The sequence below is a fragment of the Streptomyces sp. NPDC127038 genome, assembly GCF_042725875.1.
GTDB lineage: Bacteria > Actinomycetota > Actinomycetes > Streptomycetales > Streptomycetaceae > Streptomyces.
Genome location: NZ_JBHXDQ010000023.1, coordinates 1 through 57,671, shown reverse-complemented (window position 1 = coordinate 57,671; position 57,671 = coordinate 1). Strand labels below are relative to the sequence as shown.

Annotated in this window: 49 protein-coding genes and 1 pseudogene (1 of these 50 running past the window's edge); 33 read left to right on the top strand and 17 right to left on the bottom strand. The window is 70.5% G+C overall.

What is annotated here, in order from left to right; all coding sequences use genetic code 11:
• From ACFWI4_RS18280 to ACFWI4_RS18255, 6 genes are all read left to right on the top strand, one after another.
• On the top strand, window positions 1-1,172 hold the 3' portion of the coding sequence (locus ACFWI4_RS18280) for a DUF4190 domain-containing protein (protein WP_387197090.1). Its footprint begins 97 nt before the window's first position; the window shows 1,172 of its 1,269 coding nt (coding positions 98-1,269); the start codon falls outside the window, past its left edge; the stop codon is at window positions 1,170-1,172.
• Between the two features lie 148 nt (window positions 1,173-1,320).
• On the top strand, window positions 1,321-2,073 hold the full coding sequence (locus tag ACFWI4_RS18275; RefSeq protein ID WP_387197087.1) for a GntR family transcriptional regulator: 753 nt from the start codon (window positions 1,321-1,323) through the stop codon (window positions 2,071-2,073).
• Between the two features lie 305 nt (window positions 2,074-2,378).
• Window positions 2,379-2,561 carry an SPOR domain-containing protein gene (locus ACFWI4_RS18270; RefSeq protein WP_385402862.1) on the top strand — a complete coding sequence of 61 codons (183 nt, stop codon included), beginning with the start codon at window positions 2,379-2,381 and terminating at the stop codon, window positions 2,559-2,561.
• Between the two features lie 46 nt (window positions 2,562-2,607).
• A complete protein-coding gene (locus ACFWI4_RS18265; protein ID WP_387197083.1) occupies window positions 2,608-3,015 on the top strand; it encodes a (deoxy)nucleoside triphosphate pyrophosphohydrolase in 408 nt (135 codons plus the stop codon).
• A gap of 129 nt (window positions 3,016-3,144) precedes the next feature.
• Entirely contained in the window at window positions 3,145-3,624 is a 480-nt protein-coding gene (locus tag ACFWI4_RS18260; RefSeq protein WP_387197080.1) for an ATP-binding protein, read from the top strand.
• Window positions 3,625-3,908: 284 nt separating this feature from the next.
• Window positions 3,909-6,740: a SpoIIE family protein phosphatase gene (locus ACFWI4_RS18255; RefSeq protein ID WP_387197077.1), complete on the top strand. Its 2,832-nt coding sequence runs from the start codon at window positions 3,909-3,911 to the stop codon at window positions 6,738-6,740.
• A gap of 22 nt (window positions 6,741-6,762) precedes the next feature.
• On the opposite strand, the gene ACFWI4_RS18250 is transcribed toward ACFWI4_RS18255, so the two are convergent.
• Window positions 6,763-8,364 carry a hypothetical protein gene (locus ACFWI4_RS18250; protein ID WP_387197074.1) on the bottom strand — a complete coding sequence of 534 codons (1,602 nt, stop codon included), beginning with the start codon at window positions 8,362-8,364 and terminating at the stop codon, window positions 6,763-6,765.
• 247 nt (window positions 8,365-8,611) lie between these two features.
• Here ACFWI4_RS18250 and ACFWI4_RS18245 point away from each other — a divergent pair, with 247 nt between their 5' ends.
• Window positions 8,612-8,935 (top strand): hypothetical protein, encoded by a 324-nt coding sequence (locus tag ACFWI4_RS18245; RefSeq protein WP_387197071.1) that lies wholly within the window; start codon window positions 8,612-8,614, stop codon window positions 8,933-8,935.
• A gap of 12 nt (window positions 8,936-8,947) precedes the next feature.
• Here ACFWI4_RS18245 and ACFWI4_RS18240 read toward each other — a convergent pair whose 3' ends face one another.
• The 4 genes from ACFWI4_RS18240 to ACFWI4_RS18225 are packed head-to-tail and all read right to left on the bottom strand — an operon-like array spanning window position 8,948 to window position 12,894.
• Window positions 8,948-9,718: a succinate dehydrogenase/fumarate reductase iron-sulfur subunit gene (locus ACFWI4_RS18240; protein ID WP_387197068.1), complete on the bottom strand. Its 771-nt coding sequence runs from the start codon at window positions 9,716-9,718 to the stop codon at window positions 8,948-8,950.
• Window positions 9,715-11,682, bottom strand: a complete 1,968-nt coding sequence (locus tag ACFWI4_RS18235; protein ID WP_387197065.1) for a fumarate reductase/succinate dehydrogenase flavoprotein subunit — start codon at window positions 11,680-11,682, stop codon at window positions 9,715-9,717. Before ACFWI4_RS18235 ends, ACFWI4_RS18240 begins: the two co-directional genes overlap by 4 nt.
• Before the next feature lie 18 nt (window positions 11,683-11,700).
• Window positions 11,701-12,522 (bottom strand): hypothetical protein, encoded by an 822-nt coding sequence (locus ACFWI4_RS18230; protein WP_385402842.1) that lies wholly within the window; start codon window positions 12,520-12,522, stop codon window positions 11,701-11,703.
• A gap of 45 nt (window positions 12,523-12,567) precedes the next feature.
• The gene (locus ACFWI4_RS18225; protein ID WP_387197062.1) at window positions 12,568-12,894 is read right to left on the bottom strand and encodes a hypothetical protein; all 327 of its coding nucleotides are present in this window, start codon (window positions 12,892-12,894) and stop codon (window positions 12,568-12,570) included.
• A gap of 472 nt (window positions 12,895-13,366) precedes the next feature.
• Here ACFWI4_RS18225 and ACFWI4_RS18220 point away from each other — a divergent pair, with 472 nt between their 5' ends.
• From ACFWI4_RS18220 to ACFWI4_RS18190, 7 genes are all read left to right on the top strand, one after another.
• Entirely contained in the window at window positions 13,367-15,901 is a 2,535-nt protein-coding gene (locus ACFWI4_RS18220; protein ID WP_387197059.1) for an ABC transporter substrate-binding protein, read from the top strand.
• A gap of 183 nt (window positions 15,902-16,084) precedes the next feature.
• On the top strand, window positions 16,085-17,992 hold the full coding sequence (typA, locus tag ACFWI4_RS18215; protein ID WP_387197055.1) for a translational GTPase TypA: 1,908 nt from the start codon (window positions 16,085-16,087) through the stop codon (window positions 17,990-17,992).
• Between the two features lie 761 nt (window positions 17,993-18,753).
• A complete protein-coding gene (locus ACFWI4_RS18210; protein ID WP_387197052.1) occupies window positions 18,754-19,788 on the top strand; it encodes an ABC transporter permease in 1,035 nt (344 codons plus the stop codon).
• A gap of 157 nt (window positions 19,789-19,945) precedes the next feature.
• The gene (locus tag ACFWI4_RS18205; RefSeq protein WP_387197049.1) at window positions 19,946-21,754 is read left to right on the top strand and encodes an ABC transporter substrate-binding protein; all 1,809 of its coding nucleotides are present in this window, start codon (window positions 19,946-19,948) and stop codon (window positions 21,752-21,754) included.
• A 46-nt stretch (window positions 21,755-21,800) separates the two neighbouring features.
• Complete coding sequence (locus ACFWI4_RS18200; protein ID WP_387197046.1) at window positions 21,801-22,781, top strand: ABC transporter permease; 981 nt, start codon at window positions 21,801-21,803, stop codon at window positions 22,779-22,781.
• Between the two features lie 9 nt (window positions 22,782-22,790).
• On the top strand, window positions 22,791-23,852 hold the full coding sequence (locus ACFWI4_RS18195) for an ABC transporter ATP-binding protein (protein WP_387197043.1): 1,062 nt from the start codon (window positions 22,791-22,793) through the stop codon (window positions 23,850-23,852).
• Window positions 23,853-23,865: 13 nt separating this feature from the next.
• On the top strand, window positions 23,866-25,008 hold the full coding sequence (locus tag ACFWI4_RS18190; RefSeq protein WP_387197040.1) for an ABC transporter ATP-binding protein: 1,143 nt from the start codon (window positions 23,866-23,868) through the stop codon (window positions 25,006-25,008).
• A 172-nt stretch (window positions 25,009-25,180) separates the two neighbouring features.
• Here ACFWI4_RS18190 and ACFWI4_RS18185 read toward each other — a convergent pair whose 3' ends face one another.
• Entirely contained in the window at window positions 25,181-25,915 is a 735-nt protein-coding gene (locus ACFWI4_RS18185) for a class I SAM-dependent methyltransferase (protein WP_387197037.1), read from the bottom strand.
• 237 nt (window positions 25,916-26,152) lie between these two features.
• Between ACFWI4_RS18185 and ACFWI4_RS18180 the strand changes: the two genes are divergently transcribed.
• The 3 genes from ACFWI4_RS18180 to ACFWI4_RS18170 all read left to right on the top strand — a co-directional run bounded on the left by ACFWI4_RS18180 (window position 26,153) and on the right by ACFWI4_RS18170 (window position 27,587).
• Window positions 26,153-26,581 carry a VOC family protein gene (locus tag ACFWI4_RS18180; RefSeq protein WP_387197034.1) on the top strand — a complete coding sequence of 143 codons (429 nt, stop codon included), beginning with the start codon at window positions 26,153-26,155 and terminating at the stop codon, window positions 26,579-26,581.
• Window positions 26,582-26,667: 86 nt separating this feature from the next.
• A complete protein-coding gene (locus tag ACFWI4_RS18175; RefSeq protein ID WP_387197032.1) occupies window positions 26,668-27,180 on the top strand; it encodes a DinB family protein in 513 nt (170 codons plus the stop codon).
• A gap of 2 nt (window positions 27,181-27,182) precedes the next feature.
• Complete coding sequence (locus ACFWI4_RS18170; RefSeq protein WP_387197029.1) at window positions 27,183-27,587, top strand: VOC family protein; 405 nt, start codon at window positions 27,183-27,185, stop codon at window positions 27,585-27,587.
• A gap of 28 nt (window positions 27,588-27,615) precedes the next feature.
• Here the strand turns inward: ACFWI4_RS18170 and ACFWI4_RS18165 are convergent.
• The 8 genes and pseudogenes from ACFWI4_RS18165 to ACFWI4_RS18130 all read right to left on the bottom strand — a co-directional run bounded on the left by ACFWI4_RS18165 (window position 27,616) and on the right by ACFWI4_RS18130 (window position 36,290).
• Window positions 27,616-28,203: pseudogene (locus ACFWI4_RS18165) on the bottom strand (Uma2 family endonuclease).
• A gap of 126 nt (window positions 28,204-28,329) precedes the next feature.
• Window positions 28,330-28,662, bottom strand: coding sequence for a hypothetical protein (locus ACFWI4_RS18160; protein ID WP_387197026.1), 333 nt, complete (start codon window positions 28,660-28,662; stop codon window positions 28,330-28,332).
• Window positions 28,659-29,942, bottom strand: coding sequence for an MFS transporter (locus ACFWI4_RS18155; protein WP_387197023.1), 1,284 nt, complete (start codon window positions 29,940-29,942; stop codon window positions 28,659-28,661). Before ACFWI4_RS18155 ends, ACFWI4_RS18160 begins: the two co-directional genes overlap by 4 nt.
• Before the next feature lie 216 nt (window positions 29,943-30,158).
• Window positions 30,159-31,205, bottom strand: coding sequence for an ABC transporter ATP-binding protein (locus ACFWI4_RS18150; protein WP_387197020.1), 1,047 nt, complete (start codon window positions 31,203-31,205; stop codon window positions 30,159-30,161).
• A gap of 26 nt (window positions 31,206-31,231) precedes the next feature.
• Entirely contained in the window at window positions 31,232-32,269 is a 1,038-nt protein-coding gene (locus ACFWI4_RS18145; RefSeq protein WP_385402806.1) for an ABC transporter ATP-binding protein, read from the bottom strand.
• A 73-nt stretch (window positions 32,270-32,342) separates the two neighbouring features.
• Window positions 32,343-33,323: an ABC transporter permease gene (locus ACFWI4_RS18140; RefSeq protein ID WP_387197017.1), complete on the bottom strand. Its 981-nt coding sequence runs from the start codon at window positions 33,321-33,323 to the stop codon at window positions 32,343-32,345.
• Between the two features lie 96 nt (window positions 33,324-33,419).
• On the bottom strand, window positions 33,420-35,183 hold the full coding sequence (locus ACFWI4_RS18135; RefSeq protein ID WP_387197014.1) for an ABC transporter substrate-binding protein: 1,764 nt from the start codon (window positions 35,181-35,183) through the stop codon (window positions 33,420-33,422).
• Window positions 35,184-35,261: 78 nt separating this feature from the next.
• On the bottom strand, window positions 35,262-36,290 hold the full coding sequence (locus ACFWI4_RS18130; protein ID WP_387197011.1) for an ABC transporter permease: 1,029 nt from the start codon (window positions 36,288-36,290) through the stop codon (window positions 35,262-35,264).
• A 525-nt stretch (window positions 36,291-36,815) separates the two neighbouring features.
• Between ACFWI4_RS18130 and ACFWI4_RS18125 the strand changes: the two genes are divergently transcribed.
• From ACFWI4_RS18125 to ACFWI4_RS18105, 5 genes are read left to right on the top strand one after another with little or no spacing between them, the layout of a single operon-like run.
• Complete coding sequence (locus tag ACFWI4_RS18125) at window positions 36,816-38,438, top strand: ABC transporter substrate-binding protein (RefSeq protein ID WP_387197009.1); 1,623 nt, start codon at window positions 36,816-36,818, stop codon at window positions 38,436-38,438.
• 55 nt (window positions 38,439-38,493) lie between these two features.
• On the top strand, window positions 38,494-39,417 hold the full coding sequence (locus tag ACFWI4_RS18120; protein WP_387197007.1) for an ABC transporter permease: 924 nt from the start codon (window positions 38,494-38,496) through the stop codon (window positions 39,415-39,417).
• A complete protein-coding gene (locus tag ACFWI4_RS18115; protein WP_387197004.1) occupies window positions 39,410-40,432 on the top strand; it encodes an ABC transporter permease in 1,023 nt (340 codons plus the stop codon). Before ACFWI4_RS18120 ends, ACFWI4_RS18115 begins: the two co-directional genes overlap by 8 nt.
• A gap of 5 nt (window positions 40,433-40,437) precedes the next feature.
• Entirely contained in the window at window positions 40,438-41,424 is a 987-nt protein-coding gene (locus ACFWI4_RS18110) for an ABC transporter ATP-binding protein (RefSeq protein WP_385402790.1), read from the top strand.
• Window positions 41,405-42,466 (top strand): ABC transporter ATP-binding protein, encoded by a 1,062-nt coding sequence (locus tag ACFWI4_RS18105; protein ID WP_387197001.1) that lies wholly within the window; start codon window positions 41,405-41,407, stop codon window positions 42,464-42,466. Before ACFWI4_RS18110 ends, ACFWI4_RS18105 begins: the two co-directional genes overlap by 20 nt.
• 157 nt (window positions 42,467-42,623) lie before the next feature.
• On the opposite strand, the gene ACFWI4_RS18100 is transcribed toward ACFWI4_RS18105, so the two are convergent.
• The gene (locus ACFWI4_RS18100) at window positions 42,624-44,753 is read right to left on the bottom strand and encodes a prolyl oligopeptidase family serine peptidase (protein WP_387196999.1); all 2,130 of its coding nucleotides are present in this window, start codon (window positions 44,751-44,753) and stop codon (window positions 42,624-42,626) included.
• 187 nt (window positions 44,754-44,940) lie between these two features.
• On the opposite strand from ACFWI4_RS18100, the gene ACFWI4_RS18095 reads away from it, so the two are divergent.
• The 9 genes from ACFWI4_RS18095 (at window position 44,941) to ACFWI4_RS18055 (ending at window position 53,836) form a co-directional block, all read left to right on the top strand.
• On the top strand, window positions 44,941-45,135 hold the full coding sequence (locus ACFWI4_RS18095; RefSeq protein ID WP_037620693.1) for a hypothetical protein: 195 nt from the start codon (window positions 44,941-44,943) through the stop codon (window positions 45,133-45,135).
• Between the two features lie 208 nt (window positions 45,136-45,343).
• Complete coding sequence (gene mshB / locus ACFWI4_RS18090; protein ID WP_387196996.1) at window positions 45,344-46,231, top strand: N-acetyl-1-D-myo-inositol-2-amino-2-deoxy-alpha-D-glucopyranoside deacetylase; 888 nt, start codon at window positions 45,344-45,346, stop codon at window positions 46,229-46,231.
• Window positions 46,228-46,650, top strand: a complete 423-nt coding sequence (locus ACFWI4_RS18085; protein WP_387196993.1) for a DUF6113 family protein — start codon at window positions 46,228-46,230, stop codon at window positions 46,648-46,650. Before mshB ends, ACFWI4_RS18085 begins: the two co-directional genes overlap by 4 nt.
• A gap of 160 nt (window positions 46,651-46,810) precedes the next feature.
• Window positions 46,811-49,000, top strand: a complete 2,190-nt coding sequence (locus ACFWI4_RS18080; RefSeq protein ID WP_387196990.1) for a hypothetical protein — start codon at window positions 46,811-46,813, stop codon at window positions 48,998-49,000.
• Window positions 49,001-49,165: 165 nt separating this feature from the next.
• Window positions 49,166-50,164: an ABC transporter ATP-binding protein gene (locus ACFWI4_RS18075; protein WP_387196987.1), complete on the top strand. Its 999-nt coding sequence runs from the start codon at window positions 49,166-49,168 to the stop codon at window positions 50,162-50,164.
• On the top strand, window positions 50,161-50,901 hold the full coding sequence (locus ACFWI4_RS18070) for an ABC transporter permease (RefSeq protein WP_339131270.1): 741 nt from the start codon (window positions 50,161-50,163) through the stop codon (window positions 50,899-50,901). The genes ACFWI4_RS18075 and ACFWI4_RS18070 overlap by 4 nt, the downstream gene beginning before the upstream one ends.
• Before the next feature lie 5 nt (window positions 50,902-50,906).
• On the top strand, window positions 50,907-52,130 hold the full coding sequence (locus tag ACFWI4_RS18065) for a sensor histidine kinase (RefSeq protein WP_387197212.1): 1,224 nt from the start codon (window positions 50,907-50,909) through the stop codon (window positions 52,128-52,130).
• A complete protein-coding gene (locus ACFWI4_RS18060; RefSeq protein ID WP_387196984.1) occupies window positions 52,127-52,741 on the top strand; it encodes a DNA-binding response regulator in 615 nt (204 codons plus the stop codon). Before ACFWI4_RS18065 ends, ACFWI4_RS18060 begins: the two co-directional genes overlap by 4 nt.
• A gap of 57 nt (window positions 52,742-52,798) precedes the next feature.
• Complete coding sequence (locus tag ACFWI4_RS18055; RefSeq protein ID WP_387196982.1) at window positions 52,799-53,836, top strand: tetratricopeptide repeat protein; 1,038 nt, start codon at window positions 52,799-52,801, stop codon at window positions 53,834-53,836.
• Here the strand turns inward: ACFWI4_RS18055 and ACFWI4_RS18050 are convergent.
• Together ACFWI4_RS18050 and ACFWI4_RS18045 are read right to left on the bottom strand one after the other, a co-directional pair.
• Complete coding sequence (locus ACFWI4_RS18050; protein WP_387196980.1) at window positions 53,829-54,680, bottom strand: tetratricopeptide repeat protein; 852 nt, start codon at window positions 54,678-54,680, stop codon at window positions 53,829-53,831. The two genes, ACFWI4_RS18055 and ACFWI4_RS18050, sit on opposite strands and share 8 nt — an antisense overlap.
• Window positions 54,681-54,697: 17 nt before the next feature.
• Window positions 54,698-55,855, bottom strand: coding sequence for a GNAT family N-acetyltransferase (locus ACFWI4_RS18045; protein ID WP_387196977.1), 1,158 nt, complete (start codon window positions 55,853-55,855; stop codon window positions 54,698-54,700).
• Between the two features lie 140 nt (window positions 55,856-55,995).
• Here ACFWI4_RS18045 and fdxA point away from each other — a divergent pair, with 140 nt between their 5' ends.
• Window positions 55,996-56,316 carry a ferredoxin gene (gene fdxA, locus ACFWI4_RS18040; RefSeq protein ID WP_019058397.1) on the top strand — a complete coding sequence of 107 codons (321 nt, stop codon included), beginning with the start codon at window positions 55,996-55,998 and terminating at the stop codon, window positions 56,314-56,316.
• Window positions 56,317-56,493: 177 nt separating this feature from the next.
• The gene (locus ACFWI4_RS18035; protein WP_385402767.1) at window positions 56,494-57,588 is read left to right on the top strand and encodes a bifunctional succinyldiaminopimelate transaminase/glutamate-prephenate aminotransferase; all 1,095 of its coding nucleotides are present in this window, start codon (window positions 56,494-56,496) and stop codon (window positions 57,586-57,588) included.
• Window positions 57,589-57,671 lie beyond the last annotated feature (83 nt).

Here is a 57,671-nt window from a genome sequence, read left to right as displayed (position 1 = left end):
CCCAGGGGCCCTCCCCCGAAGGGACCTCCCCGCAGGGGCAGTACCCGCAGGGTCCGTACCCGCAGTACCCGTACCCGGGCCCGTACCAGCCCTGGGGGCAGGGCTACTCCCCGTACAACCGGCCCGTCCCCTTCAACGGGCTCGCGATCGCGGCGCTGGTCCTCGGCATCCTCTGCTTCCTGCCGGCCGTCGGGCTGGTGCTCGGCATCGTGGCGCTCGTGCAGATCAAAAAGCGTGGCGAGCGCGGCAAGGGCATGGCCGTGGCGGGCATGATCCTGTCCTCGATCGGCGTCGTCCTGCTCGCGCTGATGGTCGCCACCGGGGGAGCCCGCGACTTCTGGGACGGCTTCAAGGAGGGGGCCTCCGGCAGCGGCAACACGTTCTCCCTGCACAAGGGCGAGTGCTTCGACGCGCCGAACGGCACCCTGGAGGGCGTCGCCTACGACGTCGACATCGTGCCGTGCTCCGGGAAGCACGACGCCGAGGTGTTCGCCGAGGCGACCGCCCACGACGGCTCCTACCCGGGCGACTCCGCGGTCTCCGCCGAGGCCGGGGACATGTGCTACACCCTCACGGACACGTACGCCATGGACGGCTGGGCCGTCCCGGACGACGTCGACGTCTACTACTTCACGCCGACCCGGCAGAGCTGGGGCACGGGTGACCGCGAGATCACCTGCATGTTCGGGAACACCGACGAGCACGCGAGCCTGACCGGTTCGCTGCGCAAGGACTCCACGACGCTCGACGCGGACCAGCTCGCCTACCTGGAGGCGGCGCGGATCCTCAACAGGGCGATGGACACGGCCCCCGACGCGCAGTACGTGGAGGACGACCTGCCGGGCCACAAGAAGTGGGCGACCAGGGTCTCGGGAGCTCTCGTGAAGCAGACCGGACTGCTCCGCGACCACACCTTCGCGCCCGCCGCCGGTGAGCGGGTCGCGGTCCTGGCCAAGGATCTCGACCGGGCCAGGAAGGAGTGGGTGAAGGCCGCCCAGGCGCCGGACGCGGACACCTTCTACGCCCACTACGACAAGGCCCTGAAGCTCATGGCCCCCGACCGGACGGTCACGACCCGCAAGGCTCTGGGGCTCGCCACCACCCCGCCGAAGGAGGACCAGGGCGGAAGCGGTGGTAGCGGCGGCGAAGACGGCTCCGGAATCGAGGTGTGACGGCAGCCACAGTGGGGAGAAAGTGCCTGCGTAATGCCCTCAAGCGGCAGACGTCATCACATCGAGTGATTCTCTGGCCTTCGCTTGCATGGCACAACCCACGGTTGCCACGCTGTTGCTGTCTGTACAACCTGATGGGAGCGGCTAAGTGACATTCGGTGAGCAGCCGGCGTATCTGCGCGTCGCGGGTGATCTCCGCAAGAAGATCGTCGACGGTTCGCTGCCACCGCACACCCGGCTCCCCTCGCAGGCCAGGATCCGCGAGGAGTACGGGGTCTCGGACACGGTCGCCCTGGAGGCGCGCAAGGTGCTGATGGCCGAGGGCCTGGTCGAGGGCCGCTCCGGTTCGGGCACCTACGTCCGCGAGCGGCCGGTGCCGCGCCGCCTCGCCCGCTCCGGGTACCGGCCGGACAGCGGCGCCACGCCCTTCCGCCAGGAGCAGGCCGACTTCGCCGTGCGCGGCACCTGGGAGTCGCACAGCCGCCAGGTCGAGGCGAGCGGCGCGATCGCCGAGCGGCTGGCCATCCAGCCGGGCGACCGCGTGATGTGCACGAACTACGTCTACCGCGACGGCGGCGAGGCGATGATGCTCTCCACGTCCTGGGAGCCGCTCGCCGTGACGGGGCGTACGCCGGTGATGCTGCCCGAGGAGGGCCCGCTCGGCGGCATGGGGGTCGTCGAGCGGATGGCGGCCATCGACGTGATCGTGGACAACGTCACCGAGGAGGTCGGCGCGCGCCCCGGCCTCGCCGAGGAACTCCTGGCGCTCGGCGGCGTCCCCGGTCATGTGGTCGTCGTCATCCAGCGCACGTTCTACGCGTCGGGCCGCCCGGTGGAGACCGCCGACGTCGTGGTCCCGGCGGACCGCTACCGCATCGCTTATCACCTGCCGGTGAAGTGACCCCGTGTCACGTTCGCGCGCGGCCCAACGGGGCGGACGCTGAACCCGGTTGGAATCCGGCCTTTCTCGCATGGCGGACAGGGGGCGACTTCGCCCTGCTCGACGGCGCGCGGGGAGTCATGAGCGGCGCGTTCGATGGCGTACGCCCCCCGGGTCGCCGTTCCTTACTGGCCGGTTGCGTACCTCTTTGTGTAAACCCGTGTTCGCTGCGTGAAGGTAAGGCGTACGCTCGGGCATATGCGTATTGCGGTTTCGATGGAATGCGGGGTTCGACGGGGGCCCGAGGCGGGAAGTGGAGGGGCTCGATGAACGACAGCATGATCACGCTTCCCTGGCTCGTCATACGGCAGGACGACAACGGCAATCGCTATCGCGTGGGCAGGTACGCGACCCGGGCCGAGGCCCAGAAGATCGCGGACAGCCTCGACAGCCGCGGCCACAAGCAGCTCTACTGGGTCGAGCGGGTCGGGCCGAACGGAGTCCGCTGAGTCGCCCGGCGCCGCACCCCCTCTCCGCTCCCGTAGGCTCCGGCGCATGACGGAACGGATCGTGGTGGTCGCGGGCGCCGTGGTGCGCGACGGACAACTGCTCGCGGCCCGCCGCAGCGCACCCCCCGAACTCGCCGGGCGCTGGGAGCTGCCGGGCGGCAAGGTCGAGCCCGGCGAGACCCCCGACCGCGCCCTCGTGCGCGAGTTGCGCGAGGAACTCGGCGTCGACGTGCGCGCGCTGGAGCGCGTCCCCGGTGAGTGGCCCCTGAAAGCGGGTTACGTCCTCGTGGTCTGGGCCGCCCGGCTGCTGCCCGGCTCCGCCGAACCGGAACCCCTCCAGGACCACGACGAACTGCGCTGGCTGACGCCCGGGGAGATCTGGGACGTGGACTGGCTCGACCAGGACGTGCCGGCGGTCAAGAGCGCACTGCCGTGGCTCGGTCCGGGCGCGTGACGATCCCGCTGCCCCCTCGTGCGCCGTTCGCGCCATAGCGTGCGCCCGGAGCGGTAAAGCTCCACCGATACCGGGTATGTGCCCATTAACCACCCGAAACCGGGCGTGGGTGGGTTTCTGGTCTGGGAAGTGATCGGCTTGATCGACACTGACGGCTACTGCGCCGAGTGGACCTTTCCCGCGGAGCCCGGTGCCGTCCGCACCGCCCGGGCCGTCGTCCGTGGACAACTGCGCGAGTGGGATCTCGAATCCCTCGGCGACATCACCGCACTGCTCGTCAGCGAGCTGGTGACGAACTCGCTCCGGCACGCGACGGGCCCGATCGGCGTCCGCCTCGTACGCCCCGAGGGCGGACCGGACGCGCCGGGCGGACAGCAGCCGGCGGGGGAACGCGACGCGCCGGGCGGTCCGGGCCGGCCCGGTGGCCCGGGGTCGCTGCGCGTCGAGGTCTCGGACCCGCTGCCGGACCCGCCCCGCGAACGGGCCGCGGACACCTCCGACGAGAGCGGCCGCGGACTCCAGCTCGTGGCCGGATCGTGCAGACGCTGGGGCACCTGGCCCGCGGACACCGGCAAGACGGTCTGGTTCGAACTGGCCGTCCCGGACTGAGGGACGGCGGCGCGTTCCGGCCGGGGGCCGCGGGCGCGTTCCGTTCCTGGGGGCGGTCGCGCGGCACGCGGCCGGATCACGCTCCCGACCGGAGTCCGCTTGTTTGGTTCGACGGGGCGCCACCTGGTTAGAAGACTGGGAGTATGTCGCGGCCGGTCCAAAAACCATCGGGACCGTGCTGTGATCGTGAACACCGTGTCGTGCGGCCCCGTAGTGCTGGATACTGCGGGCAGCCGCCCCCGGTGACCGGTGCCGGACGCGGTGAGCTGGAGGGGACGGTTCGCGTGAGCGAGATACCAGCGAAGGCCACGGAGTCCGAGGACCCGTCGGACGGCGCGAGGGCTGATGCGGCGGGCGATTTCGCGCGCGCGGTTCCGGGCGGGGCCGCGGTCGGCACGGACGCGGCGGACGGCACGGCGTCGGGTGCGGCGCCGGCGGCGTCGGGCGCGCCAGAGGACGAGACCGGTGGCGAGACCCGTGACGTGCCCCGTGACGCGACCGGCGGCGGGACCGGCGAGACACCTGCTGACGTGACCGGCGAGGTGCCCGGCGACCTGACCGGCGAGGTGCCCGGCGACGCGACCGGCGACGTGCCCGGTGACGCGATGTGGCAGAGCAGTCCGCCCGGTTCCATCTACGACTACATCAAGGCCGCCTCCTTCTCCATCGGCGCGGACGGACTCGTCGACCAGTGGAGCCTGCGCGCCGAGCAGATCTTCGGCATCCCGGCGGAACGGGCCGTCGGCCTCGACCCCATCGAGGCGTTCGTCCCCGCCGACCGGCGCGAGTCCGGCCAGCGGAAGATGGCCGAGATCCTGGACGGCCGTGAGTGGACCGGGATCGTGCCCTTCCGCACACCCGCCGCCGAGGGGGCGGGCGAGGGCGCCGAGGACTCCGCGGCCAGGGAGGGCCTCGCCGAGGTCTATGTGATGCCGACGACCACCGAACACGGCGAACGGGCCGCCGTATGCATCGTGGTGGACGTCCGGACCCTGCGGACGATCGAGACGGACCTCGCCGCCTCGCAGGCCATTTTCGGTCAATCTCCGTTCGGCTTCCTGCTGATCGACACCGAACTCCAGGTGCGGCGCGCCAACCAGCGGTTCGCCTCGATCTTCGGCGGCACGGTCGACGACCACCGCGGCAAGGGCGTCCACGACTATCTCCCGCACGCGGAGGCCGAGCGGGTGACGGCGGTCCTGCGCCGGGTCCTCGAAACCGGCGACTCCATCACGGACATGCACGTCACCGGGCAGGTCCCCGGCTCCGACGAGCGCCGCCACTGGTCCATCAACCTCTACCGGGTGCACAGCGGCAGCGGCCGTCCCATCGGCATCGCCTGGCTCGGAACCGACATCACCTCCCGCCGCGCCGCCGCCCGCGAAGCGGCCGCCGCCCGGCGCAATCTCGCCCTCCTGAACGAGGCCGGCGCCCGCATAGGCAACTCCCTCGACCTGGAGACCACCGCACGCGAACTCCTCGACGTCGTGGTCCCCGGCTTCTGCGACCTCGCGACGGTCGACCTGTACCAGGGACTGCTGGCCGGCGACGAGACCCCGCCCGGCCTCGCGGACGGCAGCGCCGAACTCCGCCGGGTGGCCTTCGCCAGCGCCGTCTCCGACGCGCCCTTCGCCGGCGGCCCGGCGCCCGTCGCGGTCGGCGCGGTCCACCACTACCCCTTCAACTCGCCCTGCGCGGACGCCCTGCGCACCGCGCGGCCCCAGCACCTCCCCGCCGACGACGGCGGCCTCATACAGTCCACGCTCGCCGTCCCGATGGTCGCCCACGACACGGTCGTCGGACTCGCCCAGTTCTCCCGTACGAAGGGCAGCGAACCGTTCGGGGAACGCGACCGGGCCCTGGCCGTCGAGCTCGCCGCCCGCGCCGCCGTCTGTATCGACAACGCGCGCCTGTACCGCCGCGAGCACGAACGCGCCCTCATCCTCCAGCGGTCCCTGCTGCCCCCGGGCGACCCCGAGGCCTCGGGTCTCGACATCGCGTGCCGCTATCTGCCGGGCAACGCGGCGACGGAGGTCGGCGGCGACTGGTTCGACGTCATCGAACTCCCGGGCCACCGCACGGCGCTCGTGGTGGGCGACGTGATGGGCCGCGGACTGCGCGCCGCCGTCGCGATGGGCGAACTGCGCACCGCCGTACGCACCTTGGCGCTGCTCGACCTCGAACCCGCCGAGGTCCTCTCGGCGCTGGACGAGATCGCGCGCGGCCTCGGCACCCCCGGAGGGGTCCAGCAGGCCACCCGCACCGGCCGCCAGTCCCGCGACGCCGACCTCTCCGAGGTGTACCTCGCGACGTGCGTCTACGCCGTCTACGACTCCGTGACCCGCCGGTGCACCTTCGCCAACGCCGGCCATCTGCCGCCCGTCCTCGTCGAACCCGGCGAGAACGCGCTGATGCTCGACGTGCCGCCCGGCATGCCGCTCGGGGTGGGCGGCGAGCCCTTCGAGGAGGTGGAGGTCGAACTGCCCGAGGGCGCCCTGCTGGCGCTCTACACGGACGGCCTGGTCGAATCGCGCGACCACCCCCTCGACGAGGGCCTCCAGGCGTTCGTCGGCGCCCTCACCGACCCCTCCAGGCCGCTGGAGGACGTCTGCGACCACGTCCTGAACACCCTCGACACCCACCACGGCGAGGACGACATCGCCCTGCTGATGGCACGCGTCCAGGGACTGCCCGCCGAGTCCGTGGGCGACTGGACCCTGCCGCGCGAGCCGCGCAGCGTGGGACGGGCCCGTGAGTACGCGCGCACCCAGCTCGTCGCCTGGGACCTCGAACCCCTCGTCGACACGACGGAATTGCTGGTCAGCGAACTGGTGACGAACGCCCTGCGCTACGGCGAGGGCGAGATCAGGCTGCGGCTCCTCCTCGACCGCACCCTCGTCTGCGAGGTCTGGGACGCCGGACTCGTCCAGCCGCGCCGCCGCCGCGCCCGCGACACCGACGAGGGCGGCCGGGGCCTTCAGCTGGTCGGTCTCCTCTCCGCCGGCTGGGGCTCGCGCCGCACCCCGCGCGGCAAGACGGTGTGGTTCGAACTCCCCCTCCCGGACGGAGGAACACCCCTCACGGACCCGGCGGAAGCACTCCTGAGCCTCTTCTGACCGGACCCCGTGACGTGGCCGGTCAGGTGAAGTAGGCCCCCCGGCGGCCCCGGGTGCGCGGGCCGCCGTAGCTCATCGGGCCGCCCTCGCCGTCGCCCGGCAGGATCCCGCCCAGCACCGCGCCACCCGCTCCCGCGCCGCCGCGGCCGCCCGAGGGGTTGCCGTACGCCCGTACGTCCCGTTCGGCGAGTCGGCGGGCCTCCCGGGCGAGGCCGTCGGCGCGCAGCACCTCGGAGAGCGGGACGGGGTCGGGCCCGAGCAGCCGCCGTGCCTCGGCCAGCCGGGTCCGCGCCTCGCTGCCGACCGCCCCGCGGTGGGTGCCGATGAAGCAGGCGGCCCCGCCGAGCGCGCTGTGGGCGGGGGCCAGCGCGTGGCCGCGCCCGTCGGGGACGTCACCGCCGCCCGCCGCGGCCAGGCCCGCGGCCGCCTCCGTCACCCGGCGCAGCGCCTCCAGCGGATCGTGGGGTCCGGCCGCCGTCTCGTGCCGTACGGCGGACAGCGCGGACTCCGTGTGCCCGAGGGCCCCGACGAGCCCGGCGCGGGCGTCCGGGGGGAGGGCCAGGGCCGCGTCCCGCGCCGCCTCCGCCGCCGCGACGGCCCCCGGCAGCCCGGCCGCCGCCGAGGCCAGTTCGCCGGCCAGCCGCTCCACGCCGTCCGCCAGGTCCGAGGCCTGCGCCAACGCTCCCTCCGCGGCCCGCAGATGGGCCGCCGCCTTGGCGCCGTCGCCCCGGTCCGCGTACTGGCGTGCCTGGTTGAGATGGGACGTCGTGAACAGCAGCCGGTCCTTGGCCTGTTCGGCGTGGCCCGCGACCGGGAGGAAGGCGGCGGGCGCGTACCGCTCGTGGAGACCGGCGAGCGTCGCCTCGGCGGCGCGGGTGCGCGCGCCGGCCTCACGGAAGCGGGCCTCCGCGGACTCCAGCGCGGCCACCGCGTTGCGCTCCAGGGCCCGGATCTGGTCGAACCCGGGAGCCGCGGTGTCCAGCCGCTCCCCGGCGTCCTGGCACAGGGCGACGATCTCCTCCAGGACGTCCCTGCGGTCGTCCTCGTCCCCGGCCGGGTCCGCGCCGGTGCCGCCCGCCTCCGCCTCGTCCAGGCGCTGGCGCAGCCGGAACGCCACGGCGAGTGCGGCCTGCGCGTGCCGCAGGTCGTACACGAACGGTTCGAGCGCGTCGCCCGCGGACCGTTCCGCGGCGACGTCGAGTTCCTCGGCGCAGACCCGGGTGCAGTCGTCCGTCTCGACGAGCAATCGCCGTGCCTGCCGGTCGAGTTCGGGCAGCGGGGTGAGCGCGGGGTCGCCGCCGGGTGTCGTCCGTGTCGTCGCCCGCCGTCTGCGGCGCCCGTACCCGTACACCGCGACCGCGCCCGCCGCGCCCGCCGCGACCAGTGGCGGCACCAGATCGCCGGTCGCCGTGGCGTCCTGCGCGGTCACGGCCGCCGGAGCACCGGCCGGGGTGCCGGCCCCCGCCTCCCGTGCCGCGCCCGCCGGGGCCTCGCTTCCCGCGCGCGCCAGCGGCAGCAGCAGCCAGCCCGTCGCGACCAGCCCCCCGAGCACGGCATGCGCCACCCGCACGGCTATGTGCGACGGGACCCGGCGCGACCGGCTTCGGCTCTGGGGCGACGTCACATTTGGGAGCGTATGGCCGTTCGATCGCCTCCGCGACCGGTATACGAGGAGTTGGGGGCAGTTGGGGTACGGGAGATACGGGTGATCGCGAGAGGGGTTCGAGGGGCCCGTCCGGGCCCTCCCCCGGTGCGCGAGGACCGGGCCGACGCCGTACCGCGGACGAGGGCTCATGGGAGGTGACCGACGCCTGTCCGCGTGTCATGATCAGGTCGTGTGCCCTTCCGGCACGCGGGGGAATGGGGGACCGATGCACCGGTATCTCGTGGGGATCGACGCGCTGCTCGTCGTCGCGTACGCCGGGTTCGGCGTCGCGGCCCTGACGGCCTACTGGATTCCGCCGTGGTTCCGGCGCCGGGTCGTGCGCCCGAAGCTGTTCGGGTGGGGCGCGCTGGCGGGAGCCGCGGGCCTGGCCCTGGTCGTGCTGCCCGGACCCTTCCGCGGCCCCGACGCCGACCTGACGCCCGCGGCCATGGTGGGGATCCCCGTGTTCATCGCGGCCATGGTGCTCCAGGGCATGTCGCAGCACCCCGGCAGGCGCCACCCGGCCCCGGCGGACACCGGGACCGAGTGAGGCGGGACGCGCCTACGTCCTCCGTCTGGAGATCTTCGAGCCCAGCCACACGAGCGGGTCGTACTTGCGGTCGACGGCCCGTTCCTTCAGGGGGATCAGCGCGTTGTCCGTGATCTTGATGCCCTCGGGGCAGACCTCGGTGCAGCACTTGGTGATGTTGCAGTAGCCGAGGCCGTGCTCGTCCTGGGCCGTGGCCTTGCGGTCGAGCCCGGACTCCGCGGCCGCGTCCAGCGGATGCATGTCCAGTTCCGCGACCCGCATCAGGAAGCGCGGACCGGCGAACGCGGGCTTGTTCTCCTCGTGGTCACGGACCACATGGCAGGTGTCCTGGCACAGGAAGCACTCGATGCACTTGCGGAACTCCTGCGACCGGTCGACGTCCTCCTGCATCATCCGGTACTCGCCCGGCCCGACACCGGCGGGCGGCACGAACGCCGGGACCTGCCGCGCCTTGTCGTAGTTGAAGCCGACGTCGGTCACCAGGTCCCGTACGACCGGGAACGCGCGCAGCGGGGTGACGGTGATCGTCTCCTCGCGGCCGAACACCGACATCCGCGTCATGCACATCAGCCGCGGCCGGCCGTTGATCTCCGCCGAGCACGAACCGCACTTGCCCGCCTTGCAGTTCCAGCGCACGGCGAGGTCCGGGGCCCGGGTCGCCTGGATCCGGTGGATGATGTCGAGCACCACCTCGCCGTCGTTGACCTCGACCCCGAAGTCCTCCAGGCCGCCGCCCTTCACGTCCCCGCGCCACACCTTGAAGCGGGCTTCGTAGCTGCTCACTCGTACAGCTCCTCTTCGGCGAGGTACTTGACCAGCTCCTCCTTCTCGAAGAGGGCGAGCAGGTCGGGACGGATGGGCCGGGTGGTCTCGTTGACCAGGTCGATCTGTCCGGCCACCGGGTCGGTGGCGGCCAGCCCGCCGGTGGGGTCGGCCAGCCGGCACAGCAGGTTGATCCGGCGCCAGGAACGCTCCATCGCCGGGTGGTCCTCGCGGGTGTGCCCGCCGCGCGACTCGGCGCGCTCCAGCGCCGCCCGGGCCACGCACTCGCTGACCAGCAGCATGTTCCTGAGGTCCAGGGCCAGGTGCCAGCCCGGGTTGAACTGGCGGTGCCCCTCGACCCCGGCCCGGCGCGCCCGTACCCGCAGCTCGGCCAGTTTCTCCAGGGCCTGCTCCATCTCGCCCTCCCGGCGGATGATGCCGACCAGGTCGTTCATGGTCTGCTGGAGTTCCTGGTGCAGGGTGTACGGGTTCTCGGGCGGCTGCGCGGCGGGGGCGCCGCCGGCGGCCGGTGGGACGGACTCGGGGCCCTCGGCCGAGAAGGGCCGCAGCGCCTCCGCGGCGGCCGCGTCGACCTGGACGTCGTCCACCGGCGGGCGGGAGCCGGGAGCGGTGAGACCGGCCGCGTACTCCGCCGCGTGCAGGCCGGCCCGGCGTCCGAACACCAGCAGGTCGGAGAGGGAGTTGCCGCCCAGCCGGTTGGAGCCGTGCATCCCGCCCGCGACCTCGCCGGCCGCGAACAGCCCGGGCACCCCGCGCGCCGCCGCGGTGTCGGAGTCGACCGCGATGCCGCCCATGACGTAGTGGCAGGTGGGCCCGACCTCCATGGCCTCCGCCGTGATGTCGACGTCGGCCAGCTCCTTGAACTGGTGGTACATGGAGGGGAGCCGGCGCCGGATGACCTCGGCGGGCATCCGGGTGGACACGTCGAGGAAGACTCCGCCGTGCGGCGATCCCCGTCCCGCCTTCACCTCGGAGTTGATGGCCCGCGCCACCTCGTCGCGCGGCAGCAGCTCGGGCGGACGCCGGTTGTGGTCCGGGTCCTCGTACCAGCGGTCGCCCTCGTCCTCCGACTGCGCGTACTTCTCCTTGAAGACGTCGGGGATGTAGTCGAACATGAACCGCTTGCCCTCGGAGTTGCGCAGCACACCGCCGTCGCCACGCACCGACTCGGTGACGAGGATGCCCTTGACCGACGGCGGCCAGACCATGCCGGTCGGATGGAACTGCACGAACTCCATGTTCAGCAGCGGCGCCCCGGCGAGCAGCGCCAGCGCGTGCCCGTCGCCCGTGTACTCCCACGAGTTGGACGTCACCTTGAAGGACTTGCCGATCCCGCCCGTGGCGATCACCACCGAGGGCGCCCCGAGGACGAAGAAGCGCCCGGACTCCCGCTCGTAGCAGAAGGCCCCGGAGACCCGGTCCCCGTCCTTCAGTATCCGGGTGACGGTGCACTCCTGATAGACCTTCAGGCGCGACTCGTAGTCACCGGTCTCCTTCATGTCCTCCTGCTGCAGAGACACGATCTTCTGCTGGAGCGTGCGGATCAGTTCGAGTCCGGTGCGGTCGCCGACGTGGGCCAGGCGCGGATACTCGTGGCCGCCGAAGTTGCGCTGCGAGATCCTGCCGTCCTTCGTGCGGTCGAACAGCGCGCCCCAGGTCTCCAGTTCCCAGACCCGGTCCGGTGCCTCGCGGGCGTGCAGCTCGGCCATCCGCCACTGGTTGAGGAACTTGCCGCCGCGCATGGTGTCGCGGAAGTGGACCTGCCAGTTGTCGCCGGAGTTCACATTGCCCATGGCGGCCGCGATGCCGCCCTCGGCCATCACCGTATGGGCCTTGCCGAACAGCGACTTGCAGATCACCGCCGTACGGGCGCCGCGCTCGCGTGCCTCGATCGCGGCGCGCAGTCCGGCGCCGCCGGCACCGACCACGACGACGTCCCACTCCTGTCGGTCGACCACGGACATCAGGGGGCTCCACCCAATCTAGAAGAAGCGCGGATCGTCGAAGGCTCCGGACGCCACCAGGTACACGTAGAAGTCGGCGAGCGCCACGCTCACCAACGACGCCCAGGCCAGCAGCATGTGACGGGCGTTCAGTTTCCCGACCCACTGCCACATCCGGTACCGCACCGGATGCCTGGAGAAGTGCTTGAGCTTCCCGCCGACGATGTGCCGGCAGGAGTGGCAGGAGAGGGTGTACGCCCAGATCAGCGTGATGTTCACCAGGAACACCAGGGAGCCGAGGCCCATGTGGCCCCAGGCGTAGTGCTCGTCGCGGAAGGAGAGCACCGTGTCGTACGTGAGGATGCCGGCGACGACGAGGGCCGCGTAGAAGAAGTACCGGTGGACGTTCTGGAGGATCAGCGGGAAGCGCGTCTCGCCCGAGTACTTCTTGTGCGGCTCGGCCACCGCGCAGGCCGGGGGGCTCGCCCAGAAGCCCCGGTAGTAGGCCTTGCGGTAGTAGTAGCAGGTCAGCCGGAAGCCGAGCGGGAAGACCAGGATGATGATCGCGGGGGAGATGCCCCACCAGCTCCCGAACAGGTCCGCGTTCGGGCCGGAGCGCATCGTCCCGCACCGCTCCGCCAGACAGGGCGAGTAGAACGGCGAGACGTAGGGCGCCGCGTAGTAGTGCGTGTCCGAGAAGGCCCGCCACGTCGAGTACACGACGAAGGCCAGCAGCCCGGCCGCGGTGGCGGCGGGCGCCAGCCACCAGCGGTCGGTCCGCAGATGCGGGGCGGCGATCGCGGCGCGCGTACCCGTTCGTACACCGCCGCTGTTCAGATGGGGTTCCGTACCAGTGGCCAACTTCGCACTCCGGTCGGGTTCGGGGGCGCGCCGCCGTCGGGGGCGCTAGTGGGAGGGACCGTGGTGCGCGCCGAGACCCTCGTCGTCGGAATCGGTCCACAGGGAGCTGTCGTACGGGGTGTCGGGGACCGGCACCAGGTCGGGCAGCCGGCCGTACCCCGGTGCCGCCGGTCCCGGCACGCCCGGCAGCCCGGCCGCGCCGCCGGTCGCGCAGTCGCGCAGCAGCGCGAGGCTCTCCCGCAGACGGTCGGCGTCGGCGCGCACGCGGCGCATCTCCAGACCGGTGCCCAGCTGCTGTTCCAGGCGCCGCACCGACCGGTGCAGATCGTCGAGACAGCGCTGGACTGACGTCAGGTCGTCGTGCACGGACATGACTTGCCCTCACTTCCGTGGGCCCAGCGGCCTTCAGGCGGCAACGTTCATGCGCCTGCGAGTGTTGCGCGTCACCCGTACCCGTGTGAAGGCGTGTGCACGGATTGGCGGCCCGCGCGCTCCAGAACGGGTTCCGTGCGCCGGTCCGCTCGCCCCCGCGCCGGCCGGCCCTCGCGCGCGCCCCGGAGCGGTCCCGAGGGCACCGCGGCAGGCCGGACGGCGTGCGGGGGGAGGGCGGCCCGCGGGGCGCTCCGGCGGGACGGGGGCGTGTTCCGGCCCCGTCGGCGGCCCGGGCGCGGTTCCGGATTGCGCCGCACGAGTGGGTTCCCCGCGCCCCTCGCCGTGTCTCCGCCGCCTCCCCGCCGCACTGCTCTTCAGTTGGCACGTAGATCGGATCAACTCACTAATACCGCCGAACGGGACCAGAAAGAGACCAGCCCCCGCGGCGGAGCGTCCCCCGGAGGTTGCAGTGATGTCCCACGAAGGCGTCGGACTGCGCGCGGTGATGCGCTCGGCCGCATTCCTCACCGCGGGCGTGCTCGCGGTACCCGCCCTCGCCGCGTGCAGTGCGGACGACGAGGCGGACAGACCCGTGGCCGTGCAGGACATCGCGCCCGCGTCCCGTGACCAGATCGCCGACGGCGGCACCCTGCGCTGGGCCGTGGACGCCGTACCCGCGACGCTGAACGCGTTCCAGGCGGACGCGGACGCGGGGACCTCGCGCGTCGCCGGCGCCGTCCTGCCCTCGATGTACCGGCTGGACGCGAACGGCCGGCCGCAGATCAACACCGACTACCTGGAGTCGGCGAAGGTCGTGGGCACCTCGCCCAAGCAGGTCGTGCTGTACAAGCTCAACCAGCAGGCCGTGTGGAGCGACGGACGCGAGATCGGCGCCGCCGACTTCGCCGCCCAGTGGCGCGCCCTGTCCGGCAAGGACTCCGCGTACTGGACGGCGCGCAACGCCGGCTACGACCGGATCGAGAAGATCGAACGGGGCAAGAACGACCTGGAGGTCCGGGTCACCTTCAGCCGGCCCTACGCCGACTGGAAGGCCCTGTTCTCCCCGCTGTACCCGAAGGACGTCATGGGGACCGCGGACTCCTTCAACGACGGCGCACGGCGCGCGCTCAAGGTCACCGCGGGGCCCTTCGCGGTGAAGACGGTCGACCGCAAGAGCGGCCAGGTGCGCCTCACGCGCAGCGCGCGCTGGTGGGGCCGCCCGAGCAAGCTCGACGAGATCGACCTGGTGGCCGTCGCCCGTGACAAGCGGGCCGAGGCGCTCGCCGACGACGAGCTCGACCTGGCCGAGATCGACCCCGCCGAGGCGGAGCGCGTCACCCTCGCGGCCCGGCACAAGGAGGGCGGCCCGCTGCTGGGCGCCTCCGCGACGGACGGTCGGCACTCGCCCGGGACCGGGAGCGAGAAGGGCACCTCCGGGAAGAAGGCCGCGACCAGCGAGTCCGAGGAGGAGGACGGCAAGAACGCGGCCGACGAGAGCTCCGGACACGAGAAGAGCGACAAGAGCGAGAGCTCGGGGCACCACGCGAGCGAGAAGAGCGACAAGAAGCACGAGAAGAGCGGCAAGCAGGAAGAAACCGATAAGAGCGACAAGCAGGACAAGAGCGACAAGGGCGAGAAGAAGAACGAGGACGAGAAGAGCGACAGCGGCGAGAAGGGCGACAGCGGAGACAAGAGCGATAAGGGCGACAAGAGTGACAAGAGCGACGAGAGCGGAAGGGGGGACGCGGGCGCGAAGGGAACCGGCGCGAAGGGCGACTCCGCCTCCCGGTCGGCGCTGAGCGACTTCGTGGTCCGCAAGTCCCTCGAACCCGCCTACACCCAGCTCGCCCTCAACGGCTCCGAGGGCCCCCTCGCCGACGAGCGCGTCCGCCGTGCGGTGGCCCGCGCCCTGGACCGCAAGGAACTCGCCCGGGTCGTCCTCCAGCCGCTCGGCCTGCCCGCCGAGCCCGTCGGCAGCCATCTCGCGCTGGCCGGACAGGCCGCGTACGCCGACAACAGCGGCGCCCTCGGCAACCAGGACGCCAACGAGGCGCGGGCCCTGCTCGCGGACGCCGGCTGGGTGCCGGGCGGACCGGTCACGGAGCAGAAGAAGACGGAGAAGGCCGCCGGGTCCCAGGGCAAGAAGGCCGGGAAGAGCGAGGACGACCGGCCGGGCGCGGGCGGGACCTACGACCTGGGCGAGGACGACAAGCCCGCCGGCGCCCCCCGCGGGCCCGCGCAGGACCCCAAGGACCACGCCGGCCGGCAGGAGCAGCAGGCCGGTGTGCGCCAGGGCGCCCACACCGACGACCAGGCCGCCCGGCACCTGGACGGACGGCAGTACGCCGGGCACGGCGGGCTTCCGGGGGCGTACGCGCCGAAGGGGACGGCCGCTCCGGCGGGATCGGCCGCTCCGGCGGGCGCCGCGTCCAACGTGCTCGCCAAGGACGGCAAGCCGCTGACGCTCCGCTTCGTCGTGCCCTCCGGATCGGGCTCGGAGTCCCTGCGGCTCGTGGCCGACCGGATCGCGCGGATGCTCCAGCGCATCGGCGTCCGTACGGACATCACGAAGGTCTCCGACGACAGCTACTTCAAGGACCACATCGCCTCGGGGCAGTACGACCTGGCGCTCTACTCGTGGCCCGCCTCCGCCTTCCCGGCCACCGACGCCCGGCCCATCTACGCCAAGCCCGTCCCGGCGGCGGACGGCTCGCTGAGCGTCGAGCAGAACTACACCCGCGTCGGCACCGACCAGGTCGACCAGCTCTTCGACCAGGCACTCTCGACGCTGAACGAGGACGAGGAGCGCTCCCTGGTCCGCAAGGCGGACGCCCGGATCTGGGCCGCCGCCGGCTCCATCCCCCTCTACCAGCGCCCCCAGCTGACCGCCGCCCGCATCGGCCTGGCGAACACCGGAGCCTTTGGATTCCAGACCCCGGTGTACGAGGACATGGGCTTTCTCAAGAAGGGCGTGAAGCCTTCGGCGAGCCCGTCGAAGAGCCGGTGACCTGCGAGTGAACGGCCCGGGCCCGTACCGTTGCGGGCCCGGGCCGCAGGGCCCCCCGGTAGCCCTGCGGAGGCCGCTTCTGTCAAGGCCCCGTACGATGGGGTAAGGCCGTGGCGTGTTCAGCCCGGCAGTGGCCCCGCGGATGCGGAGGCCGTCCACTCACTCCGGGAGAAGCGCCTCACTATGGCCACGCGCCACGACATCCGCAACGTCGCCATCGTCGCCCACGTCGACCACGGCAAGACCACCCTGGTCGACGCCATGCTCAAGCAGGCCGGTGCCTTCGCCGCGCACGCCGCAGAGTCGCTGGACGACCGCATGATGGACTCGAACGACCTGGAACGTGAGAAGGGCATCACGATCCTGGCGAAGAACACGGCGGTCAAGTACCACCCGAAGGACGGCGGCGACGCCATCACGATCAACATCATCGACACCCCCGGCCACGCCGACTTCGGTGGTGAGGTCGAGCGCGGCCTGTCGATGGTGGACGCGGTCGTCCTCCTGGTCGACGCCTCCGAGGGCCCGCTGCCCCAGACCCGCTTCGTGCTGCGCAAGGCGCTCCAGCAGCGTCTGCCCGTCATCCTGTGCATCAACAAGACGGACCGCCCGGACTCGCGGATCGACGAGGTCGTCAACGAGACCTACGACCTCTTCCTCGACCTGGACGCCGACGAGGACCAGATCGAGTTCCCGATCGTCTACGCCTGCGCGCGTGACGGCGTGGCCTCGCTGACCAAGCCGCAGGACGGCACCGTCCCGGCCGACAGCGAGAACCTGGAGCCGTTCTTCACCACGATCCTGGAGTCCGTCCCGGCCCCGTCGTACGACGAGACCGCGCCGCTCCAGGCCCACGTCACCAACCTGGACGCCGACAACTTCCTCGGCCGTATCGCGCTGCTGCGCGTCGAGCAGGGCGAGCTGCGCAAGGGCCAGACCGTCACGTGGATCAAGCGCGACGGCACGATGACCAACGTGCGCATCACCGAGCTGCTGATGACCGAGGCGCTCACCCGCAAGCCCGCCGAGGTGGCCGGCCCCGGCGACATCTGCGCCGTCGCCGGTATCTCGGACATCATGATCGGTGAGACCCTCGCCGACCCCGAGAACCCGATCGCGCTGCCGCTGATCACGGTCGACGAGCCGGCGATCTCCATGACCATCGGCACCAACACCTCGCCGCTCGTCGGCCGCGGTGGCACGGGCAAGGGCGCGGACGCCAAGGCCGCGGTCAAGGACCGCAAGGTCACCGCCCGCCAGGTCAAGGACCGTCTCGACCGCGAGCTGATCGGTAACGTCTCCCTCCGTGTGCTCGACACCGAGCGCCCGGACGCCTGGGAGGTCCAGGGCCGTGGTGAGCTCGCGCTCGCCATCCTGGTCGAGCAGATGCGCCGCGAGGGCTTCGAGCTGACCATCGGCAAGCCCCAGGTCGTCACCCAGGAGATCGACGGCAAGGTCCACGAGCCCGTCGAGCGCATGACGATCGACGTGCCCGAGGAGCACATGGGCGCCGTCACGCAGCTCATGGGTGTCCGCAAGGGCCGGATGGACAACATGTCGAACCACGGCTCCGGCTGGGTCCGCATGGAGTTCGTCGTCCCCTCCCGCGGTCTGATCGGTTTCCGGACCGAGTTCCTGACCCAGACCCGCGGCACCGGCATCGGCCACTCCATCCACGAGGGCCACGAGCCGTGGTTCGGCACGCTGGCGACCCGCAACAACGGCTCGCTCGTCGCCGACCGCGCCGGTGCCGTCACCGCGTTCGCGATGACGAACCTCCAGGAGCGCGGTGTGCTGTTCACCGACCCCGGCACCGAGGTGTACGAGGGCATGATCGTCGGCGAGAACTCGCGCTCCGACGACATGGACGTGAACATCACCAAGGAGAAGAAGCTCACGAACATGCGGTCGTCCTCGGCCGACTCGTTCGAGGCGATCGTCCCGCCGCGCAAGCTCTCCCTGGAGCAGTCCCTGGAGTTCTGCCGCGACGACGAGTGCGTCGAGGTGACCCCGGAGGCCGTTCGCATCCGCAAGGTCGTCCTCGACCAGCGCGACCGCGCCCGTACCGCGAGCCGCGCCAAGCACGGCTGATCCGCCCGGTCCGGCCGGCCTGATCCACTCGGTCCGGCCGGCCGATCCGACGGCGACTTGAGCCCGGGTGTCCCCGCATGGGGGCACCCGGGCTTTTTTGTCACCCGTTTTCCGCCCTCCCGTGTCCGAAATACGGTGTGCCCAGACCGATAGGCATGTAACACGTCCGTTTCGGGGGCTTCTCCCGCAGATCATTTTGTCCAGATAACGGAAGATGTACGCGGCAGCTGTGATGGAACCGAGACCTAAAGGCTGTGGTCGGTTATCTGGCTCATGTCAGATAGTTAGCCGCGTAACGCTCGGGTCAATGGGTCATGCGCTGTGGGGACAGCGCCGACTCACGAGCACAGTGGGGTGCTTGATCCTCCGTCAGGGGTGTCGGAGGTCAGCCAGTACCCCTCCTGTCCGTGCACCGGTTGAGTCATGAGGAGGTACCCATGTGCGGTGGCATCAGCGCCCTGTGGGTCACATCGTCCCCTGCGGTCCGCGACGACGGCGCGGAGTTCCGAACCCGGATCCGCGCCCGAGCGCACTGACGCGGGGCCGGCGGCGACGTCCGGCCCGACGGGACCGTGCCGTGGTTTCAACTACGCGCGTCCCGCTGGGGTTTCCGGTCGTCCTCCGGGTGATCGACGTCTCTTCTGAACCGAACGGTGGCCGGCACGCCAGGTGACGGCCGCCGGCTCGGCACACCCTGATCCGCTCCGGCGGACCGGCGGGTGCCGGGTACGGCACACCCACACTTGCGGAATGGGCGAATTGTGACGAGTCCTATCGAGACTGAGGACGGCGCGGAACCGGTCGTCGCGCACGGCGGGCAGGCGGCGACCACGAAGACCGAGGGCGATCCGCTGGTCGGCCGGTCTCCGGGCCAGTTGATGTGGGCCCGCTTCAAGCGGGACCGCTCGGGGGTCATCTCCGCCTACGTCGTGGGGTTCTTCTTCCTGATCGGGGTGCTCGCCCCGCTGATCGGCAAGCTGTACGGCAAGAATCCGTACACCGTGTACGCGGACGAACGCCCCGAGCTCTTCGACAGCGCCGGCGTGCCGCTCCAGCCCAACGGCGGTATCAGCAGCGACTTCTGGTTCGGCCTGGAGCCGGGCAACGGCTACGACGTCTTCACCAAGCTGATCTACGGCATCAGGACCTCGCTGATGATCTCCGTGGCGGTGACGATCACCGTCGTGCTCACCGGCATCCTGCTGGGAGTCACCGCCGGCTACATCGGCGGAAAGGTCGACTACGGCATCAGCCGGGTCATCGACTTCCTGCTGGCGTTCCCCTCGCAGCTGTTCTTCATCGCGAGCATGCCGGTCGTGGTCTCGCTCTTCGTGAGCCCGCGCGACGAGACGCCGACCTATGTGCGGGTGATCGCGCTGATCGCGGTCCAGTGGGCCCTCGGCTGGATGAGTCTCGCCCGCATCCTGCGGGGAACCTCACTCTCCCTGCGCGAAAGGGAGTTCATCGAAGCGGCCAAGGTGAGCGGGGCGTCCCCCTGGCGGATCATCCGCAAGGAGGTGCTGCCCAACGTGGTGACACCGCTCCTGGTGCAGACGACCTATCTGCTCCCCAACTTCGTGACGATCGAGGCGGGTCTGTCGTTCCTCGGCGTCGGCATCGTCGAACCGACGCCCGACTGGGGCCAGATGTTCTCCAAGGCCTCGACGGAACTCGTCCTGCAGAACGACATCACCTACATGTTCTTCCCGGGCGTCTCGATGATCATTTTCGTCGTCGCGTTCAACCTGCTCGGGGATTCGGTCAGGGACGCCTTCGATCCCAAGACGGCTCGCTGACCGCAGAGTTGTGGGCGCCTTCGCCCCGATCACGAACGGCAGTCTCCACAGCACCGCAATGTCCAGTCACAGGTCCGAAGACCGCAGACCGCAACTCACCGGCACCACAGGTGCACTTGTTCGCACCGGTGACAACAGATGGGTAGGAATCTGAGTGATGAGTAGGGGCGGACGCCACGCATACGCCGCAATCTCCGTGCTCGCGGCGGGAGCTCTCGTGCTCACCGGTTGCAGCAAGGGCGGCAGCGACAAGGGGAACAACAACAGCAAGGACAAGGAGAACGCGCAGCGGCAGCAGGCGTCGATCAAGTTCGGAAACGCCGCCGACTCCACCGGCCCCGCGGCCGACGTACCCGGCGCGAAGAGCGGCGGGACGATGGAGGTGCTCCAGCGCGACAGCTACGCGCACCTCGACCCGGCCCAGATCTACGTCTCCGACGAGGGCTCCCTGGCCACGCTGATCCACCGTGGTCTGACCGGCTACAAGGCCACGAGCAACGACGGCTCCAAGCACGAGGTCGTCGGCGACCTCGCCACCGACTCCGGCACCACGACGGACGGCGGCAAGACCTGGAAGTACACGCTCAAGGACGGCATCAAGTTCGAGGACGGCTCGGCGATCACGTCCAAGGACGTCCGCCAGACCTTCGAGCGTCTCTTCGCCCCGTTCATCAACCAGGGCCCGCCCTACATCCAGCAGTGGCTCGCCAACACCCCGGGCGCGGACTACCGCAAGCTGCTGAAGGACGGCCCCTACAAGGGCAAGCACCTGCCGGACAGCATCCTCCAGACGCCGGACGCGAAGACCGTCATCTTCAAGTTCCAGACGCCGCACCCCGACCTGCCGTACGCCCTCGCCATGGCGGGCTACGCGGTCGTCTCGGCCAAGGGCGACACGAAGACGAAGTACGACCGGGCGCCCGTGGTGACCGGACCGTACAAGATCCAGTCGTTCAAGTCCGGCAAGTCGATGGTCCTCGTGAAGAACCCCAACTGGGACCCGAAGACGGACCCGATCCGCCACCAGTACGTGGACCAGTTCAACATCACGTTCAACCAGCAGTTCGAGGCGTCCACCAAGACGCTGCTCGCGGACTCCGGGGCCGACCAGGCCGGCGTCAGCTTCAACAACCAGGTCGACGCGGGCAACCTCTCCAAGGTCCTCGCCGACCCGAAGATGAAGTCCCGTACGGTCTCGGGCTTCCAGCCCTACGTGGGCCAGATGAACATCAACATGAGCCACCCGGCCCTCCAGGACAAGAAGGTCCGCGAGGCCATCGCCTACGCCCTGCCGATCACCCCGTTCGTCCGTGCCTACGGCGGCACCGACGCGATGGAGGTCGCCGGCGGTCTCATCAGCCCGACCGTCAGCGGCTACGACGCCTCCTTCGACCCGTTCGGCAAGAAGAAGAAGCCGGCCGGTGACCCGGAGAAGGCCAAGGCCCTGCTGAAGGCGGCCGGCAAGGTGGGCATGAAGCTGACCTTCGGCTACATCAACACCCCCGAGGGCCAGCAGTACTCCACCGCCATGGCGGCGGGCCTCCAGAAGGCGGGCTTCAACGTCCAGCGCCAGGAGATCCCGGCGGAGACCTACTACGACCAGGTCGGCAAGGTCAACAACAACTACGACATCTTCCACACCGCGTGGGGTGCCGACTGGCCGTCCGCCTCGACCGTGATCCCGCCGCTGTACGACGGCCGCGCGATCGCCGACGGCGCGCAGAACTACTCGCACGTCAACGACCCCAAGGTGAACGCGGACATCGACCGCATCAACAAGATCACCGACCCGGTCAAGGGCGCGGCCGAGTGGGAGAAGGTCGACCAGTACCTGGTCAAGGACGTCGTCAACGTCGTCCCGACCGCGTACTACAAGCAGTCCCAGATCGCCGGCTCCAAGGTCGGCGGCCTGGTCTACGACGACGTGATCGGTGGCGTCGACCCGCGTCGCCTGTTCGTCAAGTAACCGTCGCCCTGACGGGGCCCGCTGACGTCTGAGAGCTGCCCCTGCCATGCTGCGCTTCCTCATTCGCCGGACACTCGGCGCCGCCGTCATTCTCTTCCTGCTGAGCATCGTCGCGTTCCTGCTGTTCTTCGGGATGCCGAGAGACCCGGGCCTGCTGATGTGCGGCAAGACCTGCACGCCCGCCAACCTCGCGAACATCCACCACGTGCTCGGGCTCGACAAGTCGATCCCCGAGCAGTACTGGATCTTCCTGCACAACCTCGTGCTGGGCAGCAACGGCTTCGACCAGGGACCGTGCCCCGCACCCTGTTTCGGGTACTCGTACCACACCAACGAGGCGGTCTGGGGCACGCTGATGGACCGCCTGCCCACGACGGTGTCGCTGACCCTGGGTGCCGCGGTCTTCTTCCTGATCGTGGGCCTCGGCACGGGCATGCTCTCCGCGTGGAAGCGCGGCACGCTCGTGGACAAGACGGTGACGGCCGGCGCGATGGTGCTCAGCTCGATGCAGATCTACTTCCTCGGCCCGCTGGCGCTGGCGGCCCTCGTCTACCAGAGCCACCTGTTCGACAAGCCGGCCTACAACGACTTCACCGCGGACCCGGTCAGCTGGTTCACCGGACTGATCATCCCCTGGGTGATCCTGTCCACGATCTTCGCCTCGCAGTACACCCGTATGGCGCGCTCGTCGATGATCGAGCAGCTCCAGGAGGAGCACGTCCGCACCGCGCGGGCCAAGGGCATGTCCCGCAAGTACGTCTTCTTCCGCTACGCCTGGCGCGGATCCCTGATTCCCATCGTCACCATCTTCGGCATCGACCTCGGCTCGCTGCTGGGCGGCGCGATCATCACCGAGTACACCTTCGGACTGCCGGGCCTCGGCCAGCTCGCCGTGCAGTCGGTCAACTTCAGCGACCTTCCGCTGCTGCTGGGCGTGATGCTCTTCTCCGCCGCCATGATCCTTCTGTTCAACATCATCGTGGATGCCTGCTACGCCTTCATCGACCCGCGCGTGCGGCTGTCCTAGGAGCAATCCGTGACCACTCTGACCAAGGAATCGGGCGCCGGCACCCCCGCGGACCCGGGTGCCTTCCTCTCGGTGCGTGACCTGTACGTCCGGTTCAAGACCGAGGACGGTGTCGTCAAAGCCGTCGACGGGCTCTCCTTCGACCTCGAACGGGGCAAGACCCTCGGCATCGTGGGCGAGTCGGGCTCCGGCAAATCGGTGACCAACCTGACGATCCTCGGCCTGCACAACCCGATGTTCACGAGCATCGAGGGCGAGATCGTGCTCGACGGGCAGGAGCTGATCACCGCCCGCGAGTCGGAGCTGGAGAAGGTGCGCGGCAACAAGGCCGCGATGATCTTCCAGGACCCGCTGACGGCCCTGTCCCCGTACTACACGGTGGGCCGGCAGATCGCCGAGCCGTTCTGGAAGCACACCGGGGCGTCGAAGAAGGCCGCGTGGGACCGGGCGGTGGAGATGCTCGGCAAAGTCGGCATCCCCAACCCCAAGGAGCGGGCGAAGGACTATCCCCACCAGTTCTCCGGCGGTATGCGCCAGCGCGCGATGATCGCCATGGCGCTGGTCTGCGACCCCGACCTGCTGATCGCCGACGAGCCGACCACCGCGCTCGACGTCACCGTGCAGGCCCAGATCCTCGACCTCCTGAAGAACCTCCAGCAGGAGTTCGGTTCGGCCATCATCTTCATCACGCACGACCTCGGCGTCATCGCCGACATGGCCGACGACATCATGGTGATGTACGCGGGCGGGGCGGTGGAACGCGGCACGGTGAACGAGGTGCTGCGGTCGCCCCAGCACCCCTACACCTGGGGCCTGCTGAACTCGATGCCACGGCTCGACTCGGACCTCGACACCCCGCTGGCGCCCATCCCGGGCGCCCCGCCCTCCCTGCTGCGGCCGCCGTCGGGCTGCCGGTTCCACCCCCGCTGCACCTTCCAGGGCGAGGTCGGGGGCGCGCGGTGCGTGGACGAACTCCCGACGCTGCCGGCGGGCCGGGGCGGCGCGTGCCACCTCACGGCCGAGCAGAAGCAGACCATTTTCATCGAGCAGATCAAGCCCCGGCTGCGGTAGGGAGAAGAGCGTCATGAAGGAAGACGTCGAGAAGGACGTCACCGCGGGCGCCGCCACGCTGCCCGCCCCGCGCGCCGCCGGTGCCGACGGTTCCGCCGAGCCGCTGCTGGTGGTCGACGGCCTCGTCAAGCACTTCCCGGTCAAGGGCGGCTTCCCCGTCCGCCGCACCATCGGCGCGGTGCAGGCCGTGGACGGCATCGACCTCACCGTGAACGTGGGCGAGAGCTTCGGTCTGGTGGGGGAGTCGGGCTGCGGCAAGTCGACGACCGGACGCCTGATCACGCGCCTGCTGGAGCCGACCGGCGGCAGCATCAAGTACCGCGGCCAGGACATCACGCACGCCAGCCGCAAGCAGCTCGCGCCGATCCGCTCCGAGATCCAGATGATCTTCCAGGACCCCTATTCGTCGCTGAACCCGCGGCAGACCGTCGGCAAGATCATCTCCGCGCCGATGGAGGTCAACGGGATCGACCCGCCCGGCGGCCGCGAGAAGAGGGTCCGGGAGCTGCTGGAGATCGTCGGTCTCAACCCCGAGCACTACAACCGCTTCCCGCACGAGTTCTCCGGCGGCCAGCGCCAGCGCATCGGCGTCGCCCGCGCCCTGGCGCCCGAGCCGAAGCTGATCGTCGCGGACGAGCCGGTCTCCGCCCTCGACGTCTCCATCCAGGCGCAGGTGGTCAACCTCCTCCAGGAGGTGCAGAAGGAACTGGGGATCGCGTTCCTGTTCATCGCCCACGACCTGGCGGTGGTACGGCACTTCTCGCAGCGGGTCGCCGTGATGTACCTCGGCAAGGTGATCGAGGTCGGTGACCGCGGCTCGATCTACACCCGGCCCCGGCACCCGTACACCCACGCCCTGCTGTCCGCCGTCCCCGAGGTCGAACTGGAGGAGTCCGACAAGGCTCCCCGGGAGCGCATCCGGCTCGCCGGCGACGTGCCGTCCCCGATCTCCCCGCCCTCCGGCTGCCGCTTCCGCACCCGCTGCTGGAAGGCGCAGGACAAGTGCGCCCAGGAGGAGCCGCCGCTGGTCCGTCTGTCGGGCAACCGCGAGGGGCATCTGACGGCGTGCCACTTCCCGGAGGACCCGACCACCGAGGCCCGCGACGAGGACATCGTGCTGGACCCGGCCCTGGTGGCCCTGGAGGACACCCCCTGAGGCCCGCCCGCCGTACGTGAGGGGCCCGCCGCCGTCGCGCGCGGGCCCTTTCGCGTACGGTCCGCGGCACCGCCCGTGCACGGTCCGTGGCGCCGTTCGCCCGGGTACGGCCGGGGGCCGCCGGCGCACGGTCCGTGGCTCCGCCCGCGTACGCGCCGGGGCGTCCGTCCGGTCAGGCCCGGCCGGCGACCGTGATGATCTCGGGCGCCGTGGGGGAGAGCGGGCGGCGGCCCCAGTCCCCGTACTGCTCGCGCACCGCGAGGCCCGCCTCGGCGAGGAACCCCCGCAGGGCGTCCGCGCCCAGGAACCGCAGCGTGCTGCGGCTGACCCGAGGGCACCCCCAGCGCGCGTGCTCGAACGTCTCGCTGAACGTCACGCGGTCCCCGAGCACCGGCGTCTCCACCGCGTGCCGGACCCGTACGGTGTCGCCGTGGGCGTCACGCACCTCGCGCGCCCGGTCGGGCCGCCAGGTCTCCCACGCCCGGGCGCCGGGATTGCGGGTCTCGAAGACGAAGCGCCCGCCGTCGCCCAGGGCCTGCCGTACGGCGGCCAGCGCGGAGCGCACCTCCTCGTCGCCCAGGAGCACCTGGAACGCGTGGCCGGTCATCACCACGAGGTCGAACTCCCGCTCCCAGCGCACCGAACCGAGGTCCCCGAGCACCCACTCGACGTCCGCGCGCCCGCGCGCCTGCACCAGCATGGCCGCGGCGGGATCCAGCCCGCACAGGCGCCCCTCGTGCCCCTCCTCGCGGGCACGCGTGAGCAGCCGCCCCGTCCCGCATCCGACGTCGAGCACGGACCGCGCGGACATCACCAGATCCAGGTAGAACTCGTCGCTCGGACCCCACGGATTCAGCGCGTCGTACAGGGCGGCGAGCGAGACGTCACTGAACGATCGGTCAGCCATCGCAGCAGTCTCTCAGCCCGCGGGGCCATCCGAAACCGTTGATCGGGATGGAATCCGGTGAGCAAGTGGCCGGAAAGAATCGCAGGTTGAACGGGTGGTAGAAGAGAGCCGGGACCCGGGAAGTCGGTAGGCCCGGGAAGCCGGGAAGCCGGGAAGCCCGGGACATCGGTAAGCCGGTAAGCCGGTAGGCCGGGATCCGGCGCACTCCGGACCCGCTCACGAGAATCGAGGCGCGAGATGCTGCACCACGTCGAGCTCTGGGTACCCGACCTGGGGCGGGCCGTGCGCTCCTGGGGCTGGCTGCTGGAGCGGCTCGGGTACACGCCGTACCAGGACTGGCCGGACGGCCGCAGCTGGCGGCTGGGGGAGACCTACCTGGTCCTGGAGCAGTCGCCCGCGCTGACCGGCGACCGCCACGACCGGCTGCGCCCGGGGCTGAACCACCTCGCCTTCCACGTCACGAGCCGCGCCGAGCTCGACACCCTCGTCACGGAGGCTCCGGAGCACGGCTGGACCCTCCTGTTCCCCGACCGCCACCCCCACGCGGGCGGCCCCGCCCACTACGCGGCCTATCTGGAGGACGACGACGGGTTCGAGGCGGAACTCGTGGCACGGCCGGACGCGCCGTCGCAGGCCGGGCCGGACGGGCAACGGCCGCCCTCCTAGCGCTGGTTGGTCCCGGCGTCCCGGTGGACGCTCCGGTGTCCTTATTCGCTCGACATCGGCCGTACGGGCCGGAATGCTTCACCCCGATGACTTCACCGAAACGAACGGACAGGCCTCCGGCCCGGGACGAGCGCACCCAGCTGGCCACCTTCCTCGACTACGCCCGCGCCACCGCCCGCGCCAAGTGCGAGGGCGTGTCCGCGGAGGACGCCCGCAAGGCTCCGCTGCCCGGATCCCCGCTGATGACGCTGAGCGGGGTGATCAACCATCTCCGCTGGGTCGAGTACTACTGGTTCCAGGTGGTCTTCCTCGGCGAGGAGGACAAGGGACCCTGGACGGACGAGGACCCCGACCGCGAGATGCGCATCGCCGTCGACTTCCCGCTGTCGCAGCTCCTCGACGAGTACGAGGAACAGAGCGTCCGCTACCGCGAGTTGGTGGCCGCGCACGACCTCGACGCCAGGTCCGAGCGGCCCGGCCGCGACGGCACGCTCTTCGACCTCCGCTGGATCGTCCTCCACCTCGTGGAGGAGACCGCCCGGCACAACGGTCACCTCGACATACTGCGGGAACTGGCCGACGGCCGGACGGGAGACTAGCCATGACGGAACCTCAGCCGTCTTACCCCACCATCCGTACGATCACCTTCGACTGCACCGGAGACCCGTACGACGTCGGGCTGTTCTGGAGCCAGCTGCTCGGCCGGCCGCTCCACGAGGACGACAAGCCCGGTGACCCGGAGGCCGTGATCGAGGACCCGTCCGGCGGCCCGACGCTCCTGTTCGTGCAGGTCCCCGAGGGCAAGACGGTGAAGAACCGGGTGCACCTCGACCTGACCCCGCACGGCCGCACCCGCGACCAGGAGGTCGAACGGGTCCTGTCCCTCGGCGCCCGCCGCGTCGCGGACCACATCCGCCCCGACGGCGGCGGCTTCGTCGTCCTCGCGGACACCGAGGGCAACGAATTCTGCGTGGAACGCGGCCCGTTGGAGATGGGCGGGGCCTGAGGGCGAGATCCGGTGCGGTCGCCGTCCGTCAGCTCCGGGGCGTGTCTCCCGCCTTGCCGTACCGGCGGAAGGCGTCGGTCCTGACGGTCCACGGGCCGAACGGGACGGCGTCGCCGAAGATGTACGAGGACTTCTCCCGGTAGCGGTCCCCGCAGGGTTTCGAATGCACCTCGATGGTGCCGGTGCGGGGGTCGACGATCATGTAGTCGGCGATGCTCATGGCCGGGTACTCGGCGAGCTTCTCACCGTAGTCGTTGTCCGGGTTGGACGGGGAAACGATCTCGACGACCGCCAGCACCTAGGTGGCGTCGACGGAGAGTCCCTCTTCGTCGAGTACGTCCTCGGGGATGACGACCGCGTCCGGGCGCCGCATGCGGCCGATTCCCGGATGTTCGATCTCCGGGCCATTCTCGCAGACATGGCCGGGGTGGGTTGCCGGGAGCTGCTCGTTGAGCTGGTTGCGGATACGGCGGACGGTGCCCTCGTGGCGCTTCGAAGGGCTCACCATGGCAAGAAAAGGCCCAGAGGGACCGATCTCGACCTCCCACGATCCCTCGAGCTGCTCGGCGTACGCCGTCAGCTCCTCGGCGATCGCGCGCATCTTGGCGTAGTCCATGTCTCGAGCCTATCGAGGTGGACAACGGAGTGCAGTCGGCAGAAGAAGGGGCCCGCGCCTCCCGGAGCAGGGAGCGCGGGCCCTTTCGAATCGGCCGATGTGCGTTCCGCCGACAGGCGGCTCGGCTCAGTACTTGATGATCCAGGTCATCTTCTTCCGCCCGGGCTCACTGCCGACGCCGGTCCGCTTGCCGCACATCACCTGTCCGCCGACCACCTTGAGGTAGCTGCACTGGGGTGAGGCGATCGACGTCTTGGCGTTGTTGCGGAGGCTCGTCCACATCCAGTCCTGCGCGTCGATGCACAGGCGGGCGTACACGGGCTTCTCCCTGCCGCTGTGGGTCAGGCACCAGGCTCCGCGGTTGTACTCCGTGTAGAGCTGGCCGTTGATGTGTCCCCACCACTGCTTCTTCGTGTTCTTGCACGTGGCCTGGGTGACCTTCTCGTCCCTCCAGTTCATCTGGGCGGAGGACCTGCCGTGGTCGGGGACGGAGTCGCACCCGTCGTAGGTGCCGGGATGAGCCCGGCGGAGGCGCGCGCCCTTCGCCAGGGCAGGAGCAACGCGCTGGCCATGCACAGCAGGCCGGCGATGAGCAGAGCACCACGCACTCCTGTCGCGGCAGCGATCAGGCCGCCGGCGATCATGAAGATGGCCTGGCACGTCCTGGAGCCGACGGACCACGAGGTGCCGACGCGGGACATGAACGCGTCCGGGGTGGCAGCCATGCGGTACGTGGTGAACGCAGGGCCGAAAACCCCGGCCGAGAAGAGCAGGCCGAAGTCGGCGGCCACGATGACGAACACGCCGAGGGCACCGGAGGGCGTCAGTGGCAGAAGGATCGTCCAGAGCGTACGTGCAACACCGGACATCAGCAGGACACGATGCACGCCGATGCGCCGGGTGAGCAGCGGAGTCAGACGTGAGCCCAGCACTCCGCCCAGGCACGGCAGTCCCAGGGCCAGTCCGTACTGCCACGGTGTCAGGCCGAGATCATCCAGCATGAGGACGGCCATCAGCGGTGACGTCATCATGATGGATCCGCCGAAGAGAAGCGCGTTGAAGAACAGCGGCCGCAGTCCCGGGTGCCGGAGGAGGTACTGCCAACCGGCAGCGATGTCACGGCCCAGGTGAGAGGCGGCGGAGCGCTTCGGCGGCGTGGATTCGGGCTCCCGGATGCTACGGATCCCGAGGGCCGACCCGAGGAAGGAGAGCGCGTCGACGACCGGCGTCGCAGCCGCGCCAAGGACCGCGATCAGCAGCCCGCCGACGGGCGGGCCCGCGCTGACGGTGATCCAGCCGGTCGTCTCGAAAAGGCTGTTGGCACGAAGGCGGTGCTCGGCCGGGACGAGCGCCTTCAGGTGCGCCCCACTAGCCGCGTCGAAGGCGACGGACGCCGCAGTCTGGAGAACGCCGACCGCACACAGCTGCGTGAAGGTGAGTCCGTCGAAGGCCATGGCAAGGGGAATGCTTGCCAGAGCCGCGCACCGGACCAGGTCGGTGGTGATCATGACCGGCCGCTTGTACCGGTGTTCGATGCGCACGCCGAGCGGCAGAGCGATCACCCCACTGGCCACCGCGGACAGCGCGGCGAGCAGAGAGACCTGAAAGGCCGAGGAATCCAGGACCAGGAGGGCGATCAGCGGCAACGCCCCCATGCCGACGGCGCTGCCCGCCGCGCTGACCGCGTAGGCGACCCATAGCCTCCGGAAGTCCTGCCCGAGCGCAGTTCTCCGTACCAACCGAACCTCCGAAGCGTGAAGGCGGCCAGCGTAGTGGCGGTCGTGCGCCGGGATACGGCGCACCTATGAAGAGGTGCACTCCAGGCCGATATCGAGGAAGGCCCGCACTCGTTCGAGTGCGGGCCTTCGTTCCCCTGGAACCGGCGTTCACGGGCTCGGGTCAATGGGCCGGGACGGTCGGTTCCTGGAAGGGGGCGGCTGACGGAAAGGGGTGTGTCAGACCGCCGCCTCGGGGTCCTTGGCGAGACGCGGGGCCGGGACGGTCTCCGTCGTCTCCGGGTAGTGGCAGGCCGTCAGGTGACCGTCGTTGCTGCCCGAGATCTGCACCAGCGGCGGAGCCTCGGTCGCGCACTTCTCCGTCGCCTTCCAGCAGCGGGTGCGGAAACGGCAGCCCGACGGCGGGTTGAGCGGCGAGGGGACGTCACCCTTGAGCAGGATGCGCTCACGGGCCGGGACGTCGTCCGCGGTCGCCTCGGGAACGGCCGACATCAGCGCGCGCGTGTACGGGTGGCGCGGGTTGTCGTACAGGTCCTCGCGGTTGGCGATCTCGACGATCTTGCCGAGGTACATCACCGCGACGCGCTGCGAGAAGTGCCGCACGATCGCGAGGTCGTGGGCGATGAACAGGAACGCGATGCCCAGGTCCCGCTGGAGGTCCTGGAGCAGGTTGACGACCTGCGCCTGGATGGAGACGTCGAGCGCCGAGACCGGCTCGTCCGCGACGATCAGCTTCGGCTGAAGGGCCAGGGCGCGGGCGACGCCGATGCGCTGGCGCTGGCCGCCGGAGAACTCGTGCGGGAAGCGGTTGTAGTGCTCGGGGTTGAGACCGACCGTCTCCAGCAGCTCCCGGACGCGCTTCTCGTGACCGCCGGGCGGGTTGATCCCGTTGATCTCCATCGGGCCCGAGATGATCTTGCCGACCGTCTGCCGCGGGTTCAGCGAGGCGTACGGGTCCTGGAAGATCATCTGGATCTCGGAGCGGACCGGCGCGAGCTGCTTGCGGTTGGCGTGCGTGATGTCCTGGCCGCGGTACTTGATGCTGCCGCCGGTGGGCTCCAGCAGACGCGTGACCAGCCGGCCCGTCGTCGACTTGCCGCAGCCGGACTCGCCGACCAGACCGAGGCTCTCGCCCTCGGCGACCTGGAAGTCGAGACCGTCGACGGCCTGGACCGCGCCGATCTTCCGCTTGAAGGGGAAGCCGCCCATCACCGGGAAGTGCTTGGTCAGTCCGGTGACGTCCAGGAGGGGGTTCGTGTTGCTCATGATCGTGAAGTCCCGTCTCAGTTACGTCAGTGCGACCGCGTCGCGGCGAAGTCGGCGAAGAAGTCGCGGCGCTGGTCCGCCGTGAGGTGGCAGGCGGCACCGCGTCCGTCGGTGACCTGGAGCGGCGGCTGCTCGGTGGAGCAGAGACCACCGGTGACCTTCTCGGCGAAGGTGCACCGCGGGTGGAAGCGGCAGCCGGTCGGCGGGTTGAGGAGCGAGGGCGGCGAGCCCGGGATCGGCGACAGCGGAACGTCGACCGGCCCGTCCAGGCTCGGCATCGAGCCCAGCAGGCCCCAGGTGTAGGGGTGCTGCGGCGCCCGCAGCACCTCCTTCTTGGTGCCCCGCTCCACGCACCGGCCGCCGTACATCACGAGCACGTCGTCCGCGATGTCGGCGATGACGCCGAGGTCGTGCGTGATGAAGATGATCGCGGTGCCGAACTCCTGCTGGAGGTCCTTGAGCAGGTCCATGATCTGGGCCTGCACGGTGACGTCGAGCGCGGTGGTCGGCTCGTCGGCGATCAGCAGCTCGGGGTCGCAGACCAGCGCCATGGCGATCATCGCGCGCTGGCGCATACCGCCGGAGAACTGGTGCGGGTAGTCGTCCACCCGGACGTCCGGCTGCGGGATGCCCACGCGCCGCAGCATCTCGATCGACCGCTCCCGGGCCTCCTTCTTGGAGGCACCGGTGTGCTTGCGGTACGTCTCGCCGATCTGCCGGCCGATGGTGTGGTACGGGGACAGCGAGGCCAGCGCGTCCTGGAAGATCATCGACATCTTGTTGCCGCGCAGCTTCTCCAGCTCGCGCTCGGAGGCGGTCAGCAGCTCCTTGCCGTCGAGCAGGATCTCGCCGTCGATGGCGGTGCGGTCGCGGTCGTGCAGGCCGAGGATCGTCAGGTTCGTGACGGACTTGCCCGAGCCCGACTCGCCCACGATGCCGAGCGTCTTGCCCTTGGCCAGGTCGAAGGTGAGACCGTCGACGGCCTTGACGACGCCGTCCTCGGTGGAGAAGTGGACCTTCAGATCCCTGACGGACAGGAAGGGCTGCTGATCGGTGCTCGTCACGGGGACGCTCCTGGGGGGTGATGCGAGGGGTAGCTTGCGGGTCGGCGGGGGGAACGGCGGCGGGGCGCCGGGGTCAGGCGAGCCGGATCCGCGGGTCGATGAACGCGTAGACGGCGTCGACGACGATGTTGAAGAAGACGATCGCTCCGGAGGCCACCACGGTGACGGCCAGCAGCATCGGCAGGTCGTTCGCCTCGACGGCGGACACGGCGAGCTTGCCGATGCCCTGGAGGCTGAAGACCGACTCGGTGATGATGGCGCCGCCGATCAGGGTCCCCAGGTCGATGCCGAAGATCGTGACGATGGGGCCCATGGCTCCGCGCCAGGCGAAGCGGAAGAACACCGCGCGCCGGGACAGACCCTTGGCGCGGGCGGTGCGCACGTAGTCCTCGCTGAGCTGTTCCACCAGCTGGGAGCGCGTCATACGGGTGTAGTTCGCGGTGAAGATGATGGAGAGCGTCAGCCAGGGCAGCAGCAGACCGCCGGCCCAGGCGGCCGGGTCGTCGGTGAACGGCGTGTACGAGGGCTGCTCGAGGATGCCGAGCTGCTGGACCAGGAAGTACATCGCGATGTAGCCGACGAAGTAGATCTGGAGCGAGGAGCCGATCAGCGAGAACGAGCTCGCGATCTTGTCGGCGGCCTTGCCCTGCTTGACCGCGGCGATCATGCCCGCACCGACGCCGATGATGAGGAAGAAGACCGAGGCGCCGAGCGCGAGGGAGATCGTGGTCGGCATGCGGTCCATGATCGTGCCCAGGACCGGCTCGCGGTTGGTGAACGAGAAACCGAGGCAGGGCGCGTTGCAGTTGCCCAGGCCGCCGTAGTCACGCCCGATGAAGATGCCCTCCAGCCAGTGCCAGTACTGCACCGGAAGCGAGTCGGCGATCCCGAGGTTGTGCCTGACCTGCTCAAGGAGCTCCTTGGTGCAGACCTTGCCGCACGCCATGCGGGCGGGGTCACGCGGGAGCGCGTAGAAGAGCATGAAGGTGACGGCGCTGATGATCAGCAGAATCACAAGTGCGCCGACTACACGGCGGACTAGAAAACGGAGCATGGCGTGACTTTCCGGACGGGGCGCCGTCGCCGGGAGTGTGGGGTGGGGGTGAGAGAGACCGGGGCGGCGGCACGTGGCCGCCGCCCCGGAGCAGGGTCAGGCCTGGGCGGCGTAGACCTTGCCGAGTGCGATGCAGGTGTTGCCGGAGTCGTAGATCACGCCGCCGACCTTGGAGCCGTGGAAGTAGTTGCGGATCGGGTTGTAGTCCGGAACCACGGCGGCGAGCTGCATGATCTGCTCGTCGATGTCGCCCCACATCTTGGCGGCCTTCTTCGCGTCGGGCTCGATCGTGGCGGCGGCGATCGCCTTGTCCACGCTCGCGTCCTTCAGCTGCGGCCAGTTGACACCGCCGTCGGCGATCTGGCTGCTGTCGAAGCAGGGCTGGATGACGGCGTAACCGGCCGGCCAGTCCGGGCCCCAGCCCGCGGCGAACATGTCGTACTGGTTGTCCAGCTGACCGATCTGGCTGTAGAAGGAGGTCTTGTCGACCTGCTTCACGACCGGGGTGAAGCCGGCCTTGGTCAGCGCGGTCTTGATCGCGACGGCCTGCTTGACCGCGTTGTCCGACTGCTGCATGGCGACGACGATGCGCTGGCCCGTCTTGCCGGCCTCCTTCAGGAGGGCCTTGGCCTTGTCCGGGTCACCCAGCGGCTTGGTCTTCTTGCCGTAGAGGTCGAAGTCCTTGTGACCCGGGGTGAGCGGGCTGATGATCGTGGTGGCGGTCGCCGTGGAGAGCGAGCCACCGCGGATCTGCTGGAGCTGCTTCGAGGGCCACGCGAAGTTGAGCGCCTGGCGCACCTTGACGTCGGTGACGCGCTTGGTGTTGATCGCGAAGTAGTAGCAGGTGGTGTCGACCTGGGTCAGGACGCGCTTCTTGAGGGTCGGGTCCGTCATGACCTTCTGGATGCGCTCCGGGGCGACCTCGTTGAGCAGCGACAGCGTGAACTGGTCGTTGCCCTGGTCGGCGATGTAGCGGTCCGTGGAGGCCAGCGGCTGGAAGCCGAACTGGAACACGAACTTGTCCGGGTACGCGTTGCGCAGCGGGTCCGTCTCGGCGACCCAGTGGGTGTTGCGGACCAGGGTCGCGCCCTTGCCGATGCTGCGGCTCTCGATCTTGTACGGGGCGCAGGAGAGCGGGTGCTTGTCGTACTTCTCCTTGGTGTCGTGCTTCTTGGGCACGATGGAGAAGCCGCGCATGGCGACCATGAAGTTGAAGTCGGCGTGGGCCTCCTTCAGCTTGAACGTGATGGTCTTGCCGCTGACCTCGATGGAGTCGAGGTGCTTGCCGCCGTAGGGGCCCTTGTACTTGTCGCCGCCGATGAGCCAGCCCTGCGGGTAGCGGGGGCCCTGGGTGACGAAGGAGGCGAAGAGGCGCTCGAAGGTCCAGCGCACGTCCTCGATCGTGACGTCGGAGCCGTCCTCCCACTTCACGTTGTCCTTCAGCGTGAAGGCCCAGGTCTTGCCGCCGTCGGTCGCGGTGCCGGCGTCCGTGGCGAGGTCACCCACGAGGGTGGTGCCGCCCTTGGAGTCGATCTTGTAGCCGGTCAGGCCGCGCAGGAACAGGACCGAGCAGGCGCCCTCGTAGGAGGAGTACAGCTGCGCCGGGTCCAGGTGGTCCCAGTCGATCTGGTCGAGCGTGTAGATCGTGCCGCCCTTGACCGCGCCGGCGACCTCGGGGGCCGGGCCGGTGGAGTCCGCCTTGGTGCCGACCGCGATGGTGGCCGCCTTGGCCTTCGCCACGGACGGGGCCTTGTTGCTGCCGCTCCCGCCGCCGTTGCCGCTGCTGCACGCGCTCAGAACCGTGGTGGCACCGGCGGCCACACCAGTGGCTATGAGGAAGTTTCTGCGGGAAAAGGACATGGCTTACCTGCCTAGTGGTGGGTGAGTGTGAGACGGGTAACCAGCCGGACGGCTATGACCGGTACTGGGGGAAGGAAGTCAGCGCTTGGACTTCGGGTCGAGTGCGTCGCGGACCGAGTCTCCGAGCAGGTTGAAGGCCAGGACGAAGATGATCATCGAGACGCCCGGGAAGATCATGAAAGTGATGTCTTCCGTGTAGAAGCCGGCACCGCGCTGGATCATGACGCCCCAGTCGGGGGTCGGGTCCTGGATGCCCGCGTTGAGGAAGGCGAGTCCCGCCTCTGCCGTGACGTACGCCGGCAGCATGAGGGTGGACTGGATCAGGATCGGCGTCCAGAGGTTGGGCAGCAGTTCCTTGAAGACGATGCGGCGCGAGGACGCGCCGGTCACCTTCGCCGCCTCGACGAACTCACGCTCCCGCAGACCGAGGACCTGACCGCGCAGCAGACGCGCGATGGAGGCCCAGCCGAAGGCGGAGAGGACGAGGATCAGGCAGGTGGCCCGCAGCCAGGTCGGGACGTCCTCGTCGAAGGGCACGAAGAGCGCGTAGACGACCGGCATGAAGGCGATGAAGAACAGGGTGGACGGGAACGACAGCAGGATGTCGATCACCCGGCCGACGAAGTAGTCCAGTCGGCCACCGAGGTATCCCGCGGTGATGCCGATCACGACACCGACCACCGTGGTGAGCAGGGTGGCGGCGGTGGCGATCATCAGCGAGGTGCGGATGCCGTACAGCAGGAACGTGAAGACGTCACGGCCCAGCTGGGGCTCGATGCCGAACCAGAAGTTGCTGTCGATGCCGCCGTTGGGCTTCACCGGGAAGGCGAAGTCGTTCAGCAGGCCGTCCTTCTCCTGGCCGTACTGCTCGTACGGGTTCTTCCCGTACAGCTTGGCTATCAGCGGCGCGCAGATCGCGATCACGAAGAAGAAGATCACGATGTACGCGGACACGACGCCGGTGCGGTCGCGCCGGAAGCGCTTCCAGGCGAGGCGGCCCGGGGAGCGACTCTCTGAGCCCTTGGTGGTGGAAGACGGAGCCGGGGTCTTGCCGGTCTCGTCGGTCACCTCAAGTGGGGCGGCCGCGGATGGAGTAGGGGGGGTCATGATGCTCCAGGCCCGAGGGGTCAAGGGCTCCGCAGGGCGCTCCCTACGGGCTACGCCGGACTTTTTCAACGCAATTCATGCAAGGTCAATAAAATCTCGGTCGCCTTGGTTTTCTCTTTACTTTCTTTGCCTTGGGTTGACCTCAGCGTAACTACGCGTGTAGCGCACTGTGGCCGTTCTGTGTCCGGATTCGGGCCAATGTGGCGAAACGGGCAATGAGTTCGTTATCCGGACGCCGGAGTCTCGGAATGCGTACATCTCGTGCACTGGAATGAACAGTTCCGCATCGATGCGTGAAGATCTGTTGCGCCGAAGGTCAAGATCGTCTTGAGCCGAGGTCAAGATCGTTTGACGGAGCGTCCGGAGTGCCCCCTTCCGGAGGACTCGCCACCCGGAAGGGTGGGGTAAATGTGCGATGTGCCCCGTATGGACAGATATTGGGCCCCATAGGCACACCGCACCGGAGCCGGGCGTCCGACCCCGACCCGGCGCCGGCGGCACAGCGCACTCTCGAGGAGGCACTCCATGCGTGGAGCCACGCACGCCAAATGGGCCGCATGCGCGGCGGCGGTAGCCCTGGCGGCGTCCGCCTGCGGGGGCGGAGGGGGTAGCAGCAGCGGCTCCGGCACGGTCAGCGCCTCCTGGGGCGATCCGCAGAACCCGCTCGAACCGTCCAACACCAACGAGGTGCAGGGCGGCAAGGTCCTCGACATGATCTTCCGCGGGCTCAAGCGCTACAACGCCAAGACCGGCGCGGCCGAGGACATGCTCGCGCAGAAGATCGACACCACCGATTCGCAGAACTTCACGATCACCGTCAAGAGCGGCTGGAAGTTCAGCAACGGGGAGGCCGTCACGGCCCAGTCCTTCGTCGACGCCTGGAACTACGGCGCCAGCCTGAAGAACAACCAGAAGAACGCGTACTTCTTCGGGTACATCCAGGGCTACGACAAGACGCACCCCGACACGGGCAAGCAGACCGCCGACACCCTCTCCGGGCTCAAGGTGACCGGCACGGACACCTTCACCGTCGCGCTCACCCAGAAGTTCTCGACGTTCCCCGACACCCTCGGCTATGCGGCCTTCTCGCCGCTGCCCAAGTCGTTCTTCAGCGACCACGCGGCCTGGGTGGCGAAGCCCGTGGGCAACGGTCCCTACACCATCGACTCCTACACCAAGGGCTCGCAGATGGTGCTGAAGAAGTGGGACGCCTACCCCGGAGACGACAAGGCCAAGAACGACGGGGTGACCCTCAAGGTCTACACCGACAACAACACGGCCTACAACGACCTGCTGGCCGGCAACCTCGACCTCGTCGACGACGTGCCCGCGGCCCAGCTCAAGAACGCGAACTCCGACCTGAACGGCCGGTACATCAACACCCCGGCCGGCATCATCCAGACCCTCGCGTTCCCGTTCTACGACCCGAAGTGGAACACCAGCGGCGCCACCAAGGTCCGTCAGGGCCTGTCCATGGCGATCAACCGCCAGCAGATCACCGACACCATCTTCCAGAAGACGCGGACCCCCGCGAGCGACTGGACCTCACCGGTGCTCGGCGAGAAGGGCGGCTTCCAGAAGGGCCTGTGCGGCAAGTACTGCGACTACAACCCCTCCGAGGCCAAGAAGATGGTCCAGGAGGGCGGGGGTCTGCCCGGCGGCCAGGTCAAGATCTCGTACAACGCGGACACCGGCTCTCACAAGGAATGGGTCGACGCCGTCTGCAACTCGATCAACAACGCCCTCGGCAACGACAAGGCCTGCGTCGGCAACCCGATCGGCACCTTCGCCGACTTCCGCAACCAGATCGGGCAGCACAAGATGCCCGGTCCGTTCCGGGCCGGCTGGCAGATGGACTACCCGCTGATCCAGAACTTCCTCCAGCCGCTCTACTACACGAACGCCTCGTCGAACGACGGCCAGTGGTCGAACAAGCAGTTCGACAGTCTCGTCAACCAGGCGAACGCGGAGACCGACACCAGCAAGGCCATCTCGCTCTTCCAGCAGGCCGAAGGCGTCGTACGGGACAACATGGCCGCCATTCCGCTCTGGTACCAGAACGGCAGCGCCGGCTACTCGGACAAGGTCTCGAACGTGGCCCTGAACCAGTTCAGCGTGCCCGTCTACAACGAGATCACCGTCAACTGAGCCGCCCGGGGCGGTCCGCCCGCAACCGGGCCGCCCCTCTATCTCCGGAGCACTCATGGGACGGTACGTCATCCGGCGACTGCTACAGATGATCCCGGTCTTCATCGGCGCCACCCTGCTCATCTTCGTGATGGTCAACGTGATGGGCGACCCCATCGCGGGCCTCTGCGGCGAGCGCAAGTGCGACCCCGCCACGGCCGCCCAGCTGCGCGCGGAGTTCGGCCTCGACAAGCCCCTGTGGCAGCAGTACCTGACCTACCTCGGCCACATCTTCACCGGCGACTTCGGCACCGCGTTCAACGGACAGCCGGTCACCGAGCTGATGGCCTCCGCGTTCCCGGTCACCATCCGGCTGACGATCGTCGCGATCTTCTTCGAGATCATCATCGGCATCACGCTCGGCGTCATCACCGGTCTGCGCCGCGGCCGGCCCGTCGACACCGGCGTCCTGCTGCTCACCCTCGTGGTCATCTCCGTGCCGACCTTCGTCACCGGTCTGCTGGCCCAGCTGCTGCTCGGCGTCAAATGGGGCTGGATCAAACCGTCGGTCTCCGCCGACGCCACCTTCGGCGAGCTGATCGTGCCCGGCCTGGTGCTGGCCTCGGTCTCCCTCGCGTACGTGACGCGGCTGACCCGGACCTCCATCGCGGAGAACAAGCGGTCCGACTACGTGCGCACCGCCGTCGCCAAGGGGCTGCCGCGGCGCCGGGTCACCATCCGGCACCTGCTGCGCAACTCGCTGATCCCCGTCGTCACCTTCATCGGCACCGACATCGGGGCCCTGATGGGCGGCGCGATCGTCACCGAGCGGATCTTCAACATCCACGGTGTCGGCTACCAGCTCTACCAGGGGATCGTGCGCCAGAACACCCAGACCGTCGTCGGCTTCGTGACCATCCTCGTCCTCATCTTCATGGTCGCCAATCTGCTCGTCGACCTGCTGTACGCCGTACTCGACCCGAGGATCCGCTATGCCTGAGCAGCCGCCGTACGAGGAAGAGGAATTCCACCACGGTCCCGAAGGCCCGCCGCCGGAGGACCTCGCCATCGCCCCGACCGGCTTCGGAGGCACGATGGACCTCGGGTCGAGCGAGGCGGAGACCCTGGAGAGGACCCCGGGAGGACCGGAGGGCACCGGGCCGAAGGAGAAGCCGCGTTCCCTGTGGTCCGACGCCTGGCGCGACCTGCGCCGCAACCCCGTCTTCATCATCTCCGGGCTGGTCATCCTCTTCCTGGTCGTCATCTCGATCTGGCCCTCGCTCATCACCTCGCAGAGCCCGCTCAAGTGCGACCTCTCCAAGGCCCAGGAGGGTTCCCAGTCCGGACACCCCTTCGGCTTCGACGGCCAGGGCTGCGACGTCTACACCCGGACCGTGTACGGAACCCGGGTCTCGATCAGCGTCGGTGTCCTCGCCACGATCGGGGTCGCGCTCCTCGGCTCGTTCCTCGGCGGTCTGGCCGGCTTCTACGGCGGGGTGGGCGACTCGATCCTGTCCCGGATCACCGACATCTTCTTCGCGATCCCCGTCGTGCTCGGCGGTCTGGTGCTGCTCTCCGTGGTGACCAGCAACACGATCTGGCCGGTCGTCGGGTTCATGGTGCTGCTCGGCTGGCCACAGGTCTCCCGGATCGCGCGCGGCTCCGTGATCACCACCAAGGAGAACGACTACGTCCACGCGGCCCGCGCGCTGGGCGCCTCCAACTCCCGGATGATGCTGCGGCACATCACCCCGAACGCGGTCGCGCCGGTGATCGTCGTCGCGACCATCGCGCTCGGTACGTACATCTCGCTGGAGGCGACGCTGTCGTACCTGGGCGTCGGTCTCAAGCCCCCCACGGTCAGCTGGGGCATCGACATCTCCTCGGCCTCCGCGTACATCCGCCAGGCCCCCCACATGCTCCTGTGGCCGGCCGGCGCGCTCGCGATCACCGTGCTCGCGTTCATCATGCTCGGCGACGCGGTGCGCGACGCCCTCGACCCGAAGCTGAGGTGAGTGCCGTGCTGCTCGAAGTACGCGATCTGCACGTGGAGTTCAGGACCCGGGACGGAGTCGCCAAGGCCGTCAACGGGGTCAACTACAGCGTGGACGAGGGCGAGACGCTCGCCGTGCTCGGCGAGTCCGGCTCCGGCAAGTCGGTCACCGCCCAGGCCGTGATGGGCATTCTCGACATCCCGCCCGGGAAGATCACCGGCGGCGAGATCCTCTTCCAGGGCAAGGACCTGCTGAAGTTCAAGGAGGAGGAGCGGCGCAAGGTCCGGGGCGCCGAGATGGCGATGATCTTCCAGGACGCGCTGTCCTCCCTGAACCCCGTGATCAGCGTCGGCGACCAGCTCGGCGAGATGTTCATCGTGCACCGCGGGATGAAGCGCAAGGAGGCCCGCGCCAAGGCGATCGAACTGATGGAGCACGTACGCATCCCGGGAGCCGCCGAGCGGGTGCGGGACTATCCGCACCAGTTCTCCGGCGGTATGCGCCAGCGCATCATGATCGCCATGGCGCTGGCCCTGGAACCCGCCCTGATCATCGCCGACGAACCGACCACCGCGCTCGACGTCACCGTGCAGGCCCAGGTCATGGACCTGCTCGCGGAACTCCAGCGCGAGCTCCACATGGGGCTCATCCTCATCACCCACGACCTCGGCGTGGTCGCCGACGTCGCCGACAAGATCGCGGTGATGTACGCGGGCCGGATCGTCGAGACGGCCCCGGTCCACGACATCTACAAGGCGCCCGCCCATCCCTACACCAAGGGTCTCCTGGACTCGATCCCCCGGCTCGACCAGAAGGGCCAGGAGCTCTACGCCATCAAGGGCCTGCCGCCCAACCTGATGCACATCCCGCCGGGCTGCGCCTTCAACCCGCGCTGCCCGATGGCCCAGGACATCTGCCGCACCGAGGTGCCGCCGCTCGCGGAGGTCGACGCGGACCGCGGGAGCGCCTGCTTCTTCTGGAGGGAGTGCCTCGATGACTCAAGCCGCAACTGAGCCGCTGCTGGAGGTCAGCGGACTCGTCAAGCACTTCCCGCTCACCCAGGGGATCCTGTTCAGGAAGCAGATCGGGGCCGTCAAGGCGGTCGACGGCGTCGACTTCCACCTCGATCGCGGCGAGACCCTCGGCATCGTCGGCGAGTCCGGCTGCGGCAAGTCCACCGTCGCCAAGATGCTGGTCAACCTGGAACGGCCGACCGAGGGCGCGATCAAGTACAAGGGCGAGGACATCACCAAGCTGTCCGGCAAGGCGCTCAAGGCGGTGCGCCGCAACATCCAGATGGTGTTCCAGGACCCGTACACCTCGCTCAACCCGCGCATGACCGTCGGCGACATCATCGGGGAGCCCTACGACATCCACCCCGAGGTCGCGCCGAAGGGCGACCGGCGGCGCCGGGTGCAGGACCTGCTGGACGTGGTCGGGCTCAACCCGGAGTACATCAACCGCTATCCGCACCAGTTCTCCGGCGGCCAGCGCCAGCGCATCGGCATCGCGCGGGGGCTCGCGCTGCGCCCCGAGATCATCGTCGCCGACGAACCGGTCTCCGCGCTCGACGTCTCCGTGCAGGCGCAGGTGATCAACCTGCTGGACCGGCTCCAGGCCGAGTTCGACCTCAGCTACGTCTTCATCGCGCACGACCTGTCGATCGTGCGGCACATCTCCGACCGGGTCGGGGTGATGTACCTCGGGCGGATCGTGGAGACCGGCAAGGACGTCGAGATCTACGACCATCCCACCCACCCCTACACCCAGGCGCTGCTCTCCGCGGTGCCCGTGCCCGACCCGGAGGCCCGCGAGCACCGGGAGCGGATCATCCTGCACGGGGACGTGCCCTCGCCCGCGAACATCCCCTCCGGCTGCCGGTTCCGGACCCGCTGCTGGAAGGCCCAGGAGCGCTGCACGCTGGAGGTGCCGCTGCTCGCGGTGCCGGCCGAGTTCCGGCTCGCCGAGGGGCCGGCCGCCCACGACTCGGCCTGCCACTTCGCGGAGGAGAAGCAGGTCGTGCCGCCGGAGGAGCCGACCGACGGGACGGCATAGCGGAACAAATGTGAACGAACGTCGTTAACACGCAGGCAACTTGACGGAAGCGGTACCGATATACGGACGCGGCAGGGTGAACACCGTACGGCCGTGCGGGTGCCGTGAACGAGCCGGGGTGCAGCCATGTCACCCCGGCTCGTTGTACTCCGGCCGGTCAGTTCATACCGAGGGCGCGTCGCAGGAAGTCCACCTGGAGCAGCAGCAGGTTCTCGGCGACCGTCTCCTGCGGGGTCATGTGCGTGACCCCCGACAGGGGCAGCACCTCGTGCGGGCGGCCGGCGGCCAGCAGGGCCGAGGACAGCCGCAGGGCGTGCGCCACCACCACGTTGTCGTCCGCGAGGCCGTGCACGATCATCAACGGCCGGTGGGTGTCCGCGGGTTCGGACAGCCCCTCGTCGGTGACCAGGGAACTGCGCTCGTACGCCGCCTGGTTCGCCGCGGGGTCGCCGAGGTACCGCTCCGTGTAGTGCGTGTCGTACAGCCGCCAGTCCGTCACCGGGGCACCCGCGATGCCCGCGTGGAAGACGTCGGGGCGGCGCAGCACGGCGAGCCCCGCGAGCCAGCCGCCGTACGACCAGCCGCGGATCGCCACCCGGGACAGGTCGAGCGGGAACCGGTCGGCGAGCCCGTGCAGCGCCTCCACCTGGTCGTCGAGCGAGAGGGTCAGGTCGTCGCGGATCGCCTTCTCCCAGGCGGGGGAGCGCCCGGGGGTGCCGCGGCCGTCGGCGACGACCACCGCGAAGCCCTGGTCGGCGAACCACTGCGAGGTGAGGTGCGCGTTGTGCGCGGCCAGCACCCGGGGGCCGTGCGGACCGCCGTAGGGGTCGAGGAGGACGGGCAGGGGGCCGTCACCGTCATAGTCGGTGGGCAACAGCACGGCGCATGGGATTTTCCGTGCGCCCCCTTGTGTGAGCGTCACGCGCGGGGACAGACCGGGATCTTCCGCGTACGAGGGGATGGTCGCCAGCTGCTTCCCCTCGCGCAGCACCCGCACCTGGGCGCCCGGCCGGTCGAGCGCCGACGACACGAGCACGGTCACGCCCCCGGCGCGCACCGCCGTGTGCACGCCCGGCTCCTGCGAGACGCGTTCCAGGCCGAGTTCGTTCACCCGGTACACATGGACTTCACCCGTTTCGGGTGAACTCGCGTCCTCGCCCGCCGAGGCCGAGACCAGCACGTCGTCGGCCGAGACGTCGAGCACCGCGCGGAGGTGCAACTGGGCCCCGGTCAGCGGGCGTTCACCGAACGCCAGGACCCGCGCGCCGCCCTCGTCGGCGATCCGCACGAGCTGTCCGCCCGGACTCCAGCACGGCACTCCGGGGAAAAGATCGAGCCAAGTTGGATCTTCGTCGGCGTGCACCATCCGGGTCGCCCCGGTGTCCGGGTCCACGGCAAGGAACAGCTGGCTGCGCTGGTCCCTCGCCTGTACGAGCAGCAGCGGCGCACCGGCGGCTGACCAGTGCGCATGTGCCAGATACGGGTAGCGCGCCCGGTCCCAGGACACCTCCGTGCGCACCCCGTCGAGCCCGAACACGAAGAGCCGGACGTCCGCGTTGGCGCTGCCCGCCGCCGGATACGCGACCCGCTGCGGTTCGGCGTCCGGGTGTGCCGGATCGGAGATCCACCAGCGCCGTACCGGCGTGTCGTCCACCCGCGCGGCGAGCAGCCGGTCTCCTTCGGGTGACCACCAGAAGCCGCGCGAACGCCCCATCTCCTCGGCCGCGATGAACTCGGCCAGCCCGTAGGAGACGACACCGGGACCCTCGTTCCGCTCCGGCTCCGCGACCGCGCGGTCGCCCTCGCCCTCGGCGCCGACGACCCGCAGCGCGCCCCCCGAGACATACGCCACGAGCGTGCCGTCCGGGGAGGGGCGCGGGTCGATCACCGGCCCGGGGACCGGGAGTTCGCGTGCCGTGCCGGCCCGCAGCTCCGCCGTGAACAACCGCCCTGACAAGGTGAAAGAGGCCAACTCGGCGGCCGCGTCGGTGGCGTAGCCGACGATCCCCGCGCCGCCCTCGCGGCTGCGCTCGCGACGCGCGCGCTCCTCCGGGGAGAGATGCTCGACGGCGCCGCCGAGCAGGGCCGCGGGGTCGGCCACGACCCGCTCGCGGCCCTCCGGCACGTCGAGGACCCACAGTTGGTTCGCCCGCTCCGTACCGGAGGGGGACCGCAGGAACACCACGCGGGAACCGTCGGGGGACACGGTGAACGCGCGCGGCGCGCCGGAGCTGAACCGCTGGGTGCGGGCGTACCGGCGCGGGAAGGAGAGAGGCTCGGTCGTCATGGCTCGACCATATTGGCCATGCGCCCCCTTGTGCGGCCGTGCGCCGATCGATGCGCGCGTACGGATAGTTATGATCACTAGCGCTGTGTGGGTAGGAACCTGCTGGCTGCTGTTTGGAACGACCGACCCCCCATGTCCGACCCCGTACCGGACCCCAGGTCCCTGGGAACTTTGGAGGTGAACCGCCGTGGCACTCTCGATTTCGGCGGTGGTGCTGCTGGCGATCATCGTCTTTCTCCTGATCAAGAAGTCAGGGCTGAAAGGCGGTCACGCGGTTGTCTGCATGCTGCTCGGCTTCTATCTCGCCTCCTCGACGATCGCACCCACGATCAGCGATCTGACCACCAACATCGCGGGCATGATCGGCAGCATCAAGTTCTGATCCGCGCCGCGGCCGGCGGCGGGGAGGGCGTCCGACTCCCGCTCCCCGCCTGCCCCGTCCGGCGTCCTCGAAACGGCCCGGTTCGTACGCGCCCGCGATCCGCCGGTCCGGCGGCCTCACGGGGCCGTGCGGCGCCCGGCGCCCGCCGGAGTGCCACGGGGCCCGGCGGGCGGCCCGCGGGCGTCCGGCGCCTCGTAGGGTGGGCTCCATGACGGAACTGCCCGACCGGCGTCTGCTCCTGGTGCACGCGCACCCGGACGACGAGTCGATCAACAACGGCGCGACCATGGCCCGCTACGCGGCCGAGGGCGCCCAGGTGACGCTGGTGACCTGCACCCTCGGCGAGGAGGGCGAGGTCATTCCGCCCGAACTCGCCCATCTCGCCCCCGACCGCGAGGGCGGGCTCGGCCCCTACCGGACCGGTGAGCTGAGCGCCGCCATGAAGGAACTCGGCGTCACCGACCACCGCTTCCTCGGCGGCCCCGGGCGGTTCCGCGACTCCGGGATGATGGGCGCCGAACAGAACCACCGCGCCGGCGCCTTCTGGGCCGCCGACGTCGACGGCGCCGCCGACCACCTCGTACAGGTGATCCGCGAGGTGCGCCCCCAGGTGCTCGTCACCTACGACCCCGACGGGGGCTACGGGCACCCCGACCACATCCAGGCCCACCGCGTGGCCGTGCGCGCCGCGGAGCTGGCCGCCGACCCCGCCCACCGCCCCGATCTCGGCGACGCCTGGCGGATCGCCAAGACGTACTGGAACCGGGTGCCCCGCCCGGTCGCCGAGGAGGCCTTCGCCCGGCTGCGCGAGGCCCTCCCCGGGCTGCCGTTCGACCGGAGCGCCGCCGTCGACGACGTACCGGGCGTGGTGGACGAGGCGCTCGTCACCACCGAGATCGACGGCACCGCGTACGCGGCCGCCAAGGCCGCCGCGATGCGCGCGCACGCCACCCAGATCACCGTGGACGGGCCCTGGTTCATCCTCTCGAACGAGCTGGCCCAGCCGCTCTTCACCACCGAGTACTACGAACTGGCCGACGCCCCGCGCCCCGCGGCGCGCGAGCGCGACCTCTTCGAGGGGACGGAACAGCGATGAGCACGAACGGACAGCGCGGCGGAAGCATCCTCGCCCAGCCGCTGACGCGCCCCTCGGGCGGGCGGATCGCCGCCTACCTGGGGCTCTTTCTGCTCGGCGCCGTCGTCGGCGTCGCGGGCGCCCTGGTGCAGCCGGGCTGGTTCCCGTTCGGGCTGCTGCTCGCCCTGGCGGGCGCCGCCGGACTCTTCGTCGGCGGCGCGCGGGCCGCGGAGTCCCGGGCCGGTGCCGTCGCCCCCGCCGCCGGCTGGATGGTCGCCGTCGTCCTGCTCACCGCCAGCCGCCCGGAAGGGGACTTCCTCTTCGGCGCGGGAGTCGGCTCCTATCTCTTCCTGCTCGGAGGCATGGCGCTGGCTGTGATGTGCGCCACTCTCGGCCTGGGGCGGCAACCAGGCCCTTCCGGCGCCCGACTTGGCAAGTGACGTACCACTTCGCCGTATCGGTCCCGTGCCGGTCCGGTGCGAGATTCCTGGACGGGCGAGGTTTGCGGGCCGGACATGGCCAGTATGGTGGTGCGCGCCGCCGAGCTGCCCGAGATGAGGTCGAGTAAACGGGCGGCGGAGCCAACCGGGAGAACCTGCCTTGAGTCGTGAAACTGACAGTTCGTCCTCCGGGCCCAACGGGCGCGGTGGAGCCGCGTACCCGTCGGGGACGCCGCCGTACGGCACCCCCGCGGCTTCCGAGAACGGTGCCGACACGGGCCGTTCGGCCGCCGGGCGGCCGACGGAGGAACGCAAGACCGAGACCACCCTGACGACACGGATCCGGATCAACATCCCCGGATCGCGGCCCATCCCGCCCGTGGTCGTCCGTACGCCCGTCGCCGACGCCGACGCCTCGCCCGAGGGCGGCGACGGCACGCAGACCGGCACACCGGCGCCGCAGGGCATGAGTTCGCCCGCCGGCGCGACGGCCTCCGTCCCGGCCCCGTCCGCACCCGCGGCCGCGCCCGTGGAACCGCAGGCGCCCGCCGAGGAGAAGACCAGCGACTGGTTCGCGCCGCGCAAGGCCGGCGCGCCCCCCAAGGGCGCGCAGGGCGGCGGCTCGACCAACGGAGCGGGCATCCCGGGCGCTTCGGCTCCCGCCGGAACCGCGCCGTCCGCGCCCGCGGCGGGCACACCGGGCACCGGACGGCCCGCGCCGTCCACCGGCGCCGGACCGCTGGGCATCACCGGCGGCCGCCCCGGCGGCGCGAACGGCGCCCCGCTCCCCGGTGCCACCGGCGCCGGACCCGTGGCCCCCGGCCACGGCGGCGGTACGGGCTCCTTCGACGTCTCCGGAGCGCTGCGCGACACCGGTTCGTTCCCGGCCATCGGCCCGTCCGGCGGTTCCGGCGCCCCCACGGGCTCCGGCGAGCCGCGCCGCGACGACCTCCCGTACTTCTCCGAGAACGGCGGGGGCGGCCCGGCCGGTCCGACCTCGGGACCCACCACGGGCGACGGCCCGCTGCGGCCGCCTGCCGGCCCCGGAGCGGCCCCCGGCAGCCTGGCCGCGCAGCCCGGCCCGGCCGGCGGCAACCGCGGCACCGGCCGTGGCTACCCCGCCGCCGGCACCGGCACGCGCGGCGGACTGAGCGGCGGTCTCAGCGACGACACCGCGATCCTGACGCCGCAGAAGCCGGCACCCGACCCGGGCCCCGGCGGCTACGGCGCCCCCGCGGAGAACGTCTCCGGACACACGCTGACCAGCGGCATGCCCGTCGTGTCGCCCAGCCACAACTTCGCGTACGAGGGCGAGCGCAACGACGGCCCCCGCTCGCACACCCCGCCGAAGCTCCCCGAGCCCGTCCGCCAGCCCGCCGCCCCGGCGAAGCCGGCGAAGAAGAAGGGCCGCAACAAGCCGGCGCTCCTCGGCGCCCTCGTCGTGGTCCTGGCCGGCGGCGCCTACGGTGCCGGCCTCCTGATGAACCACTCGGACGTGCCCAAGGGCACCACGGTCCTCGGCGTGGACATCGGCGGCGGCACCCGCGACGACGCCGTCAAGAAGCTCGACGCGGCCCTCGGCGACCGCACCGACAAGCCGCTCACGCTGTCCGTCGACGGCGACACCGTTCAGCTCAGGCCCGACCAGGCCGGACTCCAGCTGGACGACCAGGCCACCGTCCGCGCCGCCGCGGGCAGCGACTACAACCCGATCTCCGTGATCGGTTCGCTGTTCGGCCAGGGCCGCGTGGTGGACCCCGTCATGCCCGTCGACAAGGAGAAGCTCCAGGCCGCCCTGGAGCGCGCCGCGAGCACCTCGGGTTCGGCGAACGACGGCACGATCAAGTTCCAGCCGGGCAAGGCCGTCGCCGTCTACGGCAAGGTCGGCAAGGGCATCGACGTCGGGCCCTCGCTCCAGGCCGTCCAGGACGCCTACCGCGCCCAGGTGGAGAGCGGCACGGCCACGCCGGTCAAGGTCGCCACCACGACCCGTCAGCCGACGATCAGCAAGGCCGAGGTCGACCGGAAGATGTCGACGTTCGCGACGGTCGCCATGTCCGCGACCATCGTCATCCGCACGGACGCCAACCACGCCATCCCCTTCAGCCCGCAGAAGTCCATCTGGAAGTTCCTGAGCGTCCGGCCGGTCCAGGGCAAGCTCGTCGAGCACTACGACCTGAACGTGCTCCAGTCGCTGTACGGACACGCCTTCGACGGGGTGACGATCACCAAGGGCGACGGCAGCCAGAAGGCCGTCAGCCCTCAGGACGTTGCCTCCGCCATAGGAAAGGCACTGCTCGGGAAGACGACCGCCGAACGCGACGTGACCATCCCCACCAACCCCAACTAGCGGGCGCAGCCAGCAGCGCACGGAGGGCACCCGGCCGGATCTCCACCGGCCGGGTGCCCTCCTGTCGTGGAGCCGGGACCGGGGCGCAGACATGACATCTGTCATCCGCGGTCCAGGACGCAGCACACTGCCGCGCGCACCCCCCTGACCGCCACCATGGACGACATGACAACGACTGCGGCGACCACCACCCCACCGGTGGTCCGGTTCGAATCGGTGACCAAGAGCTACGGGAACGTCCGGGCCGTGGACGGCCTGACGCTCGACCTCCACCCCGGCGAGACCGTCGCCCTGCTGGGCCCCAACGGCGCGGGCAAGTCGACCACGCTCGACCTGCTGCTCGGCCTCAAGAACGCCGACAGCGGCACCGTCCGGGTGTTCGGCACCGGCCCGCGCGAGGCGATCGTCGCCGGCCGGGTCGGCGCCATGCTCCAGAGCGGCGGCCTGATGGACGAGGTCACCGTCGGCGAACTCGTCAAGCTCGCCTGCGACCTGCACCCGAGGCCCCACCGCCCCAGCGAGGTCCTCGCCCGCGCGAGCATCACCCAGATCGCCGACCGCAAGGTCAACAAGCTCTCCGGCGGCCAGGCGCAGCGCGTCCGCTTCGCCCTCGCCACGGCCGGGGACAGCGACCTGATCGTCCTCGACGAACCCACCACCGGCATGGACGTCTCCGCCCGGCAGGCCTTCTGGGCCACCATGCGCGAACAGGCCGACCAGGGCCGTACGGTCCTGTTCGCCACCCACTACCTTGAGGAGGCCGACGCCATCGCGGACCGCGTCCTCGTCCTGCACCGGGGACGGCTGCTGGCCGACGGCACCGCCGCCGAGATCAAGGCCAAGGCCGGAGCGCGCCGCGTCTCCTTCGACCTGGAGGGCGTGATCGACGAGGCCCCGCTGCGCGCGCTGCCGTTCCTCACCTCGGTCGACGTCTCGGGCCAGACCGTCCGCATCCAGTCCTCCGACGCCGACGCGACCGTCCACGCGCTGTACGGGCTGGGCGTCTACCCGCGCAACCTCGAAGTCGCCGGGCTCGGCCTGGAGCAGGCCTTCGTCGCCATCACCGAGGCCGAAGAGGCCACGCTCACCGCCGCCGAAGAGGCCACGATCACCGCCGCCGGTGCCGAAGAGGCCACCGTTGCCCAGGAGGCCACGTCCAAGTGAACAGTCTCATCAAGCTGGAGATCACCCGCGCCCTGCGCAACCGGAAGTTCCTGTTCTTCTCGGTGATCTACCCCTCGGCCCTGTTCCTGCTGATCGCCGGCAGCGCCGACGACCACACCAAGGTCCCCGGCACCGGCCTGACCCTGCCGACCTTCTTCATGGTCTCCATGGCCTCCTTCGGCGCCCTGACCGCCGTCCTGATGGGCAACAGCGAGCGAATCGCCAAGGAGCGGGAGAGCGGCTGGGTACGGCAGTTGCGGCTCACCCCGCTGCCCGGCCGCGGCTATGTGTTCGCCAAGACGGCCAGCGCCGCCGTGATCAGCCTGCCGTCGATCGTCATCGTCTTCGTCGTCGCCGCGGCCGTGAAGAATGTACGCCTGGACGTGTGGCAGTGGTTCGCGCTCACCGGCGTGATCTGGGCGGGCAGCCTGGTCTTCGCCGCGCTCGGCGTCGCCATCGGCTACCTCGCCAGCGGGGACGCGGTACGCCCCATCACGATGATCGTCTACTTCGGTCTGTCCATGCTCGGCGGCCTGTGGATGCCGACGACGACCTTCCCCGACTGGCTCCAGAACATAGCCAAGTGGCTTCCCACGCACGCGTACGCTGCCCTGGGGCAGGCCATCGAACTGGGGAACGCCCCGCACGCCAAGGACATCGCCATCCTCGCCGTGTCCTTCGCCCTCTTCGCGGGCGGCGCGGCCTGGCTGTACCGGAAGGACACGCTGAAGGCGTGAACGCCATGACGGAAGACCCGCTGCCCGACGGGGCCCGCACGGACCGGATCGTGAGGATGGGGGAGTCCCCGCGCAACCTCCGCGAGGCCCTGCGCAAGTCGGTGTGGATCGTCATCTGGCTGGTGTTCCTCGGTTCACCGGTCCACGACCTCGCCTCCGGCGCCCACACGCCCGCCGCCACCGCGGCCGGCTGGGCGGGCCTCGCGGCCTTCGTCGCCGTCTATCTGACGCTGGTCTTCCGGCACATGGGCCAGGCCTTCACCGGCACCCTGGCCGTCACGCTCATGGTGCTCGCACTCGGCGTGCTGGCCGTCGTCCTGTGTCTGACGCTCGGCGCGCCCTGGCTCGGCCTGTTCGTGTACGTCTCGGTCGCCTGCGGGACGACGTTCCCGCTGCGGGTCTCCTACTGGACGATCCCGCTCACCGCCGTCGTGATGCTGCTCGTCGGCCTGCACGGCGGCGAGGACGACGCCCGCAACCTGGTCCTGCTCGTCGTCCTCATCGGCTTCGCGATGACCGGCGTGCGCCAGCTCGTCCGTACGACGGTGGAGCTGCGCAAGGCGCGGGCCACCGTCGCCCAGCTCGCCGCCAACGAGGAGCGCCTGCGGCTCGCCCGCGACCTGCACGACCTGCTCGGCCACTCGCTCTCGCTGATCACGCTGAAGAGCGAACTGGCCGGGCGGATGCTCCCCGGCCACCCCGAGAAGGCGGCCCAGCAGGTCGCCGACATCGAACAGGTCAGCCGCCAGGCCCTGGTCGACGTGCGCGAGGCGGTCACCGGCTACCGCAGGCCCCGGCTTGCCGGTGAACTCGCGGGCGCCCAGGTCGCGTTGACCGCGGCGGACGTGGTCGCCGACCTCCCGTCCGAACCCGATCTCGACGGCGTCCCCGAGGAGAGCGAGTCGGCGCTGGCCTGGGCGCTGCGCGAGGCGGTCACCAATGTCGTACGGCACAGCGGCGCCCGGCGCTGCACCGTGGAGCTCGTCCGCCGCCAGACCCTGGACGGCCCCGTGCTCGAACTCTCCGTGGAGGACGACGGGTCGGGCGGCACCGCGGGCACGGCACCAGGCAACGGGCTGACCGGCCTGACCGAACGCCTGGAGAAGGCGGGCGGATCGATGGAGGCGGGCCGGGTGCGGCGCGGATTCCGGCTGGTGGCGCGGGCGCCCGTGGAGGGCGGCCGGACCCCGGAGGGCCCGGCGGAGGACCCCGTAGGATCCGGTGCATGAGCCGCACGATCAAGGTCCTGCTCGCCGAGGACCAGTCGATGGTCCGCGAGGCGCTGGCCGCCCTGCTGGGACTGGAGCCGGACATCGAGGTGGTCGCCCAGGTGGCCCGCGGCGACGAGGTGCTGGCCGCGGCCCGTGCCCACGACGTGGACGTGGCGCTCCTCGACATCGAGATGCCCGGCATGACGGGCATAGAGGCGGCGGCCGAGGTCCACAAGGAACTCCCGGGCATCAAACTGCTCATCCTCACCACCTTCGGCCGCCCCGGATATCTGCGCAGCGCCATGGAGTCCGGCGCCGACGCCTTCCTGGTCAAGGACGCCCCCGCCGCCCAGCTCGCGGCGGCCGTACGCAAGGTGCTGGCCGGCGAGCGGGTCATCGACCCCACCCTGGCGGCGGCCGCGCTGGCCGAGGGCGCCAACCCCCTGACCGACCGCGAACGCGAGGTCCTGCGGGCGGCGGCCGACGGCTCCACCAACGCCGAACTGGCCAAGGCCCTCCATCTCTCCCAGGGCACCGTCCGCAACTACCTCTCGACCGCGATCCAGAAGCTGACGGCCCGCAACAGGGCCGAGGCGGTACGGATCGCGCGGGAGAAGGGGTGGCTGTAGCCCGCGGGCCACAGGCCGTGGACCGGGGCACCGGCGCCGATGCGCGAGGATGTGCCCATGGCGGAAGACACTCTTGAGGCCGAGGCCGAACGGCAGCGCGCGGCGGGAAACCCCGGCGCGGCCCTGACCCTGTACCTGCGGGCGTGGGCCGGCCCCGACGACGAGGTCGCGGAGCGGATCCTGGACCTCGTGGAGGAGTGGGGCGACTTCGACGCCGCGCTGGAGCTGACCTCCGCGGCGGCCGAGGCGGGCGACGCCGGGGCGTACGAGGTCCTGGCCGATCTGCTGCTCCGGCTCGACCGGCCCGAGGACGCCCTCGCGGCCCTGGAACGGGCCGCACGCGGCGGCCGTGACGTGACCCTGTGGACCGCGGCCGTCCTGGCCGACGAGATCGGCGACCGCACCCGTGCCGAGGAGTTCTACCGGCAGGCGCTGGCCGAGAAGAACCCGAGGGCCCTCAACGACTACGGCGTCTTCCTCAGCATGGACGACGAACGGCTCGACGAGGCCGCCGAACTGCTGGGCCGGGCGATCGGCGAGGGCGACACCAAGGCGGCCGGGAACCTCGGCAGCCTCCTGGCCGACCAGGGGGAGTACGAGGAGGCCCTCCCCTGGCTGCACAGGGCCCTGGACGCCGGACACCGGTTCGTCCTGGTCGTGCTCGGCGAGGCCGAGAACGCCACCGGCGCCATGGAGGCGGCCGGCGGGCACCTGCGCGAGGCGCTCGCCGAGGAACTGCCGGGCGCGCACTTCGCCTACGCCCTGCACCTCGTCGACGGCGGCGCCGAACAGGAGGCCGTGCCCCACTACGAGGCCGCCATCGACCGGGACGGCGAGGTCAACGCCTACCTGAACCTGGCGCTCCTCCACGAGGACCTCCAGCAGTGGGAGCAGGCCGACCGCCGCTACCAGGAGGCGATCGGACACCAGGACGGGGACGCGTACCTGCACTACGCGCAGTTCCTCGTCGAGCAGGGACGGACCGGGAGGATCGGCGAACTGCTCGCCGAGGCCGTGCGGCTCGACGTCGACCCGGAGGACATCGAGGAGCTGCGGGCCCTGGTGGACCAGGAGGGTCCCGCGCCGGTCAGTTGAGCATCGCCCGTGCCGCGTGGGCCTGTTGACGGATCCGGGACGCGGACGGTTCGTCGACCGCCGCGACCACGTCGGCGTAGGCGTCGAGTTCGGTCGCCCCGGTCAGGAAGTCTCCCCGCTGGACCAGCAGTTGGGCCCGCTCGTACCGCAGCCGCGCCGGGTGCGAGGGCAGCAGCAGGGAGAGTTCCACCGACCACAGGGCCACGTCGGAGCGTTCGGGCCGGGCGGCGGCCCAGGCCCGGACGTTGTTCAGGACCCGCTGGACGACGTCCAGCGGGTCGGCCGGGGAGAGCATCGACGGGTCGAGCGGGGCGCCGGTCGCGCCCGCGACGAGGAGCTCCGCGTCGGTGCCGGTCAGCACCCGCCCGCCGTCGAAGGGGTCGGCGAGCACCTGCCGTTCGGGCGGCCCGAACCCGACGACGAAATGGCCGGGCAGCGCGACCCCGTGGACCGGGGCGCCGGCCCGCCGCGCGACCTCCATCCACAGCACCGAGAGCAGGATCGGCAGCCCGCGCCGCCGGCGCAGCACCGCGTGCAGCAGCGAGGACTCCAGCCGCTGGTAGTCGCCGGGCGAGCCCCGGTATCCGTGGCGCCCGCCGAGGAGTTCGGCCAGGGCGGTCGCCCACGCCAGGGGGCCGCCGGGACGGAAGGGCAGCTGTCCCGCCAGCTCGTCCAGCAGGATCTGCACCGCGTCCGTCCCGGCGTCGTCCAGCGTTCCGTCGGCCGCGGCGCCCACGAGCAGGCACAGCTCGGCCAGGTCGGGCCGCTCCGCCCGCGCCTCGTCGGCGAACCGCCGCCGCACCTCGTCGGCCCGCTCCCGCCGCGGTGGCCGGGGGGAGGACATGGGCGGCCCGTTCCCCGTCACGTCGACCGATTCGACTCGGCACCCGCACCGGCGCCGCCGCCCGTATGCGCACCGCCGCCGCCCGTATCCGCACCGGCGCCGCCGCCCGCACCCGCACCGGCGCCGCCGTCCGCGCCGCCCGCACCCGCACCGGCACTCGCCGCGCCCGCCTCCGTGGCCGGTTCCGACGGGGACCGGTAGTGGTGGTAGGCGTGATGCGGGGCGAAGCCCATCCGGGCGTACAGCTCCCGTGCCCCGGTGTTGTCCGCCTCCACCTGGAGCCACGCCGCCGAGGCGCCCTCCTCCAGGGCCCGGCCAGCCAGCGCGGCCATCACGGCGGTGGCGAGGCCCCGGCGGCGCAGGTCCGGGTCGACCTCCACGGCGGCGAAACCGGCCCAGCGGCCGTCCACCACGCACCGCCCGATCGCCGCCGGAGCGGCGCCCTCCGCGCCGGGCACCGTCGCGAACCACACCGAGGGACCGCCCGACAGCACCTTCAGGGCCGTCTCGCCGACGCCCTTGCGCTGGTAGCGGCCGAGCCAGGCCTCGTCCGCCGTGCGCGAGAGCGTCACCCCGGGGGCCTCACGGTCGGCGACCGGCGCGAGCGCGCCGGTCCACAGTCCGGCGCTCACCTCGCGCGTCCAGCCGCGGTCCTCCAGCTCCGCGCACAGCAGCTCCTGGGTGCCCTCGGCGCCGGTGGCGGTCTGGACGTAGGCGGGCAGGCCGCGCGCCGCGTACCAGTCCCGTACGTACGCCAGGGCCTCGTCGAGCGGCACGCCGGGGGCGGTCAGAGGCAGCACCGAGTTGGCGCGCCGGGTGAACCCGCCCGCCGCGCGCAGCTCCCAGCCGCCGAGCCGCTCGCTCTCCACCGGGGGCCAGGCCCGTGCGGCGACCCGCGCCAGCTCGTCGTAGGACGCCGAAGGACCACGCCGCCGTGCGGGCGCGGACGGTACGACCTTGGCCGCGACCAGGGAGGATTCCTCGATCCGGACACGCTCCCCGGTCCGTCGTGTGATCAGCAGCACACCGTCGTCCCATGATGTGAGAACACCGACCGTATCGGTGAACTTCTCCACCGTGTCTCCATTGTCCGTCAGGCGCCGCACGGAGACGCGTTTACCCACGTCAGCAGCGGTGACACGGACCTCAAGGCGGCCGGCGGCAGAGAATTCCACAGGTCAGTTCACCCCTCCTGTTCGGATCATGCCCAAGAACGGAGATACTAGGGGCGGGCATCGACGAGCCGCGCTCCCGCGCGCCAGGCGGCGGAGCCTACGACAGGCCCGCCAGCGCCCTATCGAGGAGGAACGACAGCGTGACCTACGTCATCGCGCAGCCTTGTGTCGACGTCAAGGACAAGGCGTGCATCGAGGAGTGCCCGGTCGACTGCATCTACGAGGGCTCCCGGTCCTTGTACATCCACCCGGACGAATGCGTCGACTGCGGAGCCTGTGAGCCGGTGTGCCCGGTCGAGGCGATCTTCTACGAGGACGACACTCCGGAGGAGTGGAAGGACTACTACAAGGCGAACGTCGAGTTCTTCGACGAGCTCGGCTCGCCCGGCGGCGCCAGCAAGCTCGGCCTGATCGAGCGCGACCACCCGTTCGTCGCCGCACTGCCGCCGCAGAACCAGTAGGCGGTCCGCTGGGCCCCGCCCAGCGGCAGCCGGCGGAGCGTCGCCCCGGTCCCGTACGGCCCGATCCTTCCGGTCGCTGTACGGGACCGAGGCGTTTGCCGTGCCGGCGCGCCCGCCGCCGCGCAGCCGCCCGTACCGCGTGTACGGGGCGTACGTCGAGAAAGTGAGCCTGATCCCGTGTCCGCAGTCTCCGACCGGCTTCCCGTCTTCCCCTGGGACAAGCTGGAGCCCTACAAGGCGACGGCCGCCGCTCACCCGGGCGGCATCGTCGACCTGTCCGTCGGCACCCCGGTCGACCCGGTGCCCGAGCTGATCCAGAAAGCCCTGGTCGCGGCCGCGGACTCGCCCGGCTATCCGACCGTGTGGGGCACGCCCGAGCTGCGGGACGCGCTCACGGGCTGGGTGGAGCGGCGGCTCGGCGCGCGGGACGTCACCCACCACCATGTCCTGCCCGTCGTCGGTTCCAAGGAACTGGTCGCCTGGCTGCCGACCCAGCTCGGCCTCGGCCCGGGCGACAAGGTCGCCTACCCGCGCCTCGCCTACCCGACGTACGAGGTCGGCGCGCGGCTCGCCCGTGCGGAGCACGTGGTCTACGACGACCCGACCGAGCTGGACCCGGCGGGCCTGAAGCTGCTGTGGCTGAACTCCCCGTCGAACCCGACCGGCAGGGTCCTGTCCGCCGCCGAGCTCACCCGGATCGTCGCCTGGGCCCGCGAGCACGGCGTCCTCGTCTTCTCCGACGAGTGCTACATCGAGCTCGGCTGGGAGAGCGACCCGGTCTCGGTGCTGCACCCCGACGTGTGCGGCGGCTCCTACGAGGGGATCGTCTCGGTCCACTCGCTGTCCAAGCGCTCGAACCTGGCCGGCTACCGCGCTGCCTTCCTCGCGGGCGACCCGGCGGTGCTCGGCGAGCTCCTCGCGATCCGCAAGCACGGCGGCATGATGACGTCCGCGCCGACCCAGGCCGCCGTGGTCGCCGCGCTCTCGGACGACACCCACGTCCGCGAACAGCGTGAGCGCTACGCGGCCCGCCGTACCGCCCTGCGCGACGCCCTGCTGGGCCACGGCTTCCGGATCGAGCACAGCGAGGCGAGCCTCTACCTCTGGGCCACCCGGGACGAGTCCTGCTGGTCCACGGTGGCCCGTCTGGCCGAGCTGGGCATCCTGGTGGCCCCCGGCGACTTCTACGGCGAGGCGGGCGAGCGGTTCGTCCGTGTGGCCCTCACCGCCTCGGACGAGCGGGTGGCCGCGGCGGTCGAACGCCTGCGGTAGGACACGCGCCGACAGCACGACGGGGGTCCGGGGAAGCGAGTTCCCCCGGCCCCCCACGCCCTACGGGCCCCCGCCCCCGTCGC

Excerpts from the sequence above, each read along its gene's own strand:
- ACFWI4_RS18050 (WP_387196980.1), bottom strand. The coding sequence starts at position 54,680 with ATGTCCTCCCCCCGGCCACCGCGGCGGGAGCGGGCCGACGAGGTGCGG.
- ACFWI4_RS18270 (WP_385402862.1), top strand. The coding sequence starts at position 2,379 with ATGAACGACAGCATGATCACGCTTCCCTGGCTCGTCATACGGCAGGAC.
- ACFWI4_RS18150 (WP_387197020.1), bottom strand. The coding sequence starts at position 31,205 with ATGAGCAACACGAACCCCCTCCTGGACGTCACCGGACTGACCAAGCAC.
- ACFWI4_RS18105 (WP_387197001.1), top strand. The coding sequence starts at position 41,405 with ATGACTCAAGCCGCAACTGAGCCGCTGCTGGAGGTCAGCGGACTCGTC.
- ACFWI4_RS18180 (WP_387197034.1), top strand. The coding sequence starts at position 26,153 with ATGCTGCACCACGTCGAGCTCTGGGTACCCGACCTGGGGCGGGCCGTG.
- ACFWI4_RS18200 (WP_387197046.1), top strand. The coding sequence starts at position 21,801 with ATGCTGCGCTTCCTCATTCGCCGGACACTCGGCGCCGCCGTCATTCTC.
- mshB (WP_387196996.1), top strand. The coding sequence starts at position 45,344 with ATGACGGAACTGCCCGACCGGCGTCTGCTCCTGGTGCACGCGCACCCG.
- ACFWI4_RS18060 (WP_387196984.1), top strand. The coding sequence starts at position 52,127 with ATGAGCCGCACGATCAAGGTCCTGCTCGCCGAGGACCAGTCGATGGTC.
- ACFWI4_RS18085 (WP_387196993.1), top strand. The coding sequence starts at position 46,228 with ATGAGCACGAACGGACAGCGCGGCGGAAGCATCCTCGCCCAGCCGCTG.
- ACFWI4_RS18245 (WP_387197071.1), top strand. The coding sequence starts at position 8,612 with ATGCACCGGTATCTCGTGGGGATCGACGCGCTGCTCGTCGTCGCGTAC.
- ACFWI4_RS18075 (WP_387196987.1), top strand. The coding sequence starts at position 49,166 with ATGACAACGACTGCGGCGACCACCACCCCACCGGTGGTCCGGTTCGAA.
- ACFWI4_RS18170 (WP_387197029.1), top strand. The coding sequence starts at position 27,183 with ATGACGGAACCTCAGCCGTCTTACCCCACCATCCGTACGATCACCTTC.
- ACFWI4_RS18175 (WP_387197032.1), top strand. The coding sequence starts at position 26,668 with ATGACTTCACCGAAACGAACGGACAGGCCTCCGGCCCGGGACGAGCGC.
- ACFWI4_RS18120 (WP_387197007.1), top strand. The coding sequence starts at position 38,494 with ATGGGACGGTACGTCATCCGGCGACTGCTACAGATGATCCCGGTCTTC.
- ACFWI4_RS18140 (WP_387197017.1), bottom strand. The coding sequence starts at position 33,323 with ATGCTCCGTTTTCTAGTCCGCCGTGTAGTCGGCGCACTTGTGATTCTG.
- ACFWI4_RS18055 (WP_387196982.1), top strand. The coding sequence starts at position 52,799 with ATGGCGGAAGACACTCTTGAGGCCGAGGCCGAACGGCAGCGCGCGGCG.
- ACFWI4_RS18190 (WP_387197040.1), top strand. The coding sequence starts at position 23,866 with ATGAAGGAAGACGTCGAGAAGGACGTCACCGCGGGCGCCGCCACGCTG.
- ACFWI4_RS18065 (WP_387197212.1), top strand. The coding sequence starts at position 50,907 with ATGACGGAAGACCCGCTGCCCGACGGGGCCCGCACGGACCGGATCGTG.
- ACFWI4_RS18135 (WP_387197014.1), bottom strand. The coding sequence starts at position 35,183 with ATGTCCTTTTCCCGCAGAAACTTCCTCATAGCCACTGGTGTGGCCGCC.
- typA (WP_387197055.1), top strand. The coding sequence starts at position 16,085 with ATGGCCACGCGCCACGACATCCGCAACGTCGCCATCGTCGCCCACGTC.
- ACFWI4_RS18125 (WP_387197009.1), top strand. The coding sequence starts at position 36,816 with ATGCGTGGAGCCACGCACGCCAAATGGGCCGCATGCGCGGCGGCGGTA.
- ACFWI4_RS18130 (WP_387197011.1), bottom strand. The coding sequence starts at position 36,290 with ATGACCCCCCCTACTCCATCCGCGGCCGCCCCACTTGAGGTGACCGAC.
- ACFWI4_RS18220 (WP_387197059.1), top strand. The coding sequence starts at position 13,367 with ATGTCCCACGAAGGCGTCGGACTGCGCGCGGTGATGCGCTCGGCCGCA.
- ACFWI4_RS18205 (WP_387197049.1), top strand. The coding sequence starts at position 19,946 with ATGAGTAGGGGCGGACGCCACGCATACGCCGCAATCTCCGTGCTCGCG.
- ACFWI4_RS18265 (WP_387197083.1), top strand. The coding sequence starts at position 2,608 with ATGACGGAACGGATCGTGGTGGTCGCGGGCGCCGTGGTGCGCGACGGA.
- ACFWI4_RS18100 (WP_387196999.1), bottom strand. The coding sequence starts at position 44,753 with ATGACGACCGAGCCTCTCTCCTTCCCGCGCCGGTACGCCCGCACCCAG.
- ACFWI4_RS18185 (WP_387197037.1), bottom strand. The coding sequence starts at position 25,915 with ATGGCTGACCGATCGTTCAGTGACGTCTCGCTCGCCGCCCTGTACGAC.
- ACFWI4_RS18235 (WP_387197065.1), bottom strand. The coding sequence starts at position 11,682 with ATGTCCGTGGTCGACCGACAGGAGTGGGACGTCGTCGTGGTCGGTGCC.
- ACFWI4_RS18160 (WP_387197026.1), bottom strand. The coding sequence starts at position 28,662 with ATGAACTGGAGGGACGAGAAGGTCACCCAGGCCACGTGCAAGAACACG.
- ACFWI4_RS18115 (WP_387197004.1), top strand. The coding sequence starts at position 39,410 with ATGCCTGAGCAGCCGCCGTACGAGGAAGAGGAATTCCACCACGGTCCC.
- ACFWI4_RS18225 (WP_387197062.1), bottom strand. The coding sequence starts at position 12,894 with ATGTCCGTGCACGACGACCTGACGTCAGTCCAGCGCTGTCTCGACGAT.